Origin of the sequence: Actinomadura sp. HBU206391 (genome assembly GCF_014323665.1) — a bacterium.
In the GTDB taxonomy this organism is placed as follows: Bacteria; Actinomycetota; Actinomycetes; order Streptosporangiales; family Streptosporangiaceae; genus Actinomadura_C.
This window is the reverse complement of record NZ_JABVEB010000046.1, coordinates 1-40,697: the sequence shown is the minus strand read 5'-3', so window position 1 is coordinate 40,697 and position 40,697 is coordinate 1. Positions and strand designations below refer to the sequence as shown.

The following is a 40,697-nucleotide window of genomic DNA, read 5'->3' as shown; positions in this document are numbered from 1 at the left end:
AGGACCCGCCGTGGACGAGGCACAGGCAAGCGGCCATGTGTGGCGTGAGGGCGTCCGGCACCGGCCCACCGTCGAGCAGGACCGGGATGCCCTGGCGCGTCTCATCGAGTTCGACGCCGACCCGTTCAAGGTCCAGCTGTACGAGTGGGCATCAGACCCTCAGGCCCTGCGCACCGACAGAGCCCAACGCTCCCGCGCAGGGCAGTACGCGCGGCACGTCAGGAGGCTGAAAGACCGCGCGAAGCACGCGCAGGTTGACGGTAACGCTGACGGCAACGTCCACTCACCACTGACGACCAACGGCACACGCCTGGCACCGCCGACCTCGGCACGTTCCCCACGACCAGGGATGCCGCTACTTCTGAAGAGCGGAAGGTCGGCGGTGGTTGCGTCCACGGAGGTGGTGTACGAGTTTCGCTGATGAGAGGAAGCGCGGGACGACGGCAGACGGGAAGCTCAGGGCTGGGGCGAGTCGCAGCCCCTGCAAGGCCAGCTACCTGGTCAAGAGCATCGCCGCCCTGCAAACCACCGAACCGATTAAGCCACCCGCGGATGAAAGAGGCTCACTGGTCGGGTGCACGGAATCGGGATCAATTTAAGGTGTCACTGAGCCATCAATTCTGGGGGTTCGGGTCAGGCGTCGGCAGACTGCCTCGCCCGTTTGTACTTGGCCAGCTGGATCCACGCCCCGGCGAGCGTAGAGAGGGCTCCAACCGCGACGACGATGACGTAGATGTTAAGGAGTTCACCATCTAGCTGGTCGGGCATGCGCACGATATGGGGCGTGCGTGGATTATAGACAACGTCAAAAGTGTCGCCCGCTTTCGTATCGCCTGGCAGGGAGCTATCGCCCAGCACGATCTTGCCGTTCCACGGCCCCTGGTTGGTGTCGTAGCTGATGTGGACGACGTCTGCACTTCTACCGGTCCCACGAACGACGTCCGTCACCGTGGCTTCGCTTGGCCGGCCATCCCTGCGGAGCTCGCGCAGCGTTCCGTACTCTCTGATGGTCATTGAACCGACCACCACGATGATCAGAACGCCAAAAACGAGCATCGCCGCGCCCGCGGAGAGTTGATACCGCATCAAAACCTCCTGGTCCGCGCCTTTCAGCTGGGTCGCCGTCGTAAGCACCGTCACTACGACGCGGCGCGCGCGAACGCAGTGCAGCCTAGCCCCTCTCCCCAGCCAGATGAGGCAAATGCAACGATTGATCGACTTAACCAACCTTTCGGAGCCAGCCGGTCAGGCGACCGCGCTCACTGGAGTAGACATTTTCGCGAACACTCTGGGCTGAGTAGAGCCAGCGCAGAGCGCCGCTGGTCATCGCCGATCTTGGATAAGTTTGCCCAAGCTACAGCAGGCACCTGGCGACGAAGATCCGGGATATTTGCGGGATGGCTCGCAACGGGGTCGACGACGAAGCGGGTTCCCGTGCAGGTCGGCAGGGGAGCGAGCGCCAAATCAGTCACACACTGTAAAACCGTCGGCTCAGCCTACGTTGGTTCGAACCCAACACCCGCCACATCACGTGGAACGGCCCCTGACCTGGGGATACCAGGCCAGGGGCCGATCTTGTATGTCATGATCGTTCCCGGCTGCTCCTGGCGTTTGCCGGGTACCTGTGGAAACGGCGTGGAACGCCCCAGGCGCCACGCTGGCGTCCTTCTCGGTCAATCAGGCGCTAAGACCGACCGGTAAATGGATCACTTGAAGCGTCGGGTGGTGGGTCGGCCGTCCCAGCGATAGCGGCTGTGTGCTTGGCGGATCAGCATGCGGAGCGTGACGAGAGCGGCGGCGAGGTAGAGGTAGAAGTCCACGACCTTGCTGCTTCGCTCGGTGCAGCGCTGGAGCTTGCCGTCGTCGTTCATCCACGCGTGGGTCCGCTCGATCGGCCAGCGTCGACTGGGCCCGGATCGGGGCGGGCACGCCCTTGCGGGCAATGTCCGGACATGAATCCCAACTCGGCTATCAGCGCGCGGGACTTGCTGTTGTCGTAGCCCCGGTCGGGGTTGACGGTGTCCGGCAACACGCCGACCTGTTCCTTCGCGGCGTCCAGAGTGGGTCCGAGCAGCGGCGAGTCGTGTCGGTTGGCGCCGGCGGAGACGATGCCGAGCGGGACGCCGCTGGCCCTGGCGGTTACAGGGCGGTGGTGGTCTCTTTCAGGATGCTGGCAAGTGCGCTGTAGTCGACGGTTTGTCCTTCTTTGATGTCGGCGGCTTTGCGTTCGCCGTTGCCCAATGCCCGAAGGAAACCTTTGACCGCCGGGATGTTTGTTGCGTTGAACACCATGAACGTGACCTTGTCCTTGGCCACCGCGATGACAGCTGCGTAGTGGCCGTTCTTGAGGTAGTGCGGCTTGCCGTACTGGAGTCGCTCCTCGGCCTCTGGAATGGTCTGGGAGACCATCGCACGTAGTTTTTCGCACACATCGATCTGCCATGGCTGTGTCTTGTTGATGTACTGGGTGACCTCGTCATTCATGGTGTTCTCCTTCACGTCGTTGCCAAAGATGATGGTCTATGTCTGGACCGATGTATGTCGGCTGGCTGGGGTTCGCCGTAGGTAACGAACTGATTTTCATTTCTGTAAGTGGAAAGTGTTTCGTCGGGACATGGGCGGCTTGTGTCAGGGGCGGGTGGGGCGGTAGGTCAGGGCGACGACGCCCGATGTGAACGTGGTGCTGTCGAGGAGTTCGAGGGTGCCGGCGCTCTGGGGGCGGAAGAGGGCCTCGCCGCCGCCTTTGATGACGGGGTAGATCCAGACTTTGTACTCGTCCAGGAGCCCGTGCTGGGCCAGATCGTCGGTGAGTCGGCCATTGCCCCAGATGAGGATGTCCTTGCCGTCCTCGGATTTCAGCGCGGTCACGGCTTCGATGAGCTTGTCGCCCGAGATGATGTGGGAGTTGTCCCAGTCGGCCGGCTTTTCGAGGGTCGAGGACACGGCGTACTTGGCGATGCTGTTGACGTGGTCGGCGTAGGGGTTGCCGCCCATGGCCGGCCATGCCTGGGCCATGCCTTCGTAGGTGAGGCGGCCGAGCAGAAGCGCGTCGCAGCCGAGCGTGAGGTTCAGGGCGTAGGCCATGGCGTCTTCGCTGTTGTGCTGCATGGACCACAGGTGCGGGTCGTCGATGAACCCATCGAGGGTGGCGTATGTCGAAGCGATGATCTTGCGCATTGCGGGCTTCCTCGTCTTGTGGCCGTGGCGATCAACTGACGAGAACTGTATAGTCAAGCATCGTGATAGTCAAGCTTCGTGACTAAGTTGGAGGGCTCATGGGTGACGACCGGCCGGAACCGGACCTGGGCATGCTGACGGGCACGTTCATGCGTGCCGTTCAAGACGAGCTGTTCGAGACCCTGGCCGAACAGGGACATCCGCACGTGCGGCCACGCCACGGTTCGGTGCTGGCCTTCCTGGACCGCGACGGGGCCCGGGCGACCGAGTTGTCCCAGCGATCGGGCCAGCACAAGCAGATCGTCGGCACCATCGTCGACGAACTCGTCCAACTCGGTTACGTCTCACGAGAGCCCGATCCCCGAGACCGCCGAGCCAAACTCGTCATCCCCACCGCCCACGGCCTCGACGAGATCACACGAGCCCGCGCCATCCTTGCGGCGATTGAGCACCGCCACGAACAGGCACTCGGCACAGAGGAATACACCAACTTCAAGACGGCGCTACAGCGGATCACGCACCTGCAGCGGCAGTGGCGCGACGTCCGCAGGGCGCAACCCAAGGAATAGAAATCCAGCGGCTCACGCCACACCGGCGCGGGACCGATGCACGACCGGAACGTCACCGCCCCGCCGCGCCGTCGGAATGACCCTGGAACTGCCGGCCGCACATAGCCTCTGGAGTCATGTGGCTCTGGCAGCTGGTCCTGGCCGTCGGGTTCGGCATCGGCTCGGCCGTCGTACCGGTGCTGAACGCCGAGGCGTACGTCCTCGGTGCTGGGGTGTCCGGCAAGTTGGACCCGGTGGCCGCGGCGCTCGGCGTCTCGTTGGGACAGACGATCGGCAAGCTGGCCATGTTCCTCGCCGTCCGGTACCGGCCCGGGTACGCGGCCCGCACGACAAAAGAGCCGAAGCCGGTCAACCTGGACACCCGGTGGGGCCGCTTCGTCCATTGGAACCGCGGGGTCAGCAAGCGGCTGCTGGACGCGATGAGCGACCGCAGGTGGGGAGTCCCCGTGACCCTGCTGAGTGCCTCGGTCGGGATACCGCCGCTCTACGGGGTCGCCCTGATCGGCGGGACGAGCCGGATGGGCTGGCTCGCCTTCAGTCTCTCGGTTCTGGCCGGCCGGGCGGCTCGGTTCGTTCTGCTCGCGCTCGGCGTCGGCCTGTTCTGAACCGGAGCGCGGCGAGTTTGCCGCCGACGGTGAGAACGCTGTCCTGCATGTGGTTCCTAAACCGGCCAGTGCAGCGATCCGAAGAGGTTGCAGCGCACTTCGCGATTTTGCTCACTGATCCAGTAGGAACACGTCACGACCAGGCCGTCGCCGTGCAGCGTGTTGGGGATTGGGGCGAACCAGAGGTTGTCGAACCCAGGTTCGCGACGGGCCCCCCGGTAAGGGTCGGTGTGACGGCCCAGGATCCAGTCCGCCACGATCAGCGTCAGATCACCTGGGGTTTCCGCGTCCTTCTCCCAGAGTTCGAAGCGTTCGAGGAAACCGACGAGTGTCCAGCCCGTCCCGCCGCTAGCCACGGCCTGCCATTGCTCGAAGCCGGGCCAGGTCGTCGGCCTGGAGTGGATCCGCGAGGCGTTCCCTGGCGTCAGAGAGCCACTCGCTGACCTCTTCGGAGTCCAGCACGATATTGCTGCTGTCGCCCTCTGGCGCACCCTCTTGGCGGTAGTAATCCCGCATCCACTCGTGCTCGATCCGGACACTCTCTCCAGGGCGACGGTTCTCGTCGGCACGCTGCCAAGGCATCTCGTTGTGCGTCAGCGTTTCGAGATCGCGGCCAGTGAGGTTGCCGTACCGGCTGAGCACGTAGCCGATGGTGTTGAGTTCGGCCTCGTCGAGTGCCACGTTGCCCTCGCGAGTCTCGCCGATCTTGTCGGCGTGCCAGATAACTCCGACGACAGGCCCGTGGTCCCAGGCGGAGATGTTCTCCTTGAACAAGGGGCGCCCGTAGGAGGCCAGGTGGTGTGCCTGGCAGTAGTAGAGCAGCTTGTGCTTTTTGAGTGCTTGAAGATCGGGTAGCCGTTGACACAGCACGGCGGCCACGTCATGCGCCGATACCATCATGGCGTCAGGATAGAGGTCATCCCCCTTCCGTTGTAGACGCATCGCCGCTCCTCTCGTTGTTCGAACACTTGTTCAAGTATGGCTCTCTGATGTGACAAAACCGAGAACGATCTTCAGTGAGAGCCATACAGCCTGGCGTCGTGCTGCGGGCGACCTCGGTCGGGCTGCGCACCGGGACCGGACGGAACAGGCCACATGCCCGGCGCGCAGAAGCCGGGCGCGGGCCGCCCTTGGTAGACGTATACAAGGTCCTCATCCGCCGAGATGAACCGGCTGGGACGATCTTGAGGGGCCCCGCGCTCGCCTTGGAGGAGATCGCTGAAGCGAAGTTGCTCCAGGGCGATATCGACGCAGGGGCATTTCTGTAACTGATGGATGGAGTGCAGGGATCGTTCTTGTGAGTCCGAGTGTCACGCCGCTGCTATGAATCATGAGGCCGGGCAGGTTGGGCTGCGGTCTGTAAGCAGCTTGCTTGGCCTACGACGGCTTGGACTCAAGACCCGCCACGTCAGAGGAATTGTCAAGACATGTGGATGGGCTCATCCCGCTGCTCGCTGATCACCTCCCGTGTTGTCGGGTCGTTCGGCGAGATTTGGTTGCGGGTGAAGCGGTTGAGGACGTGCTGGTGATGGTGGTGGCGATCGCGGTGAATGTCGTCGGCGTGGTCGCTTGGGTGAGTGCGGCCAGGACGGCGGCGGCGGCCGGCGGGTCGGGTGGGTCGCCGTAGGTTGCGGCGTAGATCTGGCGGTGGAAACCGGTGAGTTCGGTGGCGTGGACGTCGGGTCGGCGGTGGGCTTGCAGCGCGAGGCCGGGCAGGGTGGTGACGCCGATGCCGGCGGCGACGAGGGCTTGCACGACGACGATGTCGTCGCTGTGTGAGGCGATGCGGGGGGTGAAGCCTTCATGCCGGCACACGGTGGTCAGCTCGTGCTGACACCGTTCGCAGCCGCCGATCCAGGCGGAGTGGCGATGGTCGGCGAGGCTGTCGTCGGGGCGTTGGCTGATGAGGTAGATCGGGTCGTCGCCGATGTGGACGAGGCGGAATCCCTCGTCCTCGCCTGGGGCGTCGGCGTAGCGGAAGACGAGTGCGACGTCGATTTCGCCGTGTCGCAGCATCTGTAGCGCTTCGACGGGGTGGCGGTCGAATAGGTCCAGCTGGAGTCCCGGGTGCGCCTGGGCCAACGAGGCGGCCGCCTTCGGCACGATCGTGCTCAGTGTGGATGCGTTGGCGGCCAGCCGGACCCGCCCCGCCTGCAGGCCGACCTGTGCCGCGAGCTCGTTGGCCGCCGCGTCGACCCGTCCGAGGATCTCGGCGGCCCGGTTGGCCAGCAGCTGCCCTTCCGGCGTCAATCGGATCCCGCGACCGATCCGCTGAACGAGTCTGACGCCGGTGGCCGCTTCCAGGCGGGACAGGTGGTGGCTCACCGACGGTTGGGAGTAGTGCAGGTCTCGTGCCGCTTCGGTCACCGAGCCGTGTCGGGCCACCGCGGCCAGAACCTTGAGGTGGACCAGGTTGAGCATTCATCAAGGATATCAATGTGAGCCATGTCGGATTGGCATTAGACGTCATATCATGCCTGCTCCATGCTGATGCTTGATAGGAGACCAACCGCGAAGACGACGGCAGGTCGCTACCAGGAGGACACAGCAATGACCACACGTATGGGCAGGGTGACGTGCGACCTCACGATCTCGGCCGACGGGTACTCGGCCGGGCTCAACCAGACCGAGCAGCGCCCGTTCGGCGACGACGGAGGCGACGGCTGGGGCGACAAGCTGCACGCCTGGTACGCCGAAACTCCCGAGGAGAACCGGGCCGAGATCGACCGGATGACGGCCGCCAGGGCATTCATCATGGGCCGCAACATGTTCGGCCCAGTGCGTGGCGAGTGGGATCGGCAGTGGAACGGCTGGTGGGGCGACAATCCGCCGTACCACGCCCCGGTCTTCGTACTCACCCACCACCCGCGCGATCCGCAGCCGATGGACGGCGGCACCACGTTCCACTTCGTCACCGACGGAATCGAATCCGCACTGACACGCGCGCGCGAAGCGGCCGGGGCCGGCGACATCTCCATCCATGGCGGCGCGACCACCGTCAACCAGTACCTCGCCGCCGGCCTGATCGACGAGGTGCGGCTGCACATCGTGCCGATGACGCTCGGCGCCGGCACGCGGCTCTTCGACGGCGTTCCGTCACTGAATCTCGAACAGGTGGAGTCGCGGGCGGCGAATTCGGTCACGCACGTGACCTATCGCGTGCTGTCCTGACCGGGAAGGCAGCGTCGACCACGACCACCGCGGGATTGCAGCCCGTGCAACCCCGCGTCAGTTGTCCCTAACACCGCATTGTCAGGCAAGGAAAGATCACCATGAAACCTGATGGCGCCCTGCAGACCTTCATCGACGACGTGGAACTCGTGGTCGGCACCACCGACGACGAGTACGAGATCACCAAGCGGGTCGCGGAGCGGTTGTCCGCTCTACTGGCCAGCGACTACCGGCTCCCACCTGAGGTCACACGGCCGTCGAACGAGCACCATGTCAACTACCCGCTCTACATCGCTCCCGACAACAGCTGGTCATTGGCGTCCGTCGTCTGGAACGTAGGTCAACGCACACCCGTGCACGGACACGAGACATGGGGCGTCGTCGGCATCTACTCGGGAGCCGAACACGAGCTCCGCTACGCCAAACCCACGGCCGCCGAGTCGGTCAGACCCCTCACGCCGGCCGGCGAGCACGTGTGGGAGCGCGGACAAGTCACCGTGTGTTGTACGACCGACGACGACGTCCACACCGTCGCAGCCGTCGGCAACGTACCCACCGTCGGGATCCACGTCTACGGAGCCAACATCGGCACCATCGAACGGCGGTTGTACGACCCGGCGACTGGAGCAGTCCGAAGGTTCGTCTCCGGCTGGAACGCCCCAGCAGTCGACGGCGGTCATCTTCAGCCATCGAGTGACCGGTAACTGCCCGCGCGAGCAATGACCTTCGCGTCGGCCTTGCCGAACTTGGCGCCGTAGGCCGCCTCGAACGCTTGTTGACCACTCGGAGGACATCGTCGTCCAGCCCGGTGTCGTCGGCGATGTACAGGGGTCTTCAGGGACAGGACGCTGACCCGCGTTGAACGCTTTGCCCCCTCGGTTGGCAATAGCTGGATGTAAGGCGATCCAGGTACGAGGAGGGTCATGACATCTGGTCCGGATGATGCGGAGTTGATCGCCCGGTCGCTCGACGGTGATGGGGATGCCTTCGTTGAGGTGGTCCGGCGTCACGAGGCAGCGGTGGGGGCCTACCTCGCGCGGCGGGTCGGCCGGGAACTGGCCGAGGACCTGCTCGGCGAGGTATGGGTGGCGGCGCTCGGATCCCGGGCGACCTACGATCGCTCGTTTCCTGACGCCGGCCCGTGGTTGTTCGGCGTGGCGCACAACACGCTCCGGCGGCATTGGCGATCCCGCCCGGCCGAGGAGTCGGTAGCGGACGTGACTGGCATGGCGTCCGGGTGGGACCCGTGGGCCGCTGTGGACGACCGCGTCGACGTCGAGTCGGTGCTGCGGCACGCCCTGGCGCTGCTCCGGCCGCAGCAGCGGGAGATCTTGACCCTGGTCGCCTGGGAGGACCTGACCGTCGCCGACGCGGGGCGGGCGATCGGGATACCGCCGGGGACAGCGCGCCGCCACCTGCATGAGGCGCGCAAGGCGCTGCGGAAGGCGCCGGGCATGGCCGCGCTGCTCACCGGTCACAACACGATAAAGGAGGCCAACTGATGGTTGATGAGATGGACCTGCTGAGGGGCCTGGGGGACGCCGAGTCGGTGCGGCCGCGCGCGTTCGAGGAGGCCAGGGTCGTGCTGCGGGTGGCGATGGCCGTAGAAGGGGCGCCGGAAACGAAAACCGCATCTCGCCGGCGGGCCTGGTGGGGCATGCGCCGCACGGTGGGCTTCAGCGCCGCTGCCCTGGTCGCCGCGACCGCGGCGGCGGCGCTGGTCGTCACGTCTGGATCGGCGCCCGGCAAGCCACCCGCGAAGGCGGCGCCGGCAACAGCGAACCCGATCCTGGCCAAGCTTGCCGCGGACGTCACGCCCCTGCCGGCCAAGGCGCCAGGCAACGCGACGCTGGAGATCCGCAACCAGTCGCCGACCAGTGACAAGCTGGGCAGCAACGGCATCGGCCTGTTCACCGACGACGGCACCTATTACTGGGGGAATGACAAGAGTGCCCTGCGGCGGGCCGTCGTCCGGAAGGACGGGGGCGAAGACATGTTCAAGCGCGACATAGCGGCGGCGCTCTTCGCCGTGAAGGGCGATATCGACACCGCGCGCGCACGGATGGCCGTTTCCAATCTCGCCCCGGGCACGAACCCGTCGGATGGGGAACGCGCCAAGATCGAAAAGCTCAAGGGCCTCGCCAAGGCGCGGGGCGAGAAGTACGTGCCGCCGAAGCCGCTGACCGCTGAGCAGCAGAAGGAGATCACTGACAACCACATCTGGACGAACTCCATCGACGCGCTGATCGCGGCGCCGGAGAATCCCCAGGTCCGGGCCGGCGTGCTCCGCATCATGGCGACGATGCCGAAGGTCAAGGTCACGAAGACCACCACCGCCGGACTGCCCACGCTTACGCTGGTGGACAGCTGGTCCGTTCCCGGGAGAATCGTGGAAACGCTGGTCATCAACGCCGGCACAGGCCAGCCTGTCGCCTTGTCCAGCAGCGGCTCGGACATGCGGCCCAGCACGACCTACTACCACAACTCCCGGGTGACGATTGCCGACATCGAAGCCGGCAAGTTCTGACCCGTTACCAGCGAGATCGGTGCGGGCCGCCCGCACGCCTGTATCGCAGTCAAAAGGGTCCTGCCGCGCCGCTCCGCTAGCGAGTAGAGCGTCTCTCCGGGGCAGGGCGGGGGCAGAGAGTAAGCGCCCAGACCGGTCAGGAATCGAGAAGCGCAGGTCGCGGAGCCGCGCCTAGCCTCATCGTCATGACTTCCTTCGAATCCGTCACCCTCGAGGTGGCCGACCTCGCGGCCGCCAACAGCTTCTACTCCACCGCCTTCGGTTTGGGCACTCAGGTGCGCCTGCGGGCCTCGGAGGCACCGACGACCGGCTTCCGCGGGTTCACGATGTCGCTCACGGTGTCCCAGCCCGCCACCGTCAAGGGCCTCATCGACGCCGCCCTCGACGCCGGCGCATCGCCTCTGAAGCCGGTCGCGAAGTCGTTCTGGGGCTACGGCGGGGTCGTACGAGCCCCGGACGGGACGATCTGGAAGGTCGCGACCTCGGCGAAGAAGGACACCGGCCCGGCCACCCGGCAGATCGACGAGATCGTGCTCCTGCTGGGGGCCGCGGACGTGGCCGCGAGCAAGCGGTTCTACATCGACCGCGGCCTCGCCGTGGCGAAGAGCTTCGGCCGCAAGTACGTCGAGTTCGCGACTCCGTCGAGTCCCGTCAAGCTGGCGCTCTACGGGCGCCGGGCCCTTGCAAAGGACGCGGGCGTCTCTCCCGACGGCACCGGATCGCACCGGCTCGTTTTCGGCAGCGAGGCCGGGCCCTTCACCGACCCGGACGGGTTCGCGTGGGAGACCGCATCCGAGACCGCATCGCTTTGAGCCGGGTGCGCGGCACGACCGCACCACAGCCTGGCGCGCCCGCACCGGCTTCTGCCGACCGCGGGCTCGGCCACGACACCGGGCTGCGCATCGCAGCGGCAACCTCGGCGGGTAACCCAGTTGCTCGCGGACATCGTTGAAAAGGAGTTCTCCCTTGTGTCACCCCTCGTGGGGCCGCGCACTCACCGCGGCGCAGCGCCAGAGCGACCTCGCGCGGTTGCGCCGCGTCCGCGACCGGATCGACCGGGAGTACGCGCAGCCGCTGGACGTCGAGGCGCTCGCCCGCGGAGTGCACATGTCGGCCGGGCACCTCAGCCGTCAGTTCCGGCTCGCCTACGGTGAGTCGCCGTACGCCTATCTGATGACACGGCGCATTGAACGTGCGATGGCGCTGCTGCGTCGTGGCGACCTCAGCGTCACCGAGGTCTGTTTCGCGGTCGGGTGCTCGTCGCTGGGCACCTTCAGCACCCGCTTCACCGAGCTGGTCGGTGTGGCGCCCAGCACCTACCGGCGCGAGGCGGCGCGGGCGACGGCGGGGATTCCGTCGTGTGTGGCGAAGCAGGTGACCAGGCCGATCAGGCACCGAGGAGCGCGAGCCGTGGAGCCGCAACTAGCCTGATTGTCATGGATATCACCATTCACACGAGCTCCCTTCCGCATGACGATCCGGACGCCTCCCTGGCCTTCTACCGCGACATTCTCGGCTTCGAGGTCCGGGGCGACGTCGGAAGCGGCAAGATGCGCTGGATCACGGTCGGCCCCGCCGACCAGCCCGGCACGTCCATCCTCCTGGCGCCGCCGGCCGCCGACCCTGGGATCACCGACGACGAGCGACGCACCATCGCCGAGATGATGGCCAAGGGCACCTACGGCTGGATCCTGCTGGCCACCGCCGACCTCAACGGCACCTTCGAGAAGGTGGAGGCCGGCGGAGCCGAGGTCGTCCAGGAGCCGACCGAGCAGCCGTACGGGGTTCGCGACTGCGCCTTCCGCGACCCCGCGGGCAACATGGTCCGCATCCAGGAGCTGCGCTGAGCCATCTGGTGATCGCAGACTCGGCTCACAGCTGAGACGAGTTTCGCTCGGATACTGCAACGGCCGATGGCGCGGCATCGCTGCTGCTTCCTCGGGTCCCTGTACTGCTTCGGGCGCGCTCGATGGCGCGTCGATCGCACGCCTCGGCTCCGGCCGGCCCATGGCACCACTCTGTTACGGCTCCCGGGTCTTTCTCGCGGGGCGAGGGCTTGATGTGAAGGTGATGGCGCGGTATGGCTGTGACATGACTGTGGTGATCACTGGGGCGACCGGGAATGTGGGCGGCAATGTGGTGGCCGGGCTGCTGGAGCGCGGGGTGCCGGTGCGGGTGACCAGCCGGGATCCGGGTGGGGCGGTGTTCCCGGCGGGTGTGGAGGTGGCGCGGGCGGATCTGACCGAGCCGGAGAGCCTGCGGGCGGCTTTGGTGGGAGCGGAGCGGGTGTTCCTGTACCCGCGCACGCAGGACCCGGACGCGCTGGTCGCGGTGCTGCCGGAGGCGGGGGTCGAACACGTGGTGCTGCTGTCGGCGTCTTCGGCGGCGGAGGAGGAGGACGCGGAGGACGACTTCAACAGGGGTGGCTACCTCAGGGGGATCGAGAGGCGTCTCGCCGCGTCAGGGCTGACGTACACGTTCCTGCGGCCGGACACGTTCGCCAGCAACGCCTCGGTCTGGCGGGACACCATCAAGGACAGTGGCACCGTCCCGCTGCCCTACCCGGACTCGGTGCAGGTGCCCATCCACGAGAAGGACATCGCCGATGTCGCCGTGGTGGCGCTGACCACCGACCGGCTGAACAACGCCGCGCCGGTGCTCACCGGGCCGGAGCGGATCACCCTGCGCGAGCAGGTGGCGGCCATCGGCGCCGCGATCGGGCGCGAACTGACCGTGGTGGAGCAGACCGAGGCCGAAGCCCGGGAGTTCTTCGCGCCGTTCCGGCCGCCGCGGTTCGTCGACGGCGTTCTCAGTGCCTTGCGGGCGTCGGTCGGCGCGACGCCCGAGATCTCTCCGGAGGTGGAGAAGATCACTGGCGATCCCGGCCGCACGTTCGCCCGGTGGGCCGTCGACCACGCCGATCTGTACCGGTAGCCGGCGGGGCGGGGCGGTCAGCCCGGGTTGCGAACGAGTGTCATTATCGCGTTGACGTGGCGAGTTCAAGGTCGATCTGGCCGGCATAAAGTCGCTGCCATGACCCGGTTGCCCGCTGACCCTACGGCCCTTCACCCGTTTCCCGACCAGCCGCGTGTGGTGCTGCTGAAGCCGCTGGTGACCTCCGAACTCATCGAGGTCGGGGAGTACTCCTACTACGACGACCCCGACGAGCCGACCGCGTTCGAGACCCGCAACGTGCTCTACCACTACGGGCCGGAGAAGCTGGTCATCGGCAAGTTCTGCGCGCTGGGCACCGGGGTCCGGTTCATCATGAACGGCGCCAACCACCGCATGGACGGCCCCTCCACCTTTCCCTTCCCCATCTTGGGCGGATCCTGGGCCGAACACTTCGACCTGCTCACCGACCTGCCCAGCCGAGGCGACACCATCGTCGGCAATGACGTGTGGTTCGGCTACAACACGATGGTGATGCCGGGCGTACGCATCGGACACGGCGCGATCATCGCCTCCGGTGCCGTGGTCGTCGAGGACGTCCCCGACTACGGAATCGTCGGCGGCAACCCGGCCGGACTGATCCGCACCCGCTACAACGAGGACGACATCGCCCGCCTTCTGGAGCTGGCCTGGTGGGACTGGCCGGTCGAGCACATCACCGAGCATCTCCGGGTGATCATGTCCGGCGCCATCGACGATCTCGAAGAGCTCGCACCGCGAGGACGACCTTCGTGAAACGCCCTGGGTAGGCACCGCCCCTTAAGCGAACGACGTGGACCTCACGAGCCTGAGATGCGTCGTGGCAATCCCATCGAAGAGCCGCTGGCCGCCTCCGGCGGCGACGGGGAACATCCAGAAGTGGTACTCATCCACCAGTTGGTGCTCCAGGAGTGTCCGGTCGAGTTCGCCGGTCCTGTACTTCAGGATGTTCCGACCGGGAAGCTCCTTCAGCCTCGCGATCTCCTTGGTGACGTCACCCTCGATGATCGTGGCATTCCACTCGGCATCCTTAAGGGTTCTGGAGGCGACGTACGACGGCCATTGCCGGCGAAGAGCGCCACTTTCACGTCAAAGGCGACTGAACATAAAAAAGCTCAGCAATCTGTACACTCGTCCGGCATGACGAAATCGCAGGTTGAGCTCGCAGGCGGTGCAAGCCGCCTCGTGGCAGCGATTATCGATGGTGCCGTCCTGGGAGGCCTGAACTGGCTGCTGATCAGGACCGGTGCCATCTATAGCCCCACATCGGCGGTTGTGGTGTTCAGCGTGGCCTACTTCCTCTACTACACGATTCAGCACGGCTTCGGAGGTCAGACCCTCGGCAACGCTTCTTGGGCATCAAGGTGATGAGCGTGAACTTCGAGGAGATCGGTTTGAGCACGGCGGCCTGGAGAATCGTGTTCTCAGGCCTTCTCTCGGTCCCCACCCTTGGAATCGGTGGGATTGTCGACTCCGCATGGATCCTTTGGGATTCGGACAAGCAGGCCCTGCGCGACAAGGCGGCCCGCACGTGGGTTGTGCGGCTGGACCAGGGAGATGCGGATCCATACGGCTCGTCCGACCCTTACCTGCAGCGGTAGCCCGGGGGTACACCGACGTCACGAATGGTGAGCGGATTGCGCGTTGCGTCCTCGCGGTGCGTGAGGTTGCCGGGGCCATCCGGCGGCGCTGCCGGCGTCTTGGGCCGGTCGTATCGGCCCGAGTGAGTGGCCGTACAACACGTGCGCAAATCTCATGGCAGCGAAAGGCAGCGCCATGGCAGTCAGAGCGCAGCGCTTCACGGCACGACGGCAGAGTTCCGGCAGTGCGGCACGGGATTCTCGTCATAAGTCGATCGCGCGGATATGGGCGAGAGAAACCGGGCCAATCCCTCTTGGAGGCGGAACTCCCGAGAACGGCCGGTTGACCAAGAAGAGTCGTTCGTTGTCGGGAGTTCCGCTGCCCGGTCGATGTGGGCGCCGCGAAGTCGAGGTGATCCACGGCGCTTCACGTCATGCGACGTCGTACCAGGGCTTGTGGGCGGCCCAGTGCTCGACCCACCCGGCGAATCCGGGATCGGCGGTGGTGAAGCCGAACTCGGCGCCGAAGGGAACGGCGCCTTCGCCGCAGAACGATCGAGCCGTGATCGAAGACTTGGTCAAGGGCCGCGTCGACCTCCTCTTGCGGCCGCGGGTCGTCGTCTCCCTCCCACAGCCACGCCTTGGTCAAGGGAAAGGGCTGAGCCAACACGCGCTCAGGACGGGAGTCTCCCCAGTCGTCTGGCAGGTCGGCCAGCGGTATGAGCCCGTAGTCCGCCGGCCCCGACGAGGATCCGTTGCAGATCTACGCGACAAAGCTCCGATAGGGCTCGGGGAGCACGATGCCGTGCTCGGCCTCGAAGGCATGCACCGCGTCCCAACCCAGAGGCGGTTCGCACGAGTCGGTATCGAAGACCGCGCGAAGAGCGTCGAGGTCAGCGGGTTGAGCGTGATCGGCATCCATACGCCCATGAATATCACCACGCGCTGACACCGCGTGCCGCCGAATCATCAGTCCGGAAACGGCCGTCGCACCACGACGGAGAGGCCGGAATCGCGCCCTTCGGGCATCGGTGGCCTGCCCCTCGGCATGCCATCGCATGGGTGCCTACGGGCCCAGGCGATCTCGTGAGAATAGGCCCCGGGGCCCTCGTCGCCTGGCCGGGGTCACCGTAGTTTTCTCCCTCTGAACACATCCCCCACCGGCATCAGCAGAGGTGACTCGTATGACGGCCAGCCCTTCGCGGCCGGCACGCGCGTGTCACCGGGGCGGCGAAACCGGATCGGGCCCCGTCGAATACATCGCCGTCATCTTTCTCATCGCGTCCATCGCCGCGGTGGCAATCGTCAGCGGCGTCGGCGCCACCGTCGCCGGTGGTATCGAGACCGCGGTCTGCAGGGTGTACGCGAACGGGACCTGCCAGAGCGACGGTGCGCAGAACCGACGTGACGCGAAGGTCGGCACCGGTGCGGCGATGCACACCGAAGACTTGGTGCCGACCGCCGAAGAATGGGGCGGCAGGGGCACCGACCCGTTCAAGGCGCCGCCCCCTCCCACCGAGCAGGAGGTCGAGCGCGCCAAGGACGCCGCCGATGAGATCCGCGACCACATGCACGATGATTACTCCCTTTTCAAGCCCTGGACCTGGGGAACCACTAGGCCCCCCGCGGAGGTTCTCGCGGAGATGTCACCCGGCGAGCTCAACGCCCTGTTCGACGAGCTCACCGAGGAGGAGATCAGGGAGTTGCTCGCGATCCCATCGGTAGCGCGGTACATCCTCAGGCAGCGCGCCGATCTGTACCTGCTCCACCGGCTCGAGGACATCGCCCCGGACTCGATCGAACCGGATTTCGACGACGTGGACGAGTATCGGGGAACCAAAGATGTCGCCGTCGACTACGGCTATGTCAAGGACGCGACACTGTTCAACCAGCGCGGCGTGCCGGCCTTGACCGACGTCACCCAAGGGAGCCTTGATGATTGCTGGTGGATGGCGAGCCTGGGCGCCCTGGCGGACACCGAAGAAGGGGCCGAGCTCATCAAGGAGATGATCACTCAGAACCCCAACGGGACGTACACCGTCAGATTCGCGGACGGGGAGAAGGTCACCATCACGCCGTTCTTCCCGGTCAAGAAGGACGGCAGCCTTGCCTACGCGAACTCAGGCCAACCGCCGGTTCTGTGGCCTTTGGTCCTGGAGAAGGCATACGCCGAAAAGGGTGGCCCAAGAGAGATCGGCAACGGCCTGAAGATAACGAAAGAAGGCGGGTACGAGGAAATTTCCAGAGGTTTCCCCAGTGAGGCCATGAAGACCCTCACCGGACGACCCAGCACCACCTATCAAGCCGGCCAGATCAGCGCATCTGAACTCAGGGGTTGGCTTGACAACGGCCTCGCCGTCACGGCCGACACCAGGGCGGCGAAGGACATAGCGGGATACCAGGCTTACGACCCCCGCGTGGTCGCTGCCCACAGCTACACCGTCGTCGGCACCGCCCAAGACGGCACGGTGTTCGTGCGGAACCCATGGGGCGGCCCCAATGCGGTGGTCGCCTTCACCATGGAGGAGTTCAACTGGTTCTTCGCCAGGGTGGCAACGAACCCGGTCCGCTGAGGGAGGATGGTCTCATGTTCGGCTGCGGTCTTCGCTTCACGCGTGTGATCGTCGTGGTCTCCGCGCTGGTCCTGCCGATGGCCACCGCTTGCGGTGACTCCGATGAGGGCAGGGAGGGGGGATCGGCTGTGGAGAGCGCTCGTCGGCCTTTGCGCACCGCACAGCCGGTGCCGACCGGCAGACCCCAGAAGCAGACCGTGAACATCGAACGAGGCACCACCGGGTACGTCGGTGGGCTACGGCTTGGAGTCATGGCCGCCGCGAACGGCAGAGGCATCGTCGCCGTGCTGGCCGGCCCCGAAGTCCCCGAGAAGGCCGACTGGACGGTGAGCGGCAGGGCCGGGTTCAGCAAGAGGCTGGCCAATGGTTACCGGGTCACCCTCGACAAGGTCTTCGACGCCGAAGGCGAGTCCGACCAGGTCGGCTCCGACGGCGCATCGGTCACCGTCACCGTCACACCACCGAACTGACATCGCCATGCAAGATCGCTGGCACGCCCTTCGGCGGCTGTACGACTAGATTGTCGGCGTGGCGATGGATTTGACCGGCGAGTGATGGCGCGGTAATTCCGCCGCCGATATCTGACACCCGAACCCGCCAGAGATCACATCCCCCGCCGTGATCATGCAGTTGTACGCGCCGGTGGCGGGCGAACCAGGGCGAATAACTGCATGATCACGGCGGGGTTTAGGGGACGACCCGGCCGGCAAGCCACTGGAACAGGTCCGCCCGATCCGTGACGACATCGACGCCCGCGTGCGGCGACTGCTCATCGAGCTGTTCCCTGCCCGCTGACGTGTCGTGGTCGCCGGTGCCGCCGCCTCCAGCGCGCGACGGTCACGCATCCCAGCAGTGGCCCCCACAGCAGCAGTGGCGCGTAGGCGGCGACGGCGAGCAGGCCCCGCCAGTCGTGGAAGTTCAGCGGAAAGTCGTCACCGAGCGGGCGACCGTGGACGTCCCGCCCGAGGACCGTGGTGACCGCCGCCAGCGTCCACATGAGTGTCAGGGCGGCGGCGCCGACGGCGGCGGGGACGACGGCCGCGAGCGTCGGTACTCTCCTGCCGCGCAGGCCAGGGACCCAGGACGGGAACGCCTCCCCCCACGCGCAGATCAGCCCGATGGCGGTGAACGCCAGCAGTTCGGAGAGGATCGACAGCACGACCACGTACAGCTCCATGGGAAGCCATGACGGGACGTCTCCAGACCCCGGCTCGCCGTGGGCGATCGGCGCATGGAAGGTGACCGCCGCGATGCGCCAGACGCTGGACGGCAGCACCGTGAACGGGATGGCGTAGGCGGCGATCCGCGCCCAGCGGGGCACTCCGGCCAGCGGGGTGTGAGCGGCCGCCCAGGCGGCGCGGAGCCGCCCGGGCAGTGGCGCTTCGGTGAGAGTGGTCATGTGCAGTCCTCCGGGACACGCGGCATCGCCCGCCTTCTTGTGTTCCGAAGATCGCAGTCACGCCGGGTCGTGCTCATCACCCGCCGGACCGAACCGGATCCCCCGCGCGGGGGGACCCGGTAAAGAGCCAGATCACCCCTCCCCGGTGTTCAGCATCTCCTCGACCACCATGGTTCGCGTGGATCGGCATAGGAGTCCGGGATCGTGCGCGAGCGGTAGAGCTCATCGAGCGGATGGACTCGTTGCCGGAGTTCACGCGACGCCGGCGGCGGCAGCCCGTTCAGGGCCTGTTCCAGCGTCCCGCGGGGGTGAGGTTCGGTGGGACAGCACTCCTGGATCCCGCAGCCCTGAGCCCACGGAGCCGTGAGGCCGCGGGCCGGTCCGTGAACAGTGTTACTCCAGCGTGTCATCGCGTCGGCGACGGCTCCCGGCCACAGGCGGGTGTCCTCGAGCCTTGCGATTTCGCTCTGCGTGCGCGCCGACACACCAGGAACAATCTTTCTGCCCTGTACCGGTCGAAGCCGACGTGACAGGTCGGCGCGCGCCTGACCAGGCCGCCTACGCGGCATGGGCCTTTCGGGTCGATGTCATGCCGGCCATCCTCCCAAAGGAGGCCGTAGCGATCAATCGTGTCCATCCCCGTTGAAGGCCATATTGAAGGCGTCCTCCGCGTCGTGCAGCGAGCCCTGCATCCGGTAGCAGTGCGCGGTCAGCTCGACGTCGACCGGTTGGACGGGCGGGCGCGAACGTGCAGGCGTTCGCCCTGGGGTCCGAAAAGGCTCAGGACCTCCGCCGGCTCGGGGCCGGGGTTGCCGAACCAGTGCGGGACGTGGGTGTCGAACTCCGCCACCTCTCCCGCCGTGAGGATCACGTCGTGCTCGCCGAGCATGAGGCGCAGCCGTCCGGACAGGACGTAGAGCCACTCGTACCCCTCGTGGACCTGCGGTTCCGGCTCGCAGTCCGGCCAGCGCGGAGGAATGATCTGCTTGTAGGCCTGGAGACCGCCGGGGCGGCGGGTGAGCGGAATGAACGTCATACCGTTCCGGATGATCGGGCGCGGGTGGATGCGCGGATCGCCGGTCGCGGGCGCGTCGACGAGTTCGTCAAGCGGCACCTGGTGGGCTCTGGCCAGCAGGAGCAGGAGTTCCAGGGTGGGCCGGCGCTGACCGGACTCGAGGCGCGACAGGGTGCTGACCGAGATCCCGGTGGTCCCGGACAGCTGCGCCAAGGTCGCGCCGCGCTTCTGGCGCAGGGCCCGCAGCCGGGGGCCCACGGCCTCCAGAACGTCGTCGAGGGCAGGAGCGTCATCGTCCATGGGTACCGATTTTGCCATCTCGGCAACACCGCTTGTCGAACCAACGGCAATCCGATGTTCGACCATCGCTCTGAATGATCTTGAGCGCTCCCAGGGGGCAAGGAGGCGTACGGCTGCACCAGGCCGGTGAGGGCACTGCCGCAGGCGTCCCGGCACCTCACGGTCGGCTCGTTCCGGTGAACGCGCTGATGGCGCGGCCCGCCCGTTCGGCGATCGCGCCCAGGTGCTCGGCCAGTTCCGGAGGGCCGAGCAGGGTGTAGTCCATGGGCAGGAGCGCGATGCGGTAGGCCAGGTATCGCAGCGAGTCGGCATGGGTGTGCAGCCGGCACGAGCGGTCGTCGACCGGCTCGAGCACCCCATGTGAGGCGGGGACGAGCTCGGTGGCCGCTTCGATGGGCACATGCAGTAGCAAGCGGGATCGGGCGTCGCCGTAACCCGACAGCGACTCCATCACCCAGGTCGCGGCATCGGTGCCACCGGGCAGGTCGCGGCCGGGAACGCGGACGCCGGTGCGGTGCACCTCGGTGATCCGGTCCACCCGGAAGGTGCGCCAGTCGGCGCGGTTCTCGTCGAACGCCACCAGGTACCAGCGGCGACCCGAAGCCACCAGCCGATGCGGCTCCACCAGGCGCCGCGTCATCTCGCCGTCTCCCTTGGTGTAGGCGAAGCGGACCTTCTCGTGCGCCACGCACGCGGCGGCGACCGAGGCGAGGACGTCGGCGTCGGCGGCCGGGCCGTCCCTCGGCGGCAGGGTGACGGCCGCCTCCGACAGCGTCGTCACCCGGTGGCGCAGCCGTACGGGAAGAACCTGCTCCAACTTGGCCAGGGCGCGCAGCGAGGTGTCCTCGATGCCGGTGATGGCAGCGGAGGCGGCGGTGCGCAGGCCGATGGCGACGGCGATCGCCTCCTCGTCCTCCAGCACCAGCGGCGGCATGGCCGCCCCGGCGGTCAGCCGGTAGCCGCCGGTGTTGCCCTGGGTGGCGCGCACCGGATAGCCCAGCTCGCGCAGCCGGTCGACGTCGCGCCGGATCGTACGGGGAGTGACGCCCAGCCGGCCGGCGAGCTCGGTGCCCGACCACTCGCGCGGGGTCTGCAGCAAGGACAGCAGTTGAAGCAGCCGGCCGGATGGATCGCGCATGAGTTTCATCCTGCCCGACTAATAGGACGTTCAGTGACCTATTGCCCGCCTACGGTCGTGACATCGGCCGGATGAGTCCGGCCGGGATCGCCATCCGACGCAGTGAAGGGAACACACATGTTGCGAGGACTCACGACCGTCAATTACTGGGCCGACGACCTGGCGGCGGCGACGAAGTGGTACGCGGAACTGCTCGGCGTCGACCCGTACTTCGAACGCCCCGGGAACGGTCTGCCCGCCGCGTACATCGAGTTCCGGATCGGCGACTACCAGCACGAGCTCGGCCTGATCGACAGCCGGTACCAGCCCGGCGGTCAGGAGGCCGGTCCCGGCGGTGTCGTCGTGTACTGGCACGTCGACGATGTGCCGGCGGCTCTCGAAAGGCTGCTGTCCATGGGAGCGAAGGAGCACGAGGCGCCCGCCGACCGCGGCAAGGGGTTCATCACCGCTTCGGTGGTCGACCCGTTCGGCAACATCCTCGGCATCATGTACAACCCGCACTATCTTGAGGTCCTGGCCACGACCACGGCCGCGTGACCCGCGCGCCGCGCGACCCGCGCCCCGTGCCGGGTACGGCACCACCACGGCGGAGGCACTGGGGTTCGGGAGCCGAGCACGGCTCCCGAACCCCAGGGCCGGGACGAGCGGAATGACGGGGTCGCGCAGCGGGCCCGAGCGCTACCTCGAAGGCTTCTGCGCCACCTTGTCGGTGATCGCCAGTTTGAGGGTGGCCACGTTGTAGAGCACGGTGCCCTGCTTCATGGAGCTGACCGGGCGCCTCGGCGGCCTCGGCGTAACCGAGCCCCTCCCAGACCACAACGCGAGGATCTCCTGGTCGGCCTGCGACAGGGCCTTGATCGAGTCGATCACCTGGCGCATCTGGTGCTCGGCTTCGAGGCGGGCGGAGGCCGCCGCGTCGGTCTGTTACCGAGCCGGTGAACGGACCGGCCGAAGCCTGGGGCCTCGCCGGAACGGAGGGCGGAGCTGAGCCAGGGCATCCGCGCCGATCTGGAGGCGGGAGCCGGCCTTCTCTCGAGGGAGGGCGGCGTCATCAGGAGCCCGCCGAGGTCGAGGTGGGGATGGTCGCTCGCCGAGAAGGAGTGCTGCGCCCAGGCGGAGCGGCTGCTCGATCCGGCCGGGCCGGTGGTGCTGCGCAGAGTCGGATTCGACCTGGCCGAGGCCGCGATGTGCCAGTGGCGCGCGGCACCTGCGCGCCTGGCCGCTGCGTGCGCCGAAGTGCTCAGAACGGGGCCGCCCGAACTTCGCGGCCGGGCGGCCGATGTCAGGCCGCTCGTGGCCTCGGCACGGTCCTTCCTCGCGTGACACCCGTGTCTGGAGCCATGCGCCCGATCCTCACCTGGCTGGCCGAACACGACGGACTGACCGAACGTCAGGCCATGCAGCTCCGGAGCCTGGCCGGTCGCGCGGGCTTCCAGGCACGTGTGGGGGCCGCGCTCTGGCGCCATGCCGGCGACGAGGTGCTGCCCTTTCTGCGAGAGGCGCCTCGCCGCGATCGTCAGGGCGCGTGATCGCATCGCCGGGAATTGAGCACCATATGTCGTACATCGCAGATTTCCCGACTCAATGTCGCCGGATGCCCGACGCCGCTACCTTGGCCGACGACATTGGTCAGACGTTCAACCCGGAGGGATCGCATGGGGTTCTCTCACACCCTTGTGGCCGTACGTGACCTGTCGCCGGACGAGGCGGCGGCCCGGCTCGGCAGGTCACCGAGCGGCGAGACGACCGACCTCGAGACCGCCACGACCGGGGAGACGCCGGGCTGGTGCGTGAGTGCGCCGATCGACGGCTGGACCTTCCTTGTGGACAAGGGCACGGGCCTGCTCACCGATGAGGACGGGCTCGCGCGGCTCAGCGCCGGCACCCGGCTGCTCACTTTCTTCGTCGAGGAGCACGTCATGGCGTTCGGCACCACGTGCTGGACGGACGGCGCGTACGCGTGGGAGGTCCTGGCCCAGGACGGTGACCTGTACGTCATCGGGGACCCGCCGCCGTTCGGCGAACTGGTGAGCGGCTTTCGGGAGGGTCCCGGCGTGGTGGCTGCCCTCGACGAGGTGACCGCTCCGCCGCCAGAGATGTGGGAGGAGCTCGGCTTCGACGGGAACGCCCGGCCGAGCGCCCGCGCGGCCGCCCTGGGCCTGGCCGTGCGCCGGGCCGAGCCCGCCGAGGAGACCTCTTACCACCAGCCCGCCGTAGAGATCTTCGCCCGGCTGACCGGCCACGTCTACGACCGTGCCGGCGCGCTGCACGACGTCGAACTCCAGGTACTCGGCCCGGCGCTCGTGACCCCGGAGGAGACGGTCCGATGAGCGTGTCGATCTACTACCGTGCCGAGCGCCCGCGTCAGCTCGACGAGGATGAACTGACGGCGGTCGACCGGCTGATCGCGGAATGGGACACTGATCGGTTTTGCGAGGCGGGCGGTGAGTCCTTCTGCGTCTATGACCGCGAAGGTCTGCGCGAAGGCGAGGTGTTCGCCGGTGCCACGAAGCTGCCGGGCGACATGGAGGTCGTGCTCGAGGCCATCGACCACTGGATCTCGGTCCTCGGCATGATCCGGCAACAGGTGCCCGACGCGAACTGGAATGTGTCCGTCGACCACCACACCCTGATCTGGGACGAGGAGACACAGGAGTACGACTTCGCCCGGTGAGCCGGCCCGGTCGCGGGTGACCGCCCCCGGACCTCGCAGCCCTTGACCCCGGACCCAGACCCGGTTCGGATTTGGGTCCGGATTTGGGTCCGTAGGCCCTGGGATCAGCCTGGACGTGGTGTTTCAGTCTTCTGTCCGTAGTGCCTTGGGGAAGGCGGCCGTGTGCGTGACGGGCGCAATCGTGGCTAGGGGACGACCGGCTATCTCACGGTGATTCTGCTGGTCGCTGCCGTCGTGGCGGGGATCTCGGTGGTGGCGGTTCCGAGCACCGTCACCTCGGGGATCAGTAATGCGCTCTGCCGGGTGCCGGGCGGTGAGGAATGCGCCGGTGCGGACAAGAGCGCCGGTCCCTCCGCGTCCGCAACGCCGGGCACGGTGTCGGGCGCGGCCCCGGGGGCCACGCCACAGGGGGTGCCGACGCTGCCGGGCTCGGCCGAGCAGCAGGCCTACGACCTGGCCAGGCTGGATGCCGACTCCGCCGATCGGGCGGTCCAGGGGGCGGAGCGCGAGTTCTCCGCGTTCCAGGGCGAGCTGATCACGTTCCTCGAGGAGCTGATCGGGCTGACGGCCGCCAAGAAATGCCTGGGGCGATTCGAGATCATGGCGTGCATCGAGTCCGCAGCCGATCTGATCCCGTGGGGGAAGGCCTTCAAGCTGCTGCGGAAGCTGCCCAAGGCCTACAAGCTGGTGCAGCGGTTCATGGATCTCTGGGAAAAGATCTCGGGGGCGCGCGAGAAGCGCGAGCGGGCGGCGAAGGCGCTTCGGGAGGCCGGGGCCAAGCTCAAGAAGAAGGCCGACGAGACCAGGAAGAGGAATCCGCCGTTGGCGTGTGCGGTGGGGCCGGGGCGACGCAACAGCTTCGTCCCCGGCACACCCGTACTCATGGCGACCGGGACCCACAAGCCGATCGAGAGGATACGGATCGACGACCGGGTGTGGGCGTCCGACTCGGTGACCGGTCTAGGCGGGCCGCGTCCGGTGACCGGCCTGATCACGGGGTACGGGACCAAGCACCTGGTCGACGTCACCGTCGGCGGGCGGGGCGTCGCTGACGGCGCCACCGCCGTCGTGACCGCGACCGACGAACATCCGTTCTGGGTCGCCGGCACCCGCACCTGGACGAGGGCGGAGGACCTCGCCCCCGGCGACCGGCTCACCATCGCGGGCGGTGGCAGCGTCGCTGTGGTCTCCACCAGGGAGTACGACCGCGTCCAACGGGTCCACAACCTCACCGTCGGCGGCCTGCACACCTACCATGTCGGCGCGGGCCTCGTTGATCTGCTCGTCCATAACGACTGCGAGAAAGAGCTTCCGAATCGGGAGTCCACCTTCAAACAGACGCAAGAGGTCAAGAGCGCCGCGGCCAGAGGCGTCCGCGCCGTGACCCTCGCCGACGGGGCGGGCATGGATGCCCTTCACCGGGCCCTCAACGGGGCGACCGACTTCAAATGGGCGATAGTTCCCAATGGGCGTGGCGGTATGGAACTGCGGGTCGCGCCGGCGTACTGGAAGGGTTCGGGCCCCGGAGACCTGCCCGACATAGAGATCGCGCACACGGTTCTGGCCGGCGTGGATGGTAAGGTTTTCGCGGCCGGATCGGGGAACTTCATGGGCGACATGTTGTTCATCAACAATCACAGTGGTCATTTCAAACCCGGCGCGTCCACCCTTCCGCTCGGAGAAGAGTTCTTCCGGCGAGCGGGGATCGACTCGATCGCCATACCCGTACCCGGCTCGTAGGAAAGGCCCGTGAACCAGTCAGGCGTCCCAGAGATCCCCGCGAGTCCTGCTCCGCACGACATCGCCGAACTGCTGGCGCGCGAGACCCTCCCGACCGGAGAACTCAACTGGTGGCTCGCGGTCTTCGCCACCTGCAACGGCGGTCTCCTGGCCATCGAGCAGGGCGACGAGTCCGCGAGAGACTGGGCGGAGGTCTACCTGGACGCGCTGGACAAGGCCCGCCAGACCGGCGGGATCGGGCTACCGGAGACGCTCTGGCGCAAGATACTCGTCGTTCAGATGATGGTCCATTATGACGGGGCGTCCGCGGGCGACCGGGTGCGAGATCCGGAAAGGGTTTTTGCGGAATTCCTGGAGGATGTGGGCGTTTCCCGGGAATCTGTACTGGCGGAGTACCGAGAAGTCATGGCGACGGCCAAGAACGGCGGCCTCGCCAAACTACGCGCCGATCCGGCACTGCTGAGAAGGATCGAATGGCTGACGGGTGTGCGGCGAGCCGCCGGCGGGCTATGCGGCATCGCCGGCCACATCTCGGACCCGGATATGCGAGAACAGGCCAGGCTGTGGTGTGCGGCGAGCGCCGCGCTGGCGTGAACTCCCTCGAGCGCGCCCGGCTGCGGGCGACCCGTCACGGGTCCCGGCCGACCCGATGCCGGGTATCCCGCGGGCGACCAGCAGGATGGGTTCGTGCAGATCACGTACGCGACCCGCGCGGCGCCCGGGCTACCGAACGAGGACCATGTCGTCGCCGGGCCGGACTGGGTGGTGGTGGTCGACGGCGCGACCGCCGTGCCCGGGCTCGACACCGGCTGCGTGCACTCGGTGGTCTGGCTGGTCCGCAACCTCGCGGGCGCCCTCGCCGTGCGGCTCACGACGGAGCCGGAGGCCGACCTGCGGGAACTGCTCGCCGCCGCGATCAAGACGACCTGCGAGGCCCACGCCGGCAGCTGTGATCTGACCAATCCCGACAGCCCGTCGGCGACCCTCACGATGCTGCGGCGCAGAGGGGACGAGCTCGACTGGCTGGTCCTCGCCGACTCTCCGCTGGTGCTCGACGTGAACGGGCGGATCGAGGTCATCATCGACGACCGGGTCGCCCGGCTGCCCGGCTACACCGTCGAGGCCGTACGGGCGGCGCGCAACGACCCGGACGGCTTCTGGGTCGCCGGCGCCTGTCCGGAGGCCGCGTACGAGGCGATCACGGGCGCGCTGCCCGTGACGAGCGTGCGGCGCGCCGGGCTGTTCAGCGACGGGGCGTCCCGCCTCGTCGAGTTGTTCGGGCTGCTGGACTGGCATGGCCTGCTCGACGAGCTCGACGGTGCCGGGCCGGTCGAGTTGATCAGGCGTACGCGGGCCGCCGAACAGGCGGCGATCGAGGCGGGGCGGGACTTGAGGCGGGGCAAGCCGTACGACGACGCGACCGCGGCCCTGGTGACCTTCGAGCGCTGAGAGGCGGGCACACGGGGCGTCTCGGCGGGCACGGGAGTGTCTCGGGGGCTCTGGGGCGAGACGCGCCCGCGCCCGGCTCATCAGGGCAGCAGGACCCCGCCGAGCTCCGCCCGCCGGTTGCCGACGCCGAGGGTTCCGGCGTTGAAGGCCAGGACACCGTCGGCCGTCAGGCCGTCGGCACCACCGCGCAGGACCCAGACGGCGCCGTCATCGGCGTTCTCGCCGGATGCGCCCGCCAGCAGGTCCGCCATGCCGTCGCCGGTGACGTCGGCCAGGGACGCCTTCTGCCCGAATCGGTCGTTCATCTCCGAGGTCCCCGGCATCCCTGTGCTGTCCTGGCCGAACATCTGCGCGCGCTCGGCGGTGACACCGGTCGTGGTGCCGTAGAGCACGGTCACCGCTCCGGTGTCGCTCTCAGTGCCGACGTTCTCGCCGGGCGCGCCGACGACCACCTCGGCGTGTCCGTCACGATCGGTGTCGCCCACGCCGACGCTCGCGCCGAACTGATCACCCGACTCGCTCGCATCGGGGATGTCCGGCGAATCCTGGTTGATGACCTGCGCCGCGGTGAACATGGCCTCGCTGCCGGTCCCGTGGAAGATCCGGACCTCCCCGCCGCCGTCGGGGCCGTACGCGTCGCCTGCGACCAGGTCGGCCCTGCCGTCGCCGTTGACGTCCCCGGCGGCGAGGCTTCCTCTCACCGTGACGTCGTCGTCGGACCAATCTGGGCGGCCACCGTTCCCAGGACGGCCGCGGAACGAACTCCCATGTTGCCCTCCTTTGTTATGCAAAGTTACAAATGGGAGACGTATTGCTGATAAGGCTGGTTTACCGGTTTATCACCCGTGATGCTCCGATGTCCGCATGTGGACGGTCGCATGAGCGCTGAACGGCGGGCACGGGAGCGTCTCGATGGTCACTGGAGGAGTGAGACGCCCCCGTGCCCGCCTTCTCAGGGACGGTGCTCTGCTTTTCAGGGAAGCAGGACACCGCCGAGCTGTGCCCGTCGGCCGCTTACGCCCAGGGTTCCGGAGTTGAACGCCAGGACTCCCGCCGTCGTCAGGCCGGTGGAGGAGCCGCGCACGATCCAGATGGCGCCCTCGTCGGTGTTCTCACCGGGTGAGCCCGCGATGAGGTCCGCCTTCCCGTCGCCGTTGACGTCGGCCAGGGACGCCGCCTGCCCGAACCGGTCGCCCGCCTCCGCGCTCCCCGGCATCTCGGCGCTGTCCTGGCCGAGCATCTGGGAGCCCTCGAAGGCGAGACCGTGGGACGCGCCGTAGAGGACGGTCACCGCCCCGGCGTTGCTGACGGTGCCGACGTCCTCGCCGGGGGCTCCGATGACGACATCGTCCTTGTAGTCGCCGTTGACGTCGCCGGCGCCGAGGGACGCGCCGAACGCGTCACCCTGCTCGCCCGTGCCGGGGATGTCCGTCGAGTCCTGGGTGATCACCTGCGCTCTTTCGAACCCGGTCCCGGTCGCCAGGTAGGTCCGCACCTCGCCGGTGCCGTCCGAGCCGTAGGAGTCGCCGACGAACAGATCGACTCTGGCGTCGTCGTCGACGTCCCCGGCGGCGAGGGCGCCTCGCACGGTCGCGTTGCCGTCGGACCAGAACGGTGTGGAGCTCAGACCCGTGGCCGTCCCCTTGTAGGCGTTGAGGCGCGTGAAGTAGTCGTCACCACCGCCGATGGGCACCGAAAAGACCGAGAACGCGACGTCGCCGTAGCCGTCGCCGGTGAAATCGGCCGCGGCCAGCTGGACGTGGACGTTCTCGCTCTCGCCGAATCCGACGTGGGTCCTCGTGCCGGTCAGCGAGCCTGTGGACAGCCCGCGGTAGATCGTGAAGCCCGCGTAGTCGCCGACCGCCAGGTCGGGTGTGCCGCTGTGGTCGACGTCCGCGGTCGCGAGCGTCACCCCGATACCGCCGCCGAGGTCCTCGGCGAAGGACACGGCCCGGCTGGACAGCCCGCTCGGGCCCCCGTAGACGAGGGTGACCCGGCCGCCGGCGAGCGGGTCACCGAAGCCGTCCTCGCCCGGAGCGCCGATGGCGAGATCGGCGTAGCCGTCCCGGTCGAAGTCGGCCGACGCCAGAGCCGTACCGAAACGATCCGAGTCCTCCGAGTCGCCGGGGACGCCCGCACTGCTCTGGCTGATCACCTGGCGCCGCGCGGTGTCAGGCCCGGACGTGCCGCCGTAGACGATGGTCACGAACCCGGCCTGGACCGAACCGACCATGCCGTTCGGGCTACCGGTGGCGATGTCGCGGCGGCCGTCGCCGTTGAAGTCCCCGGGCGCGGCCGGAGCTGCGGCCGCGGAGACATGCGGTGCGGTCAGCCCGAGGGCGAGGGCGGTCACCGTGCCCATGACGGCTGCGGAACGCATTCTCATGCAGGTCCCCCTTTGTGAGTGGAAAGTTACAAAGGATGACGTTCCGCGGCCGCGATGGGTTTACCGATTCGTTACCCCTACATGATCGAGGACCTCGCGCGGATCGGCCGTCCCGGCCGCCGGCGGAGGGGCCGGTTCGGCCCGGCCGTATTCGATTTCGCGCCGGGCCCGGGCTCCGTGTATGGTTGCCTCGCGCGCACGTCGCAAGCCCCTTTAGCTCAGTCGGCAGAGCGTCTCCATGGTAAGGAGAAGGTCTACGGTTCGATTCCGTAAAGGGGCTCCAGCAGAGTCAGAGGCCGTTCCCCCGGCGGGGGTGACGGCCTCTTCGTATTGGGCCGACAGGCCCCCGGCGGGATCCCGACGAACTCGGTCGAACCCGCCTGAACCTTTTTCCGACGCCGTGCGTACCACCTGATGTCGCCACCACACAGGCGACGCGGAGAGGTAACAGGTCCGGAAGCCCGCGGGTCGGCCCCGCTGACACCGCCCGCGGGCTCCGGACCCTCTCCCGGAGATCCCGCAGGTCAGGCCTTTGACACCGAGTCTGATCCAGCGCATCGTTGAGTGAAGACCGCAACACACCCGCGGGTATGCGGCAGCCGTTCGGCACATCGTGATCGATCGGGGCGGGCAGGGCGTGATCCGAGGTGGCGCCATGGCAGCGCAGGTAGTGCAATGCGGCGACTGCGGCCGGAAGAACCGGGTTCCCGCGATCGCCGACGGCGTCCCGCAATGCGGCGATTGCCACCACCCACTCCCGTGGATCGCCGAGGCCGGAGACGAGACCTTCGGTGAGGTCGTCGAGAAGGCCACGATTCCCGTGCTGATCGACTTCTGGGCCCCCTGGTGCGGGCCCTGCCGCATGGTGACTCCAATGCTGGAGCGCCTGGCGAAGGAATTCGGCGGCCGGGTGAAACTCGTCAAGATCAACGTCGATCTGGCCCCCCGGCTGGCGCAGCGGTTCGACGTCCAGGCCGTCCCCACCCTCATGGTCACCCATCGCGGAGAAGTCATTGCGCGCGAGTCGGGCGCCGCGGCGGAACCCGGCCTTCGTCAATGGATCGAGGGAGCTCTCCGCAAGGCGGGCGAACCGGCGCAGGGGAGAGGCCGCTAGCGAGAACGCCGCCCACGGCATCGTATCCGTGACCACACAGGCCCCTCAGGACCGAGGCGTCGGCCAGGGCACCTTCGAGGTGAGGTATTCTTGCCTGTCGATGGCAATCGCCGTCGATCGCGTGACCGCCCCATGGCATGGGGTGGCAGCGTGGGGAGCCTTCTAGGCGCTGCCGAGGCTGTGAACCGCGAACCAGCCGGCGCAAGCCGGGAATCTCCGGCACGCCGGGGAGGATGCCAAGGCGGAGTAGCTCAGTCAGGCAGAGCAAGCGGCTCATAATCGCTGTGTCGCCGGTTCAAGTCCGGCCTCCGCTACCACCTCGTCGTTCCACCCCGGTGGACCGGCAAGGTCGTCCATGTCCCTCGCCCAGAAAGGCACTCCATCGTGGCTGCCACTGACGTACGGCCGAAGATCACGCTGGCCTGCCAGGAGTGCAAGCACCGCAACTACATCACGCGGAAGAACCGGCGCAACGACCCGGACCGCTTGGAGCTCAAGAAGTACTGCCCCAACTGCCGGACGCACCGAGCCCACCGGGAAACCCGCTAAAGCTTGCTTTGACGCATCCAGCCCGTACTCGCGCAGACCCGCGGGGACGGGCTGAACGTCGTTCTGTTACGGTCGCGCCCAGAAGCACCGGAGGGACGGAATGCATGGCACTCAACCGTGATTTCATCGGGCGGACGTTTCCGCCCAGCGAGCCGTACGAGGTCAGCCGGGTGAAGATCCGGGAGTTCGCGGACGCCATCGGCGACCCGAACCCGATCTACCGGGACATCGACGCCGCCAAGGCCGAGGGGCACCCCGACGTCCTCGCCCCGCCGACGTTCCCCATCGTGATCTCCCTCGGCTCGCCGGCGCTGGCCGATCCCGAACTCGGGTTGAACTACGCCATGGTCGTACACGGCCAGCAGAGCTTCTCCTACACGCGTCCGGTCCACGCCGGGGACGTCCTCGTCTGCGAGGCGACCATCACCGACATCCGGGCGGCCGGCCGCAACGAGCGGATGGACGTCAAGACGGAGATCAAGACCGTCGAGGGCGAGCTGGTCTGCACCGCCTACAACGTGATCGTCGAGCGCCCGGCCTAAGGAGACCCACCGATGACCGCCAAGGTGAACTACGACGACGTCGAGGTCGGCACCGAGATCCCCGCGCAGACCTACCCGGTGTCCCGGCTCAATCTGGTGATGTACGCGGGCGCCTCTGGAGACTTCAACCCCATCCACTGGAACGAGCGGATCGCCAAGTCCGTGGGCCTTCCCGACGTGATCGCGCACGGGATGTTCACGATGGCCGAGGCCGGACGGTTCGTCACGGACTGGGTCGGCGACCCCGGCGCGATCGTCGACTACGGCGTACGGTTCTCCGCGCCGGTCGTGGTGACCGACGAAGAGGGCGCCGCGATCGAGGTCAGCGGCAAGATCCAGGAGAAGCTCGACGACAACCGGGTCATCGTGGCGCTGACCGCACGCTCGGCCGAGCAGAAGGTGCTCACCCAGGCCAGGGCCACCGTCCGCCTCGCCTGATCTCGCTGGAGTGGATGACCCCGCATGCTCGCTGAACAGGTGAACCTGGCCGGCTACACCACCTTGCGGCTGGGCGGCCCGGCCCGGCGGTTCGTCGAGGCGGCCACGCAGGACGAGCTCATCGCGGCCGTCCGCGCGGCCGACCAGCGGGCCGAGCCGCTGCTGGTCTTCGGCGGCGGCAGCAACCTCGTGGTCTCCGACGAAGGTTTCGCCGGCACGGTCGTGCACGTCGCCACCCGCGGCGTCGAGGCACTGCCCGGAGGCCGGGTACGGGTCCAGGCGGGCGAGGAGTGGGAGCCCTTCGTCGCCCGCTGCGTCGAGGAGGGCCTGGCCGGCGTCGAGTGCCTGTCCGGCATCCCCGGCCGGGTCGGCGCGACCCCGATCCAGAACGTCGGGGCGTACGGTCAGGAGGTCAGCGAGACCATCACCGAGGTACGGGTGTACGACCGGGCCACCGGAGAGACGGCCGCGTTGGATCCGGCGGCGTGCGGGTTCGTCTACCGGGGCAGTGTGTTCAAGGGCTCTGACCGCCATGTCGTCCTGGACGTGACGTTCGCGCTCGATCGCGCCAAGGAGTCCCGGCCGGTCCGCTACGCCGAACTTGCCGCGCGGCTGGGGACGTCGGTCGGCGGCCGGGTGCCGCTACAGGACGCACGCGAGGCCGTGCTGGAGCTACGCCGTGGCAAGGGCATGGTGCTCGACCCGGCCGATCCCGACACCCGCAGCGCCGGGTCGTTCTTCACCAACCCGATCCTGGAGCCCGCCGCGCTCGCCGACCTCGAACGGCGGGTCGCCGAGCGGCTCGGAGCCGACGTCGCGTTCCCGCGTTACCCCGAGACCGGAGGCCGCACGAAGACCTCCGCAGCCTGGCTGATCGATCGCGCCGGATTCGCCAAGGGCCACAGGCGCGGGCCGATGCGGATCTCCACCAAGCACACTCTGGCGCTCACCAACCCCGACGGCGGCCGCACCGAGGACCTCCTCGCCCTCGCCCGCGAGGTGCGTGACGGCGTCCGCGCGGTGTTCGGCGTGGAACTGGTCAACGAGCCCGTCCTCGTAGGCGTGTCCCTCTAGCTGGTAGGTTTGCGCACGTCGAAGGGGAGTAGTCCCAATCGCGCGGTCGACATACTGGCGGTTCTCGTGTTCCGCCCGGTCGCGCGGGCCCGCTCTGCGGGCGGACGAGACCTTCGGCCCGGTGGTCATGCCGGGCCGAGGTCGCATTCCCAGCCCCTCCGCCCGGTGACGGAGCGGAAGGGACACAGTGTCGGCTTTCTTTCTCAGCCTTGTCGTGATCTTCGTAGCCGAGCTCGGCGACAAGAGCCAGCTCATGGCGATGACCTTCGCCACGCGGTTCCGTACGTGGTCGGTGCTCATCGGCATCACCATCGCCACCGCGGTCGTCCACCTCGCGAGCGTGGTCCTCGGCGCGGCTCTCGGTGCGGCGCTGCCCACCGGCCCGATCTCCATCCTCGCCGGCCTGGCGTTCTTCGGTTTCGCGGCCTGGACGTTGCGCGGCGACGAGCTGAGCGAGGGCGAGCGGAGCAAGGTCGACCGGGCCGGAGGAGCGGCGATCCTCGCCGTCGGCGTGGCGTTCTTCCTCGCCGAACTCGGCGACAAGACGATGCTCGCCACGGTCACGCTCGCGGCTGAGAACGGCGGGGTGGCAGGGCTGATCGGCGTCTGGGCGGGGTCGACGATCGGCATGGTCGTGGCCGACGCGCTCGCCATCGTCGTGGGCCGGGTGCTCGGCAGGCGGCTGCCGGAACGGGTGATCCGGATCGGGGCGACCGCGTCCTTCGCGCTCTTCGGCGTGCTGCTGCTCGTCGAGGGGATCAGGGCGGTGTGACCCTCACCGGCCGGCCGGTCCGCCGGGCGCGAGCCAGGCGTCGATCTGATCCAGCAGTTCCTTCCGGACATCGACGGGTGCGGCCGAGCCGCGGATCGAGTATCGGGCCAGTTCCGCGATCTCGGCGTCGGAGAATTCGTAGACCTCCCTGGCCAGTTCGTACTGCCGGGCCAGCCGGGAACCGAACAGCAGGGGGTCGTCGGCGCCCAGCGCGATCGGCGCACCCGCCTCGAACAGCTCCCGCACCGGCACGTCGGCCGCGGTCTGCACCACCCCGAGCCCCACGTTCGAGGACGGGCACACCTCGAGCGTCACGCCCCGGGCGACGATCTTCTCGAGCAGGCGGGGGTCCTCGACGGCGCGCACCCCGTGCCCGATGCGGTCGGCGCCCAGTGTGTCGACGCACTCGCGCACGCTGCCCGGCCCGAGCAGCTCACCGCCGTGCGGGGTCGACAGCAGCCCGCCGCGGCTCGCGATCCGGAACGCGCCCTCGAAGTCGTACGCCCGCCCGCGCCGCTCGTCGTTGGACAGGCCGAACCCGACCACCCCCCGGCCCGCGTGACCTACGGCGAGCCGGGCCAGGGTCTTGGCGTCGAGCGGATGCCTCGTGCGGTTCGCCGCGATGATCACACCGATGCCGACGCCGGTGGCCGCCTCGGCCTCCCTGGCGGCGTCGAGCACGAGCTCGACGGTGGGGGTGAGGCCGCCGAACCGCGACGCGTAGCCGCTCGGATCGACCTGGATCTCCAGCCATTGAGAGCCCTCGGCCGCCTCGTCCTCCGCGGTCTCGCGCAGCAGGCGGCGTACGTCGGCGGGCTCGCGCAGCACCGAACGGGCGATGTCGTACAGCCGCTGGAACCGGAACCAGCCACGCTCGTCCGTGGCGTGCAGCTCCGGGGGCCAGCCCCCCACGAGCGCCTCCGGCAGGTGCACCCCGCGTTCGGCGGCGAGCTCGACCAGCGTCGAGTGCCGCATGGACCCGGTGAAGTGCAGGTGCAGGTGGGCCTTGGGCAGCGCGATGAGCGATCTCGGCCGCGCTGGGACGGGAGGGGCTTTCATGACCTAATCCTGCCGCATCGCCGCTGATGGGGCCGCACGGGCGCGCGGATCCAAACTTTTCTGAAGTTGCGTGCAACCCTCTGTGCGACTCGTGCGTATTTGTCGGGCGCAGAAGGGCTACCGCGAAGAAAGGCAAACCCCGATGAAGATGCTCACGATCGTCTTGGCAGCGACCGCCACGGCGGGCACTGTGGCGGCCGGCGGCGCGGCGATCGCGCTCACCGCGAACGACGAGAAGGCCCCTTCGAACCCCGTCGCCGCCAACGTGGCCGCGCCGTCGCCGAAGGTGTCCGTCCCGGCGACGCTTCCCGTGGACCCGACGAAGTGCGTGCAACTGCCCGAGGGGCACCTGCCCGACACGTCGAAGGTCGACCTCAGGAAGCTGAAGGGCGCCGAGCTCGAGAAGCTGAAGGCCAAGCTCGAGGTGGAGTGGCTGAAGTCCAAGCTCCCCGTGGACGAGCACGCGGCCCTGCCCGTCAACGGCGCCGAGGCGGTCAAGTCCGGCCACGCCAAGCCCGCCGACCCCAAGGCCGTCAAGGAGGCCGTGAACAAGGCCGTGGCGCGGCTGCACGCCGGCGTTCCGGCCTGCCTGCCGTCCCTGCCCCACAAGCCGGGCGACATCAAGGACCTCCCGGCAGGTGTTCCGGCCGTGCTGCCGACCGACATCCCGCGGCTGCCGAAGTTCTCCTGTGACAGCGTGACCCCCGTGGTCAAGGTGGGCGGTTCCGTCGAGCAGCAGATCACCGCGAAGACCGGACTGAAGTTCGTTTCGAAGAAGACCCGCACGATCACGGTCAAGGGGCGGAAGATCTGTGTGATGACCCAGCGGTGGTCGGGTCCGCTGGGCCAGTGGATGGAGGTCGAGCGGATCAAGGGTGAGGTGAACGTGGAGCAGCTGCGCCAGACGCTGCGGCTCCCGAACGCCGAGGCCGTGACGCTGGGCCGCGACATCTACTGGCGGTCCCCGCTCGCGGGCGCGCCGGGCACCGGCATCATGTGGGCTCCCGCACCTGGAGTCGTCGACTACGTGAGTGGCGGCCTCGCCCTGCAGCCCCGCCTGCAGCAGATCGCCATGCGGCTTCACGAAGTGAAGTGAGTTGACTCCGCGGGCGGCTCCGCGCGGTGGAGCCGCCCGCGGACCGAACGGTCCCCAGCGGCGGACGGCATCGAGGCGGGCGGTCAGGTGTGAGGCGGCGAGATGATGGGTCCTTTGTCGAGTTCGTGGCGGCGCGGGGCAACGCCTTGATGCGAACCGCGCTGTTGATGTGCGGTACACGGCAGGACGCGGAGGACATCTTGCAGACCGCGCTGGAGAAGGCCTATCGGCACTGGGGACGGCTAGACCCGGACAGCGACCCCGAGCCGTACGTTCGGCGGATCCTGGTCAACCAGATCATCAGCCGGGCGCGCCGGTGGAAGGTGCTGCGGGAGATCCACGTCGCCAAGACGCCCGAGGTGCCGGCCCCGTCGGAGACGCATTCTCTCGAACTGCGCGGCACGCTCATGGAGGAGCTGCGCCGACTCGGGCCACGTCAGCGGGCGGTGCTCGTCCTGCGCTACTGGGAGGACATGTCAGAGATGGAGACGGCGGAGGTGCTCGGCTGCTCGGTCGGCACCGTCAAGAGCCAGGCGTCCCGGGGTCTCGCCAGACTCCGGGAACGGCTTGGCGCGAACCTGGCGCTGCTGGGGAGGTGAGCGATGGATCTCGAGAAGGAACTTAGGCAGGCCATGGCTGAGCACGTGGCCGAGGCGTCGGCTCCGTCGTCGCTCGTCACCGACGTACGCCGTCGGCACCGGCGCCGGGTCACGCGAATCCGCACGACGGTCGGCGTGGCCGCGGCGGCCGTTGTGGCGATCGCGGCGCTGCCCGCCGCCGATTTCTTCGACATCGGGGCCGCCGCCCCCGTGGGGGCACCTACCACCGCCAGTAAGGGGCCGGCCGCGCCGCCGCCGGGCTCGCAGCAGCCGCTCGGCCCGGGCACGCCCGACCCGCGGACCTCCTCGGGCGAGCCACGGGCAGGGGCGACGGTGAAGCCGTCGGCAACGCCGCCGCACCGCCGCGGAGGGCCGTCCGGCGGAGTGATCCCCCCGGTCGTCGACTGGCTGGCCTATCTGCCGTCAGGGCTGCGGGCGGTCGGTCCGTGCGCCGACGAACGCTCGGAGACCCGGCGGACGATCATCTGCCGGTGGACCGGACCGGCGGGCACGCTCGAAGTGCGGCTCCACAGCGGCTCGGGGCTCACCAAGCCCGAGGACGTCTTCGCCCTCTCAGCGGTGCCGAAATACACCTCGGTGCGGGGTCAGCGGGCGATCACCCTGGAGCGGACGCTCGCCGGAGGCGCGGGCAGCCTGGTCATGTGGATCGACCATCCCGGCTCGGGGGTGACCGTGAGCGTCAGCCCCTCACTGCGCACCCAGCTCATGCGGATCGCCGAGGGCGTCCACGCGCCTTCCTGAGGGAAGCAGGGGGAACGAGGCCGCCCGCCCACGGGTGCACGTGAACGGGCGGCCTCGCCGCGCATGCGTCTCGGCGCGCGGTCAGCTCGCCTCGGACAGCAGCTTGGCCATCCGGCTGACGCCCTCGGCGAGATCCTCGTCACCGAGGGCGTACGACAGCCGGAAGTAGCCCGGCGTCCCGAACGCCTCGCCCGGCACCACGGCCACCTCGGCCTCCTCGAGGACGAGTTCGGCCAGCTCCACCGAGGTCTGCGGCCGGCGTCCCCGGATCTGCCTGCCGAGCAGCTCCTTGACCGAGGGATACACGTAGAAGGCGCCCTGCGGCTCCGGGCACAGCACGCCGGGGATGTCATTGAGCATCCGGACGATGGTCTGACGGCGCCGGTCGAAGGCCGAACGCATCTCCTCTACCGCCGACAGGTCGCCGCTGACCGCCGTGAGCGCCGCGGCCTGCGCGACGTTGCAGACGTTGGAGGTGGCGTGCGACTGCAGGTTCTGCGCCGCCTTGACCACGTCCGCCGGGCCGATCAGCCAGCCCACCCGCCAGCCGGTCATCGCGTAGGTCTTGGCCACGCCGTTCAGCACGACCGTGCGGTCGGCCATCTCCGGCACCACGACCGGCAGGGAGTGGAAGCTCGCGTCCCCGTACACCAGGTGCTCGTAGATCTCGTCGGTGACGACCCACAGGTCGTGCTCGGCGGCCCACCGGCCGATGGCCTCGACCTGGTCACGGGTGTAGACGCCGCCGGTCGGGTTGGACGGCGAGCACAGCAGCAGCACCTTGGTACGGCCGGTACGGGCCGCCTCGAGCTGCTCGACCGAGACCAGATAGCCGCTGGTCTCATCGGTCAGCACCTCGACGGGCACCCCTCCGGCCAGCTTGATCGACTCTGGATAGGTGGTCCAGTAGGGGGCGGGCAGCAGCACCTCGTCGCCCGGGTCGAGCAGCGCGGCGAACGCCTCGTACACGGCCTGCTTGCCGCCGTTGGTGACGAGCACCTGGGACGGCTCGACCACGAGGCCGGAGTCGCGCTCGGTCTTCTCGGCGATCGCCGCGCGCAACTCGGGCAGCCCGCCCGCCGGCGTGTACTTGTGGAACCTGGGGACCCGGCAGGCCGTCACGGCCGCCTCGACGATGTAGTCGGGGGTGGGGAAGTCGGGCTCGCCGGCGCCGAACCCGATCACCGGTCGCCCGGCCGCCTTCAGTGCCTTGGCCTTGGCGTCCACGGCCAGCGTGGCGGACTCTGATATGGCGGCGATGCGTTCGGAGATTCGACTCATGCCCTCCATCGTCCCAGACCTTCTACCTCGGGTTCAGCCGGATATCGAGCCTGGGGGCGGGGCCAGCGGAAATCGCCTGGTTCGACGTCGGGGTGGTTCGCCAACTACACTGCTCCACCTAGTGGTGAGTTTCGGCGTGCGACGGCGTCACACGCGGGTATCGCCACGGCCCGGCCCAGGAGCTACTAAGGTCGGGGAGTCGAAGGGCAGTAGCTCAATTGGCCAGAGTCCCGGTCTCCAAAACCGGTGGTTGGGGGTTCGAGTCCCTCCTGCCCTGCGGAGTGCGGTGCGTGCACGTGGTCACGCCTACAGTGGGCATGTAAAGACCACGAAGTGGTTGACGACCAATGAAGTGAACGGCGGCACAGATGGCGACTGAGATCCGCGGCGAGTCCGCGACCGAGGACAAAGGCAAGCCCGCCCGCAGTAAGCGGACGACGCCTCCCCTGTTCGTGCGCCAAGTGGCCGCCGAGCTGCGGAAGGTCATCTGGCCGACCCGCAAGGAGCTCATCACCTACACGGCGGTCTCCTTGGTCTTCGTGTTGATCATGGTCGCGATCGTCTCGGCCCTGGACTGGGCGTTGCAGAAGGGGATCTTCGCGATCTTCGGCTGATCCCCGGCCGGTCCGGCCGCACAACACCAATTTCGAACGAGAGAAAGAGTCACTGTGTCCGAGTCCCCACAGCGCCACGACGAGGCCCTCGACGAGGCCCAGTCGGCGGAGGCGGCTGCGCTCGAGCCGGAGGAGACGTCCGCCGAGCTCGCCGCCGATGACGAGGCGGGGGCGGGCCCGGACGAGGGAGGCGGCGAGGAGCGGCCCTCCGCCGAAGCGGACGCGTCCGCTGAAGAGGAGCCCTCCGCCGACGCGGAGCCCGAGATCGAGATCGACCCGCTCATGGAGTTCAAGACCCAGCTCCGGCTCCAGCCGGGCGACTGGTACGTCGTGCACTCCTACGCGGGCTACGAGAACCGGGTGAAGACCAACATCGAGACCCGCACCCAGTCGCTCAACATGGAGGACTACATCTTCCAGGTCGAGGTGCCGCAGCACGAGGTCACCGAGATCAAGGGCGGCAAGCGGCAGAAGGTCAACGAGAAGGTCCTGCCGGGCTACATCCTCGTCCGCATGGAGCTCACCGACGAGTCCTGGGCGGCCGTGCGCAACACGCCTGGAGTCACCGGCTTCGTCGGGCTGTCCAGCAAGCCGTCGCCGCTGAGCATCCAAGAGGTCGCCAACCTGCTCGCTCCGGAGCCGGAGGAGCAGGCCAAGGCCAAGGAGGCCGCCAAGGTCGCCGCGACCGTCGACTTCGAGGTCGGCGAGTCGGTCACGGTCATGGACGGTCCCTTCGCGACGCTGCCCGCCACGGTCAACGAGATCAACGCCGACACCCAGAAGCTCAAGGTGCTCGTCTCGATCTTCGGCCGCGAGACCCCCGTCGAGCTGTCCTTCACCCAGGTCTCGAAGATCTAGCGATAGTCTTGTGACCGTCCCCGCGCAGGCGGGGCGGTCCAGCCCGCCGCGAACCGTGATCGTCAAGCTCCGGTCGACGGCGGTCCCCGCTCAGGCGGGGTCAAGGGTCCCAACATCCGGGTTCACGTTCCGGCCATGGGTGTTGCCCGCGGATGCGGGAGTCGGGACCGAAACGAACAGGAACGAAGGGAAGGCGTCATGCCTCCGCGGAAGAAGAAGATCAACGCGGTCGTCAAGGTCCAGCTTCAGGCCGGCCAGGCGACCCCCGCACCGCCCGTCGGTACCGCTCTCGGTCCGCACGGCGTGAACATCATGGACTTCTGCAAGCAGTACAACGCTGCCACGGAGTCCCAGCGCGGCAACGTGATCCCCGTAGAGATCACCATCTACGAGGACCGCTCGTTCACCTTCATCACCAAGACCCCGCCGGCCGCGCAGCTCATCCTCAAGGCCGCCGGTGTCGAGAAGGGCAGCGGCGAGCCGCACAAGACCAAGGTCGGTTCGGTCACCGCGGCCCAGGTCCGCGAGATCGCCCAGACCAAGATGCCCGACCTCAACGCCAATGACCTCGCCGCCGCCGAGAAGATCGTCGCCGGCACCGCCCGCTCCATGGGCATCGAGGTCAAGTAACACCTCAAGAGACCCGCGAGGGGCGCCGCGCTGTCTGGACTGAGGAGCGCACGAGCACGAGGAACGAGTGCTCGT

Annotated in this window: 51 protein-coding genes, 3 tRNA genes and 1 pseudogene; 37 read left to right on the top strand and 18 right to left on the bottom strand. The window is 68.0% G+C overall.

Annotated elements, in window-relative coordinates; translation table 11 throughout:
- Positions 1-421 (top strand): hypothetical protein (locus tag HKK72_RS39880; RefSeq protein WP_222720796.1); only part of this gene is annotated, 421 nt, incomplete at its 5' end.
- Between the two features lie 212 nt (positions 422-633).
- On the opposite strand, the gene HKK72_RS16850 is transcribed toward HKK72_RS39880, so the two are convergent.
- From HKK72_RS16850 to HKK72_RS16835, 4 genes and pseudogenes are all read right to left on the bottom strand, one after another.
- Positions 634-1,086, bottom strand: a complete 453-nt coding sequence (locus HKK72_RS16850; protein ID WP_187235323.1) for a DUF3592 domain-containing protein — start codon at positions 1,084-1,086, stop codon at positions 634-636.
- Between the two features lie 620 nt (positions 1,087-1,706).
- Positions 1,707-2,149, bottom strand: a pseudogene (locus HKK72_RS16845) (transposase); the annotation flags it as partial.
- Positions 2,140-2,484: a DUF1801 domain-containing protein gene (locus HKK72_RS16840; RefSeq protein ID WP_187235322.1), complete on the bottom strand. Its 345-nt coding sequence runs from the start codon at positions 2,482-2,484 to the stop codon at positions 2,140-2,142. The gene HKK72_RS16840 and the pseudogene HKK72_RS16845, both read right to left, overlap by 10 nt.
- A 144-nt stretch (positions 2,485-2,628) precedes the next feature.
- Positions 2,629-3,177, bottom strand: a complete 549-nt coding sequence (locus HKK72_RS16835; RefSeq protein WP_187235321.1) for a dihydrofolate reductase family protein — start codon at positions 3,175-3,177, stop codon at positions 2,629-2,631.
- Between the two features lie 98 nt (positions 3,178-3,275).
- Between HKK72_RS16835 and HKK72_RS16830 the strand changes: the two genes are divergently transcribed.
- Positions 3,276-3,746 carry a MarR family winged helix-turn-helix transcriptional regulator gene (locus tag HKK72_RS16830; RefSeq protein WP_187235320.1) on the top strand — a complete coding sequence of 157 codons (471 nt, stop codon included), beginning with the start codon at positions 3,276-3,278 and terminating at the stop codon, positions 3,744-3,746.
- Between the two features lie 116 nt (positions 3,747-3,862).
- Positions 3,863-4,351, top strand: coding sequence for a hypothetical protein (locus HKK72_RS16825; protein WP_187235319.1), 489 nt, complete (start codon positions 3,863-3,865; stop codon positions 4,349-4,351).
- Positions 4,352-4,407: 56 nt separating this feature from the next.
- Here the strand turns inward: HKK72_RS16825 and HKK72_RS16820 are convergent, their stop codons facing one another.
- The 3 genes from HKK72_RS16820 to HKK72_RS16810 form a co-directional block, all read right to left on the bottom strand.
- On the bottom strand, positions 4,408-4,707 hold the full coding sequence (locus tag HKK72_RS16820) for a hypothetical protein (RefSeq protein WP_187235318.1): 300 nt from the start codon (positions 4,705-4,707) through the stop codon (positions 4,408-4,410).
- Positions 4,700-5,293, bottom strand: coding sequence for a Panacea domain-containing protein (locus HKK72_RS16815; protein ID WP_222720795.1), 594 nt, complete (start codon positions 5,291-5,293; stop codon positions 4,700-4,702). The genes HKK72_RS16820 and HKK72_RS16815 overlap by 8 nt, the downstream gene beginning before the upstream one ends.
- A 516-nt stretch (positions 5,294-5,809) precedes the next feature.
- Complete coding sequence (locus tag HKK72_RS16810; RefSeq protein WP_187235317.1) at positions 5,810-6,772, bottom strand: LysR family transcriptional regulator; 963 nt, start codon at positions 6,770-6,772, stop codon at positions 5,810-5,812.
- A gap of 129 nt (positions 6,773-6,901) precedes the next feature.
- On the opposite strand from HKK72_RS16810, the gene HKK72_RS16805 reads away from it, so the two are divergent.
- The 9 genes from HKK72_RS16805 to HKK72_RS16765 all read left to right on the top strand — a co-directional run bounded on the left by HKK72_RS16805 (position 6,902) and on the right by HKK72_RS16765 (position 13,736).
- On the top strand, positions 6,902-7,522 hold the full coding sequence (locus HKK72_RS16805) for a dihydrofolate reductase family protein (RefSeq protein WP_187235316.1): 621 nt from the start codon (positions 6,902-6,904) through the stop codon (positions 7,520-7,522).
- Positions 7,523-7,623: 101 nt separating this feature from the next.
- The gene (locus HKK72_RS16800; RefSeq protein ID WP_187235315.1) at positions 7,624-8,226 is read left to right on the top strand and encodes a hypothetical protein; all 603 of its coding nucleotides are present in this window, start codon (positions 7,624-7,626) and stop codon (positions 8,224-8,226) included.
- 219 nt (positions 8,227-8,445) lie between these two features.
- Positions 8,446-9,024 carry an RNA polymerase sigma factor gene (locus tag HKK72_RS16795; RefSeq protein ID WP_187235314.1) on the top strand — a complete coding sequence of 193 codons (579 nt, stop codon included), beginning with the start codon at positions 8,446-8,448 and terminating at the stop codon, positions 9,022-9,024.
- Positions 9,024-10,049: a hypothetical protein gene (locus HKK72_RS16790; protein WP_187235313.1), complete on the top strand. Its 1,026-nt coding sequence runs from the start codon at positions 9,024-9,026 to the stop codon at positions 10,047-10,049. The genes HKK72_RS16795 and HKK72_RS16790 overlap by 1 nt, the downstream gene beginning before the upstream one ends.
- A gap of 185 nt (positions 10,050-10,234) precedes the next feature.
- Positions 10,235-10,861, top strand: a complete 627-nt coding sequence (locus HKK72_RS16785) for a glyoxalase (protein WP_187235312.1) — start codon at positions 10,235-10,237, stop codon at positions 10,859-10,861.
- 154 nt (positions 10,862-11,015) lie between these two features.
- Positions 11,016-11,480 carry a helix-turn-helix transcriptional regulator gene (locus tag HKK72_RS16780; protein ID WP_187235311.1) on the top strand — a complete coding sequence of 155 codons (465 nt, stop codon included), beginning with the start codon at positions 11,016-11,018 and terminating at the stop codon, positions 11,478-11,480.
- 5 nt (positions 11,481-11,485) lie between these two features.
- Positions 11,486-11,896, top strand: coding sequence for a VOC family protein (locus HKK72_RS16775; protein WP_187235310.1), 411 nt, complete (start codon positions 11,486-11,488; stop codon positions 11,894-11,896).
- A gap of 244 nt (positions 11,897-12,140) precedes the next feature.
- Complete coding sequence (locus HKK72_RS16770; protein ID WP_187235309.1) at positions 12,141-12,983, top strand: NAD(P)H-binding protein; 843 nt, start codon at positions 12,141-12,143, stop codon at positions 12,981-12,983.
- Positions 12,984-13,082: 99 nt separating this feature from the next.
- Positions 13,083-13,736: a CatB-related O-acetyltransferase gene (locus tag HKK72_RS16765; RefSeq protein ID WP_187235308.1), complete on the top strand. Its 654-nt coding sequence runs from the start codon at positions 13,083-13,085 to the stop codon at positions 13,734-13,736.
- Between the two features lie 24 nt (positions 13,737-13,760).
- Here the strand turns inward: HKK72_RS16765 and HKK72_RS16760 are convergent, their stop codons facing one another.
- The gene (locus tag HKK72_RS16760) at positions 13,761-13,928 is read right to left on the bottom strand and encodes a dihydrofolate reductase family protein (RefSeq protein WP_410050311.1); all 168 of its coding nucleotides are present in this window, start codon (positions 13,926-13,928) and stop codon (positions 13,761-13,763) included.
- 425 nt (positions 13,929-14,353) lie between these two features.
- Here HKK72_RS16760 and HKK72_RS16755 point away from each other — a divergent pair, with 425 nt between their 5' ends.
- Complete coding sequence (locus HKK72_RS16755; protein ID WP_187235307.1) at positions 14,354-14,581, top strand: hypothetical protein; 228 nt, start codon at positions 14,354-14,356, stop codon at positions 14,579-14,581.
- Positions 14,582-14,992: 411 nt separating this feature from the next.
- Here HKK72_RS16755 and HKK72_RS39875 read toward each other — a convergent pair whose 3' ends face one another.
- Positions 14,993-15,142 (bottom strand): hypothetical protein, encoded by a 150-nt coding sequence (locus HKK72_RS39875; protein WP_222720794.1) that lies wholly within the window; start codon positions 15,140-15,142, stop codon positions 14,993-14,995.
- 181 nt (positions 15,143-15,323) lie between these two features.
- A complete protein-coding gene (locus HKK72_RS39870) occupies positions 15,324-15,482 on the bottom strand; it encodes a hypothetical protein (protein WP_222720793.1) in 159 nt (52 codons plus the stop codon).
- Between the two features lie 262 nt (positions 15,483-15,744).
- Here HKK72_RS39870 and HKK72_RS16745 point away from each other — a divergent pair, with 262 nt between their 5' ends.
- The gene (locus HKK72_RS16745) at positions 15,745-17,133 is read left to right on the top strand and encodes a C2 family cysteine protease (RefSeq protein WP_187235306.1); all 1,389 of its coding nucleotides are present in this window, start codon (positions 15,745-15,747) and stop codon (positions 17,131-17,133) included.
- 14 nt (positions 17,134-17,147) lie between these two features.
- Positions 17,148-17,603: a hypothetical protein gene (locus HKK72_RS16740; RefSeq protein WP_187235305.1), complete on the top strand. Its 456-nt coding sequence runs from the start codon at positions 17,148-17,150 to the stop codon at positions 17,601-17,603.
- Between the two features lie 299 nt (positions 17,604-17,902).
- On the opposite strand, the gene HKK72_RS16735 is transcribed toward HKK72_RS16740, so the two are convergent.
- The 3 genes from HKK72_RS16735 to HKK72_RS16725 all read right to left on the bottom strand — a co-directional run bounded on the left by HKK72_RS16735 (position 17,903) and on the right by HKK72_RS16725 (position 20,985).
- Complete coding sequence (locus tag HKK72_RS16735; RefSeq protein WP_187235304.1) at positions 17,903-18,532, bottom strand: hypothetical protein; 630 nt, start codon at positions 18,530-18,532, stop codon at positions 17,903-17,905.
- A gap of 709 nt (positions 18,533-19,241) precedes the next feature.
- Positions 19,242-19,847 (bottom strand): helix-turn-helix domain-containing protein, encoded by a 606-nt coding sequence (locus HKK72_RS16730; RefSeq protein ID WP_187235303.1) that lies wholly within the window; start codon positions 19,845-19,847, stop codon positions 19,242-19,244.
- Positions 19,848-20,004: 157 nt separating this feature from the next.
- Positions 20,005-20,985 (bottom strand): helix-turn-helix transcriptional regulator, encoded by a 981-nt coding sequence (locus HKK72_RS16725; protein ID WP_187235302.1) that lies wholly within the window; start codon positions 20,983-20,985, stop codon positions 20,005-20,007.
- A 117-nt stretch (positions 20,986-21,102) separates the two neighbouring features.
- Here HKK72_RS16725 and HKK72_RS16720 point away from each other — a divergent pair, with 117 nt between their 5' ends.
- Entirely contained in the window at positions 21,103-21,522 is a 420-nt protein-coding gene (locus HKK72_RS16720; protein WP_187235301.1) for a VOC family protein, read from the top strand.
- A gap of 141 nt (positions 21,523-21,663) precedes the next feature.
- Here the strand turns inward: HKK72_RS16720 and HKK72_RS16715 are convergent, their stop codons facing one another.
- Positions 21,664-21,864, bottom strand: a complete 201-nt coding sequence (locus HKK72_RS16715) for a hypothetical protein (RefSeq protein ID WP_187235300.1) — start codon at positions 21,862-21,864, stop codon at positions 21,664-21,666.
- A gap of 449 nt (positions 21,865-22,313) precedes the next feature.
- On the opposite strand from HKK72_RS16715, the gene HKK72_RS16710 reads away from it, so the two are divergent.
- The 6 genes from HKK72_RS16710 (at position 22,314) to HKK72_RS16685 (ending at position 26,848) form a co-directional block, all read left to right on the top strand.
- Positions 22,314-22,514: a hypothetical protein gene (locus tag HKK72_RS16710; RefSeq protein WP_187235299.1), complete on the top strand. Its 201-nt coding sequence runs from the start codon at positions 22,314-22,316 to the stop codon at positions 22,512-22,514.
- Between the two features lie 126 nt (positions 22,515-22,640).
- Positions 22,641-23,315, top strand: a complete 675-nt coding sequence (locus HKK72_RS16705) for a hypothetical protein (RefSeq protein ID WP_187235298.1) — start codon at positions 22,641-22,643, stop codon at positions 23,313-23,315.
- Positions 23,312-23,659, top strand: coding sequence for a hypothetical protein (locus HKK72_RS16700; RefSeq protein ID WP_187235297.1), 348 nt, complete (start codon positions 23,312-23,314; stop codon positions 23,657-23,659). Before HKK72_RS16705 ends, HKK72_RS16700 begins: the two co-directional genes overlap by 4 nt.
- A gap of 210 nt (positions 23,660-23,869) precedes the next feature.
- Positions 23,870-25,399: a polymorphic toxin-type HINT domain-containing protein gene (locus tag HKK72_RS16695; protein WP_187235296.1), complete on the top strand. Its 1,530-nt coding sequence runs from the start codon at positions 23,870-23,872 to the stop codon at positions 25,397-25,399.
- A gap of 9 nt (positions 25,400-25,408) precedes the next feature.
- Positions 25,409-25,993, top strand: coding sequence for a hypothetical protein (locus HKK72_RS16690; RefSeq protein WP_187235295.1), 585 nt, complete (start codon positions 25,409-25,411; stop codon positions 25,991-25,993).
- A 93-nt stretch (positions 25,994-26,086) separates the two neighbouring features.
- Positions 26,087-26,848: a protein phosphatase 2C domain-containing protein gene (locus tag HKK72_RS16685; protein WP_187235294.1), complete on the top strand. Its 762-nt coding sequence runs from the start codon at positions 26,087-26,089 to the stop codon at positions 26,846-26,848.
- Between the two features lie 80 nt (positions 26,849-26,928).
- Here the strand turns inward: HKK72_RS16685 and HKK72_RS16680 are convergent, their stop codons facing one another.
- Positions 26,929-27,549, bottom strand: a complete 621-nt coding sequence (locus tag HKK72_RS16680; protein WP_187235293.1) for an FG-GAP and VCBS repeat-containing protein — start codon at positions 27,547-27,549, stop codon at positions 26,929-26,931.
- Positions 27,550-27,821: 272 nt separating this feature from the next.
- A complete protein-coding gene (locus tag HKK72_RS16675; RefSeq protein WP_187235292.1) occupies positions 27,822-29,234 on the bottom strand; it encodes an FG-GAP-like repeat-containing protein in 1,413 nt (470 codons plus the stop codon).
- 207 nt (positions 29,235-29,441) lie between these two features.
- Here HKK72_RS16675 and HKK72_RS16670 point away from each other — a divergent pair.
- The 8 genes from HKK72_RS16670 (at position 29,442) to HKK72_RS16635 (ending at position 33,723) form a co-directional block, all read left to right on the top strand.
- Positions 29,442-29,517, top strand: a tRNA-Thr gene (locus tag HKK72_RS16670).
- Positions 29,518-29,889: 372 nt separating this feature from the next.
- Positions 29,890-30,348, top strand: a complete 459-nt coding sequence (gene trxA / locus HKK72_RS16665) for a thioredoxin (RefSeq protein ID WP_187235291.1) — start codon at positions 29,890-29,892, stop codon at positions 30,346-30,348.
- Positions 30,349-30,588: 240 nt separating this feature from the next.
- Positions 30,589-30,665 (top strand) — tRNA-Met (locus HKK72_RS16660).
- Between the two features lie 67 nt (positions 30,666-30,732).
- Positions 30,733-30,897, top strand: a complete 165-nt coding sequence (gene rpmG, locus HKK72_RS16655) for a 50S ribosomal protein L33 (RefSeq protein WP_101786011.1) — start codon at positions 30,733-30,735, stop codon at positions 30,895-30,897.
- A 104-nt stretch (positions 30,898-31,001) separates the two neighbouring features.
- Positions 31,002-31,439 carry a MaoC family dehydratase N-terminal domain-containing protein gene (locus HKK72_RS16650; RefSeq protein WP_187235290.1) on the top strand — a complete coding sequence of 146 codons (438 nt, stop codon included), beginning with the start codon at positions 31,002-31,004 and terminating at the stop codon, positions 31,437-31,439.
- A 12-nt stretch (positions 31,440-31,451) separates the two neighbouring features.
- The gene (locus HKK72_RS16645) at positions 31,452-31,877 is read left to right on the top strand and encodes a MaoC family dehydratase (protein ID WP_187235289.1); all 426 of its coding nucleotides are present in this window, start codon (positions 31,452-31,454) and stop codon (positions 31,875-31,877) included.
- 24 nt (positions 31,878-31,901) lie between these two features.
- Positions 31,902-32,951 carry a UDP-N-acetylmuramate dehydrogenase gene (locus HKK72_RS16640; protein WP_187235288.1) on the top strand — a complete coding sequence of 350 codons (1,050 nt, stop codon included), beginning with the start codon at positions 31,902-31,904 and terminating at the stop codon, positions 32,949-32,951.
- A gap of 187 nt (positions 32,952-33,138) precedes the next feature.
- Positions 33,139-33,723 (top strand): TMEM165/GDT1 family protein, encoded by a 585-nt coding sequence (locus HKK72_RS16635; RefSeq protein ID WP_187235287.1) that lies wholly within the window; start codon positions 33,139-33,141, stop codon positions 33,721-33,723.
- 3 nt (positions 33,724-33,726) lie between these two features.
- Here HKK72_RS16635 and HKK72_RS16630 read toward each other — a convergent pair whose 3' ends face one another.
- Positions 33,727-34,782, bottom strand: coding sequence for an adenosine deaminase (locus HKK72_RS16630; RefSeq protein ID WP_187235286.1), 1,056 nt, complete (start codon positions 34,780-34,782; stop codon positions 33,727-33,729).
- Positions 34,783-34,924: 142 nt separating this feature from the next.
- On the opposite strand from HKK72_RS16630, the gene HKK72_RS16625 reads away from it, so the two are divergent.
- The 3 genes from HKK72_RS16625 (at position 34,925) to HKK72_RS16615 (ending at position 37,239) form a co-directional block, all read left to right on the top strand.
- Complete coding sequence (locus HKK72_RS16625; protein ID WP_187235285.1) at positions 34,925-35,878, top strand: hypothetical protein; 954 nt, start codon at positions 34,925-34,927, stop codon at positions 35,876-35,878.
- A gap of 89 nt (positions 35,879-35,967) precedes the next feature.
- On the top strand, positions 35,968-36,477 hold the full coding sequence (locus HKK72_RS16620; protein ID WP_187235284.1) for a SigE family RNA polymerase sigma factor: 510 nt from the start codon (positions 35,968-35,970) through the stop codon (positions 36,475-36,477).
- A 33-nt stretch (positions 36,478-36,510) separates the two neighbouring features.
- Entirely contained in the window at positions 36,511-37,239 is a 729-nt protein-coding gene (locus HKK72_RS16615) for a hypothetical protein (protein ID WP_187235283.1), read from the top strand.
- A gap of 81 nt (positions 37,240-37,320) precedes the next feature.
- On the opposite strand, the gene HKK72_RS16610 is transcribed toward HKK72_RS16615, so the two are convergent.
- On the bottom strand, positions 37,321-38,529 hold the full coding sequence (locus HKK72_RS16610; protein ID WP_410050310.1) for a pyridoxal phosphate-dependent aminotransferase: 1,209 nt from the start codon (positions 38,527-38,529) through the stop codon (positions 37,321-37,323).
- A 194-nt stretch (positions 38,530-38,723) separates the two neighbouring features.
- On the opposite strand from HKK72_RS16610, the gene HKK72_RS16605 reads away from it, so the two are divergent.
- From HKK72_RS16605 to rplK, 4 genes are all read left to right on the top strand, one after another.
- Positions 38,724-38,797 (top strand) — tRNA-Trp (locus HKK72_RS16605).
- A 91-nt stretch (positions 38,798-38,888) separates the two neighbouring features.
- On the top strand, positions 38,889-39,134 hold the full coding sequence (gene secE, locus HKK72_RS16600) for a preprotein translocase subunit SecE (RefSeq protein WP_187235281.1): 246 nt from the start codon (positions 38,889-38,891) through the stop codon (positions 39,132-39,134).
- A gap of 54 nt (positions 39,135-39,188) precedes the next feature.
- Positions 39,189-39,992, top strand: a complete 804-nt coding sequence (gene nusG / locus HKK72_RS16595) for a transcription termination/antitermination protein NusG (protein WP_187235280.1) — start codon at positions 39,189-39,191, stop codon at positions 39,990-39,992.
- Between the two features lie 198 nt (positions 39,993-40,190).
- Positions 40,191-40,622 (top strand): 50S ribosomal protein L11, encoded by a 432-nt coding sequence (gene rplK / locus HKK72_RS16590; protein WP_187235279.1) that lies wholly within the window; start codon positions 40,191-40,193, stop codon positions 40,620-40,622.
- Positions 40,623-40,697: the final 75 nt, after the last annotated feature.

Excerpts from the sequence above, each read along its gene's own strand:
- HKK72_RS16850 (WP_187235323.1), bottom strand. The coding sequence starts at position 1,086 with ATGCGGTATCAACTCTCCGCGGGCGCGGCGATGCTCGTTTTTGGCGTT.
- HKK72_RS16840 (WP_187235322.1), bottom strand. The coding sequence starts at position 2,484 with ATGAATGACGAGGTCACCCAGTACATCAACAAGACACAGCCATGGCAG.
- HKK72_RS16835 (WP_187235321.1), bottom strand. The coding sequence starts at position 3,177 with ATGCGCAAGATCATCGCTTCGACATACGCCACCCTCGATGGGTTCATC.
- HKK72_RS16830 (WP_187235320.1), top strand. The coding sequence starts at position 3,276 with ATGGGTGACGACCGGCCGGAACCGGACCTGGGCATGCTGACGGGCACG.
- HKK72_RS16825 (WP_187235319.1), top strand. The coding sequence starts at position 3,863 with ATGTGGCTCTGGCAGCTGGTCCTGGCCGTCGGGTTCGGCATCGGCTCG.
- HKK72_RS16815 (WP_222720795.1), bottom strand. The coding sequence starts at position 5,293 with ATGCGTCTACAACGGAAGGGGGATGACCTCTATCCTGACGCCATGATG.
- HKK72_RS16810 (WP_187235317.1), bottom strand. The coding sequence starts at position 6,772 with ATGCTCAACCTGGTCCACCTCAAGGTTCTGGCCGCGGTGGCCCGACAC.
- HKK72_RS16805 (WP_187235316.1), top strand. The coding sequence starts at position 6,902 with ATGACCACACGTATGGGCAGGGTGACGTGCGACCTCACGATCTCGGCC.
- HKK72_RS16800 (WP_187235315.1), top strand. The coding sequence starts at position 7,624 with ATGAAACCTGATGGCGCCCTGCAGACCTTCATCGACGACGTGGAACTC.
- HKK72_RS16795 (WP_187235314.1), top strand. The coding sequence starts at position 8,446 with ATGACATCTGGTCCGGATGATGCGGAGTTGATCGCCCGGTCGCTCGAC.
- HKK72_RS16790 (WP_187235313.1), top strand. The coding sequence starts at position 9,024 with ATGGTTGATGAGATGGACCTGCTGAGGGGCCTGGGGGACGCCGAGTCG.
- HKK72_RS16785 (WP_187235312.1), top strand. The coding sequence starts at position 10,235 with ATGACTTCCTTCGAATCCGTCACCCTCGAGGTGGCCGACCTCGCGGCC.
- HKK72_RS16775 (WP_187235310.1), top strand. The coding sequence starts at position 11,486 with ATGGATATCACCATTCACACGAGCTCCCTTCCGCATGACGATCCGGAC.
- HKK72_RS16770 (WP_187235309.1), top strand. The coding sequence starts at position 12,141 with ATGACTGTGGTGATCACTGGGGCGACCGGGAATGTGGGCGGCAATGTG.
- HKK72_RS16765 (WP_187235308.1), top strand. The coding sequence starts at position 13,083 with ATGACCCGGTTGCCCGCTGACCCTACGGCCCTTCACCCGTTTCCCGAC.
- HKK72_RS39870 (WP_222720793.1), bottom strand. The coding sequence starts at position 15,482 with ATGGATGCCGATCACGCTCAACCCGCTGACCTCGACGCTCTTCGCGCG.
- HKK72_RS16745 (WP_187235306.1), top strand. The coding sequence starts at position 15,745 with ATGACGGCCAGCCCTTCGCGGCCGGCACGCGCGTGTCACCGGGGCGGC.
- HKK72_RS16740 (WP_187235305.1), top strand. The coding sequence starts at position 17,148 with ATGTTCGGCTGCGGTCTTCGCTTCACGCGTGTGATCGTCGTGGTCTCC.
- HKK72_RS16735 (WP_187235304.1), bottom strand. The coding sequence starts at position 18,532 with ATGACCACTCTCACCGAAGCGCCACTGCCCGGGCGGCTCCGCGCCGCC.
- HKK72_RS16730 (WP_187235303.1), bottom strand. The coding sequence starts at position 19,847 with ATGGACGATGACGCTCCTGCCCTCGACGACGTTCTGGAGGCCGTGGGC.
- HKK72_RS16725 (WP_187235302.1), bottom strand. The coding sequence starts at position 20,985 with ATGCGCGATCCATCCGGCCGGCTGCTTCAACTGCTGTCCTTGCTGCAG.
- HKK72_RS16720 (WP_187235301.1), top strand. The coding sequence starts at position 21,103 with ATGTTGCGAGGACTCACGACCGTCAATTACTGGGCCGACGACCTGGCG.
- HKK72_RS16715 (WP_187235300.1), bottom strand. The coding sequence starts at position 21,864 with ATGCGCCAGGTGATCGACTCGATCAAGGCCCTGTCGCAGGCCGACCAG.
- HKK72_RS16705 (WP_187235298.1), top strand. The coding sequence starts at position 22,641 with ATGGGGTTCTCTCACACCCTTGTGGCCGTACGTGACCTGTCGCCGGAC.
- HKK72_RS16700 (WP_187235297.1), top strand. The coding sequence starts at position 23,312 with ATGAGCGTGTCGATCTACTACCGTGCCGAGCGCCCGCGTCAGCTCGAC.
- HKK72_RS16675 (WP_187235292.1), bottom strand. The coding sequence starts at position 29,234 with ATGAGAATGCGTTCCGCAGCCGTCATGGGCACGGTGACCGCCCTCGCC.
- trxA (WP_187235291.1), top strand. The coding sequence starts at position 29,890 with ATGGCAGCGCAGGTAGTGCAATGCGGCGACTGCGGCCGGAAGAACCGG.
- HKK72_RS16650 (WP_187235290.1), top strand. The coding sequence starts at position 31,002 with ATGGCACTCAACCGTGATTTCATCGGGCGGACGTTTCCGCCCAGCGAG.
- HKK72_RS16645 (WP_187235289.1), top strand. The coding sequence starts at position 31,452 with ATGACCGCCAAGGTGAACTACGACGACGTCGAGGTCGGCACCGAGATC.
- HKK72_RS16640 (WP_187235288.1), top strand. The coding sequence starts at position 31,902 with ATGCTCGCTGAACAGGTGAACCTGGCCGGCTACACCACCTTGCGGCTG.
- HKK72_RS16630 (WP_187235286.1), bottom strand. The coding sequence starts at position 34,782 with ATGAAAGCCCCTCCCGTCCCAGCGCGGCCGAGATCGCTCATCGCGCTG.
- HKK72_RS16625 (WP_187235285.1), top strand. The coding sequence starts at position 34,925 with ATGAAGATGCTCACGATCGTCTTGGCAGCGACCGCCACGGCGGGCACT.
- HKK72_RS16615 (WP_187235283.1), top strand. The coding sequence starts at position 36,511 with ATGGCTGAGCACGTGGCCGAGGCGTCGGCTCCGTCGTCGCTCGTCACC.
- HKK72_RS16610 (WP_410050310.1), bottom strand. The coding sequence starts at position 38,529 with ATGGAGGGCATGAGTCGAATCTCCGAACGCATCGCCGCCATATCAGAG.
- secE (WP_187235281.1), top strand. The coding sequence starts at position 38,889 with ATGGCGACTGAGATCCGCGGCGAGTCCGCGACCGAGGACAAAGGCAAG.
- rplK (WP_187235279.1), top strand. The coding sequence starts at position 40,191 with ATGCCTCCGCGGAAGAAGAAGATCAACGCGGTCGTCAAGGTCCAGCTT.